Genomic DNA, 56,432 nt, shown 5'->3' on the forward strand with positions numbered 1-56,432 from the left:
AGCGCACCCTCGTCGGCGTCCTGGTGACCGTGACGATCGGCTGCCTGCTCGCCGCGCTCGCGCCGACCATCGGGGTGCTGATCGTCGCCCGGGTCGTCCAGGGAATCGGCGGCGCGCTGTTCCCGCTGTCCTTCGGCATCATCCGCGACGAGTTCGCCCCCGCCAGGGTCGGCCCCAGCATCAGCAACCTGTCCGCCGTGATCGCCGCCGGCGGAGGGGTCGGCATGGTCGCGGCCGGTCCCATCGTGACCGCGCTCGACTACCGCTGGCTGTTCTGGCTCCCCGTCGGCGTCGTCGCCGTCACCACGCTGATCGCCCTGCGCTACGTCCCCGAGTCGCCCGGCCGGGCCGAGGGACGCGTCAACTGGCTCGGCGCCGTCCTGCTGTCCGGCTGGCTGGTGGCCCTGCTGCTGCCGCTCAGCCAGGCGGGCCAGTGGGGCTGGGGGTCGGCCCGGGTGACCGGGCTGTTCGCCGCCGCCGTCCTGCTCTTCGCGCTCTGGCTGCTGACCGAGGCGCGCTCCCGCTTCCCGCTGATCGACCTGCGCATCATGCGGCTGCCCGCCGTGTGGACCACGAACACCGCCGCGCTGCTCTTCGGCGCGGGCATGTACTCGATCTGGTCCTTCCTCCCCGGCTTCGTACAGACTCCCAGCTCAGCGGGGTACGGCTTCGGCGCGAGCGTCACCGGGGCCGGGCTGCTCATGCTGCCGATGCTCATCGCGATGTTCTGCTCGGGCGTACTCAGCGGTCGCCTGGAACCCGTCCTGGGCGCCAAGAAACTGCTCACGGCCGGTGCCGCGCTCGGCGCCGTGGCCTGTGGCTTCCTCGCCGTCTGGCACGACGAGCAGTGGCAGATCGCCTTCGCGGCCGGCATCTTCGGCCTCGGCATCGGACTGGCCTTCGCCTCGATGGCCAACCTGATCGTCGGCAGCGTCCCGCCCGAGCAGACCGGCGCCGCGACCGGCATGAACGCCAACATCCGCACCATCGGCGGCTCCATCGGCGCGGCCGTGACCAGTGTCCTGGTCACCGGCCACCTCCAGCCCTCGGGCCTTCCGTACGCCTCCGGTTACACGCACGGCTTCAGCCTGCTCGCCCTGCTCTGCCTCGGCGCGGCACTGGCGGCACTCCTCGTGCCGGCGCGGCGTGCCGGGCGCCTGCCGGGCACCCCGCGGGCGTCTTCCGAGACGTCCCTCCCGGAGCCGGAGACCAGCGCCGCGCTGCCCAGGTGAGTCCCGCCCGCCCGCTCGTGCCCAGGTCGCGGCGGTTACGCCTTGCGTCCGACCCCGCACCACATGGGCAGCGGGCGGGCGGGCGCCACGTCGTCCGGGCCCGGTCGCCACTCGGGGAGCTGGACGACTCCGGGGTCCAGCAGCTTCGTGCCATCGAAGAAGCGGGTGACATCCGCGTGCGTGCGGGGTGTCGCGGACGCGTGCTCGGCGGCGCGCTCGTTGTAGACGCGCATCGACTCCGCGACCTCGTCGGCTCCGATGTCCGACGCGGGATGGGAGAGAACCAGATGACTGCCGGGGGCGAGCGCGTCCAGGAGACGGCGCGCGATGGCGTAGGGATCGTCGGCGTTCGGGACGTACTGGAGGATGGCCACCAGCATGAGGCCCACCGGCTGCGACAGGTCGAGCGTCTCCTGCGCGGCGGCCAGGATGCCGTCCACCTCGCGCAGGTCCGCGCTCAGGTAGTCCGTCGCACCTCCCGGGGTGCTGACGAGCAGGGCGCGGGCGTGGGCCAGCACGATCGGGTCGTTGTCGACGTACACCACACGGGCGCCGGGGTCGACCCGCTGCGCCACCTCGTGGGTGTTGTCCGCGGCCGGTATGCCGGTGCCGATGTCGAGGAACTGCCGGATACCCACCGCGGACAGCTCGCGCACCGCCCGGCCCAGGAAGGCCCGGTTGGCCCGGACCGCGGGGATGATCTCCGGATTGGCGGAGGCGGCCAGCTCGGCGGCCTCCTGGTCGGCCGGGTAGTTGTCCTTGCCGCCCAGCCACGCGTTGTAGACCCGCGCGGGGTGCGCCTCCGAGGAGTTGACCGGGACCATTCCGCCCGCCGACCGCTCGTTCATGCTGCCCAGCTCCTCATACACGTTCATCCGTCTGCGCCTGCGCACACAGTAGTGGACGCTGGAGCGGCAACTCGCCGGAGGGCGCGGCCGGTTGCCGGGCCGCACGCACCGGCCCGCGCGCCCCGCGCCGCTGACCCCACAGCCAGCCGATGTCACGTCCGAACGACCAGACCAGCAGCACCAGTGCCAGCAGCACCGCGCCGGCGTTCGCCACGTACGGCAGGACCCCGGCGCCCGCGACGAGCAGCGTGACGCCCTGGACGGCGGCGACCGTCTTGCGGGCCATGCTCGGCGGCAGCGCGCCGTTCAGCCACGGCGCCACCCAGGCCGCCGCCACGAAGGCGTAGCGCATCGTGCCGATCAGCAGTACCCACGGACCGAGCGACATGGAGACGTACACGCTCAGCACCAGGACCAGGAACGAGTCGACCTCCATGTCGAAGCGGGCGCCCAGCGGCGAGGCGGTGCCGGTGCGGCGGGCGACCTGGCCGTCGACGCCGTCGAGGATCAGGGCGACCGCGGTCAGGCCCACCAGGAGCGTGACCGGCGGCGAGTCCTGGAACGAGTCCGCGACCAGGGCGGTGACGCCGCCGACGAGGACGGCCCGGCCCAGGGTCACGCGGTTGGCGGGCCCGAAGGAGCGGGGCCGGGTGCGGCGCAGGGCACGGTTCAGCACCGCCCAGGTGGCGAACGCGAACGCGAGGCCCGTCAGCCAGCCCGCGGGGCCCATGCCGATCGCCGAGCCCAGCAGAGCCAGGAGCAGGAGCTGCGCAGCCGCTCCGACGATGGTCTCCTGCTGGGGGAGCCTCAGGTCGTATGTGTTGTTCAGGGCCACCGCGAGTCCTCCGGCCGTATGACAGAGTCGATCAACGCCGCGTACTGTGCGCGGCTGTTCACCGCTCCGTACGTGAAGATCTGCCGGATCGTTCAGGGACCTCTCATGGAACTCACAGCCCGCGCCTTCTGGCTCGCCTCTCCGGGCCACGGCGAAATACGCGAAGTCACCCTTCAGGAACCGGCCGAGGACGAGGTGCTGGTACGCACGCTCTACTCGGGCGTGAGCAGGGGAACCGAGACGCTCGTCTTCCGCGGCGGCGTCCCGGAGAACCAGTACGCCGCGATGCGCGCGCCGTTCCAGGACGGCGACTTCCCCGCGCCCGTGAAGTACGGCTATCTCAACGTGGGCCGGGTGGAGGAGGGACCCGCGGCCCTGCTCGGACGGACCGTCTTCTGCCTCTATCCGCACCAGACGCGCTACGTCGTCCCCGCGAGCGCCGTGACCCTCGTACCGGAGTCCGTGCCGGCCGCGCGCGCCGTGCTCGCCGGGACCGTGGAGACCGCGGTGAACGCCCTGTGGGACGCGGCGCCGTTGATCGGAGACCGGATCGCCGTGGTGGGCGGCGGCATGGTCGGCTGCTCGGTCGCCGCGCTGCTGGCCAGGTTCCCGGGCGTACGCGTCCAACTCGTCGACGCCGATCCGGCACGCGGAGAGATCGCGCGGGCGCTCGGCGTCGACTTCGCGCTTCCCGGGGACGCGGCGGGCGACCTCGACCTCGTCGTGCACGCCAGCGCCACCGAGGCCGGGCTCGCGCGGGCGCTGGAACTCCTCGCCCCGGAGGGAACCGTGATCGAGCTCAGCTGGTACGGCGACCGGCGGATCGGCCTGCCGCTGGGGGAGGCCTTCCACTCCCGGCGACTGACGGTCCGCAGTAGCCAGGTGGGCTCCCTCTCCCCGGCCCGGCGGGCGGGCCGCACCTACGCCGACCGGTTCGCGCTCGCCCTCGAACTGCTCGCCGAACCCGCCTTCGACGTGCTTGTCACGGGCGAGTCCCGATTCGAGGAACTGCCCGACGTGATGGGCGGATTGGCGTCCGGTTCGATACCCGCGTTGTGTCACCGGGTGGTCTACGACAGGGTTTGAGTCGGCGACAACCTGCCTGACCTCCGAAGAAAGGGGAACTGGCAGCTGAACAAGGAGAACGGACCAGCCGTACTACACGGCACGGTCCCGGCAGGGGATCAGACGCACCGCACCTGGAGGGTCGTCCGTTGTTCAGCATCACCGTCCGCGATCACCTGATGATCGCCCACAGCTTCCGTGGCGAGGTCTTCGGCCCCGCGCAGCGCCTGCACGGTGCGACGTTCCTGGTGGACGCCACCTTCAGACGCCCCGAGCTGGACGACGACAACATCGTCGTCGACATCGGACTGGCCACGCAGGAACTCGGCGCGGTCGTCAGCGACCTGAACTACCGCAACCTCGACAGCGAACCGGTCTTCAAGGACACCAACACCTCGACGGAGTTCCTGGCCAAGGTCATCGCCGACCGCCTCGCCGACCGTATCCACGCGGGGGCGCTGGGCGAGGGCGCCCAGGGGCTCACGGGAATCACCGTCACCCTGCACGAGTCGCACATCGCCTGGGCGAGTTACGAGCGTGCGCTGTGACCGACACGACCATCGACCAGGCATCGGTGAACGGCGACCGGGCTTCCCTGAACTACGTGCCGGTGCAGAACGCGGTTCTCCAGAAGGCCGAGATCATCCCCATGTCCCTGCGCTCCGTGCACTTCGTCATGCCGGGCGGCGTCGACGACCCCGCCGCGCCGAGCGGCGGCAACGCCTACGACCGGCGGCTCTGCCTGGACCTGCCCGGCTTCGGCTGGCAGGTCCACCGGCACGCCGTCGCGGGCGAGTGGCCGCGCCCCGGCACCGGCGCCCGCGCGGAACTCGCCCGAACGCTGCGGGACTTGCCGGACGGCACGACGGTCCTGCTCGACGGGCTCGTCGCCTGCGGTGTCCCCGAGATCATCGTCCCCGAGGCCGAGCGGCTGGCCCTCACCGTCCTGGTGCACCTGCCGCTCGGCGACGAGACGGGGCTCGCGCCCGCCGTGGCGGCCGAGCTGGACGCCAAGGAACGTGCGACCCTGCGGGCGGTGTCCGCCGTCGTGGCCACCAGCGACTGGGCGGTTCGCCGGCTCGTGGCCCACCACGGGCTCGCCCCCGACCGCGTCCATGTCGCCGAGCCCGGCGCCGATATCGCCCCGCTCGCCTCCGGCACCGACGGGGTCTCGCGGCTGCTGTGCGTCGCCGCGGTCACCCCGCGCAAGGGGCAGCACCGCCTGGTCGAGGCCCTCGCGACCGTCACCGACCTGCCCTGGAGCTGCGTCCTGGTCGGCGGACTCGTCCAGGATCCGGCGTACGTCGCCCAGATCCGCGCCCAGATAGAGAAGTACGGCCTCGGCAACCGGCTGCACCTGGTGGGACCGCAAATGGGCGCGCAGCTCGACGCGAGCTATGCCGCCGCCGACCTCATGGTCCTCACCTCGTACGCCGAGACGTACGGCATGGCGGTCACCGAGGCGCTCGCGCGCGGGATCCCGGTGCTGGCGACCGACGTCGGCGGTCTTCCCGAGGCGATCGGCCGCGCGCCCGACGGCGGCGTGCCCGGGATCCTCGTACCACCGGAGGATCCGGCCGCACTCGCCGTGGAACTGCGCGGCTGGTTCGGCGAGGCCGACGTGCGGCGTCGTCTCAAGGCGGCGGCTCGTGGCCGGCGCACCGCGCTGAACGGCTGGGCCACCACGGCCCGCACCCTGGCCGGGGTCCTGGGACGGCTGCCGCGCGAACCCCGGAGGGCGGCATGAGCAGTACGGCCATCACTCCGTCGGAGGTGCCGGACGTGCCAGAGTTGCATGACGTGCCAGAGGTGCCGGACATGCCCGGTAACGAGGTGCGGGTGGGCGCGCCGGGCGAGCGGGTCGACGCCGTCGGCGCCGACGACGTGCCCCGGTACGCGCCCCAGTGGCTTCAGCTGCGTGAGGGCGCCGACGCCGCCGCGCGGGCGGCGGATCTGCTCGACCCGCTGCGCATCCGGCTCGCGAACCGGCCGGGGCGCGGCGACGATCTGGTGATCCACGATCTCGGCTGCGGCACGGGTTCCATGGGCCGCTGGCTCGCGCCCCGGCTCGACGGCGGCCAGCACTGGATCCTGCACGACCGGGACCCCTACCTCCTGCACTTCGCGACCGTGGGCGCACCGCGCTCGGCGGCCGACGGCAGCCGGGTCACCGTCGCCACCCAGCGCGGTGACATCGGCCGGCTGACCCCGGACGCCCTGTCGGGCGCCTCGCTGGTCACCGCCTCCGCGCTGCTCGACGTCCTCACCGGCGACGAGATAGACCGGCTCGCGGCGGCCTGCGCGGGCGCCGGAGTCCCGGCCCTGCTGACGCTCTCCGTCGTCGGCCGCGTCGAACTCACACCGGCCGACCCGCTCGACGCGGAGTTCGCCGAGGCGTTCAACGCCCACCAGCGCCGCGGCGGCCTGCTCGGCCCGGAGGCCATCACGGCCGCCTGCGAGGCCTTCGCCCACTACGGCGCCACGGTCCGCACCCACCCGAGCCCGTGGCGGCTCGGCCCCGACACCGCCGAGCTCACCCAGGAGTGGCTGCGCGGCTGGGTCGGCGCGGCCTGCGAGGAGCGCCCCGCACTCGCCGCCCACGCGGAGACGTATCTGCGGTCCCGCCTGGCGGACGCCGCGGCGGGTGAACTGCGCGTCGTCGTCCACCACAGCGATGTGCTGGCGCTGCCCCGGCCGACGGGCGGGACGCTGTGAGCGCCACGGTGGCGGCGGCCACGTCTCCGAGCCGGGGCCGCGTCAACGCCCGCCGGATCCGCACCCACCTCGGCACCGTCGCCGGTACCGCGATCCTCGGTGTGCTGCTCTGGCGGCTCGGTACCGGAGTCTTCCTGGACGGACTGCGGCGGATCGACGCGGTGACCCTGCTCGCGGCAGTCGGAATCGGGCTGCTCACCACGGTGTTGAGCGCCTGGCGCTGGTGCCTGGTGGCGCGCGGGCTGCGGATCAAGCTGCCGCTGGTCCCGGCCGTCGCCGACTACTACCGGGCGCTGTTCCTCAACGCCGCGCTGCCCGGCGGCGTCCTCGGCGATGTGCACCGCGCCGTGCGGCACGGCCAGAGCGCCGGGGACATCGGTCGCGGCGTACGCGCGGTGGTCCTCGAACGAACCGCGGGACAGGCCGTGTTGCTGGCCTTCGGCGTGGTCGTCCTGCTCACGCAGCCGTCACCGGTGCTCGCCGAGACGCGCCACTTCGCGCTGCTCCTCGCGATCGTCTCGGTGTGCGGAGTCGTCACCGTCGGCGCGGTGCGCCGGGTCCGGACGCCCGGCCGCACCCGGCGGTTCGGCGCGCTGCGCGCCGCGCTCGTCGAGGCGCGCGGCGCCCTGCTGGCCCGCGAGAACTGGCCCGGCCTGGCGCTCTCGTCGGCCGTCGTGCTCGCCGGTCACCTGACGATGTTCCTGCTCGCCGCCCGGGTCGCCGGATCCACCGCGTCCGCCGCCCAGTTGCTGCCATTGGCGCTGCTGGCCCTGCTCGCCATGGGCCTGCCCCTGAACGTGGGCGGCTGGGGTCCGCGCGAGGGCGTCACCGCCTGGGCGTTCGGCGCCGCGGGACTCGGCGCGAGCATGGGCCTGACCGTCGCCGTGGTCTACGGAGTGCTGAGTTTCGCCGCGAGCCTGCCCGGCGTGGTCGTCCTGGTCGTCCGCTGGTCGGCGGCGCTCCGGCGCCCCCGGGAGGAGAGCGCAGGAGGGCACGATCAATGCCGACGACCGACGTCCGCCGAAGTGCCGGTCTACGTAGTGCCGGTCTCCGAAGTCCCCTCCGCCAAGGGCGACTTCGCCGAGGTCACCAGGGAGAAATACGCCCCGAACGCCTCGGTCAGCGCCGCCAGCAGTTCCTTCCCCTTCCCGGCACTGGCCATCGAGGGACGGCCGATGACACCGGACTCGGTATAGGCGGACATACCGAGCGTCAGCAGGTGCCGACGGTCGTCCGCGAGGAAATCGGAGGTCTCATAACCTTCCCTGACCAATTCCGGATGGGCGTGCAGCAGAATGGAGGTCTCTATTTCCCCCGCGTGCATATCGCTGAGCAGCGAGGTCTGTACTCCGGCCCGCTCCCTCGCCCCTTCCCAGTCCTCCATGGCCGGGAAAAGCGCCATGCGCGTACCGCTGCCCGCGGATTCCTGAACCACATTGCCCAGTACGTAGTTTCCGCCGTGCCCGTTGACCAGCACCAGGGTGTCGACGCCCGACCGGCGGAGCGAGTCGGCGATGTCCCCGACCACCGCGTGGAGCGTGACGGAAGAGATGCTGACGGTCCCCGGCCACGCGGCGTGCTCGTGCGAGCAGGAGATCGTCACCGGAGGAAGGAGGTGGACCGGATAGGCGGCCGCGACCTCCCGCGCGATGGCACACGCGACGAGTGTGTCCGTCGCGAGCGGAAGAAACGCACCGTGCTGTTCGAAACTCCCGACGGGAAGCACGGCGACCTGCCGTGACACACCCGCGCCGCGCGCTCGTACGTCTTCCGTGGTGTCAACCGGCAACAGACCGGATACCGTCGAGCGCGTTCCCGAACCACTCATGTTTTCACGGCCTTTCGACTCTGCTTAGGAATCAGATCATGACAGATAACTTTGGAGCACTCGGCGGGAATGCCCACCGCACAGGTGTCGAACGCGTCGTGATTGCCCCATTGCCCACCGTGTACGGCGCATTCCACGCCGTCGGTTACCTCGACCACGACCGGGGCGAGGAACAAGTGGCCCTGGTGCACGGGGACCTGCCTGACATCGGCGAGGGGGACACCCTCACCCGGCTGCATTCGGAGTGCCTCACCGGGGACGCCTTCGGGTCCATGCACTGCGAATGCGGCGACCAGCTCGCCGCCGCGCTGCGCGCCATCGTCGCGGAGGGCCGCGGCATCCTCGTCTACCTCCGGGGCCACGAGGGCCGGGGCATAGGCCTGCTCGCCAAGCTCCGGGCCATGCAGCTCCAGTCGGAGGGCATGGACACCGTCGAGGCGAACCTCGCCCAGGGCCTGCCGGTGGACGCCCGCGACTACCGGGTGGCGGCGGAGATCCTGCACGACCTCGGTGTACGGTCCGTGCGGCTGATGTCGAACAACCCGCGCAAGCGCGAGGCGTTGGTGCGGGACGGCATCAGGGTCGCCGAGCAGGTCCCCCTGCTGATCCCGCCGTGCGAGGAGAACCTCAGCTATCTGCTGACCAAGCGGGAGCGCCTGGACCACGACCTGCCCCATCTGGACGGAGTCCACCTGGGCGGATCCGAACTGAACGGCGCCCACTTGGACCACCGCGATCTTTTGCGGATCGGCAAGGACGGCTATCACTGAGGAATGAGAGAAGACGACGCCGCCGACGGCGGTCCGCTGTTCCTGTCGCGCGAGCAGGTGCGGGAGCTGCTCGACACCGACACGGCGATCGCCTCGCAGCGCGCGGCCTTCACGGCGCTCGGCGACGGCAGTGCCGAGCTCCCCGGGAAGATCATGTATCCCAGCCGCTTCGACGACAGCGTCGTCTTCGCCTACCTCGCCCGGCTGTCCGCGGACACCGGGACCGTCGCCAAGATCGGCAGCGTCAACCCGCGCAACGCGGCGGCCGGGCTGCCGACCGTCCACGCGGTGATCAACGTGCTCGACCCCGTCACCGGGCAACCGGTCGCGGTCATGGACGGCACCGCGGTGACGACCCTGCGCACGGCCGCGGCGAGCGCCGTCGCCTTCGACGCGCTGGCCACCGCCGACAGCACGGAGCTCGGCGTACTCGGCTCCGGTACGCAGGCCCTGGCCCACGTACGGGCAGTCGCCCGGGTACGGGAGGTGCGGTCCGTGCGGCTGTGGAGCCCGGACCCGGGCCGCCGGGCGCGTGCGTCTCAGCGGCTCGCCGCCGAACTCGGTGTCGCGGTCAAGGCCGTCGAGACCGCCGAGGAGGCCGTGGCGGGGCTGCCGATGGTCGCTGCCTGCACGCTGAGCGCCGCGCCCGTGGTGCGGGGCGAGTGGCTGGCGCCGGGATGCACGGTCGTCAGCGTCGGCTCCTTCGAGCCCGGCCGGAGCGAGGTCGACGCGGAGGTCCTGCGGCGGGCCGCCGCGGTGGTCGTCGACGATCCGGCGACGGCGGCGGAGCACGCGGGACCCGTCGTCGACGCGCTGCGCGAGGGGCGGCTCGCGCGGCGGGACCTGATTCCGCTCGGCGGCGTGCTCACCGGCACCCACCCGGGCCGTACCCACCCGGACGACATCGTCTTCTACAACAGCGTCGGCCTCGGCATCCAGGACGCCGCCGCGGCCTGGGCCGTGATCACCGCGGCACGCGCGCGGGACGCGCGCCGCTGAACGGGACGGTGCCGGCCCTCGTCGGCGCGAGCGGGCTCAGTCCAGTATCGACTCCTGCACCAGCCGCTTCAGCTCGCGGAAGATCGAGTGGGAGGAGCTGGGGCGGACCTGGGTCAGGAACTGCACGGTCACGTCGTTCTCCGGGTCGACCCAGAACGTCGTACTGGCCACTCCGCTCCAGCCGTACGCGCCCTGCCCGGCCGGGGACTGGGTGATCTCCGGGTCCACCACGACGGAGACACCGAGGCCGAAGCCGAGGCCCGCGTTGCTCGGCTCCTGGTGGGCGGGGCTGCCGAAGGTGCGGCGGTCGGCGTTGCCGGGTAGGTGGTTGGACACCATCAGGTCCACGGTCCCGGGCTTCAGCAGGCGGGCGCCGTCGAGTTCCCCGCGCTGCCGGAGCATCTCCATGAAGCGGTGGTAGTCGTGGGCGGTGGCGACCATGCCGCCGCTCCCGGACACACAGCGAGGCCGGCCGTGCAGGGGCAACCCGACGATCGGGGAGATCCCGCCGTCCTCGTCCTCGCCGTACAACTCGGCCAGTCGTCCCGCCTGTTCGTCCGTGACGCAGAATCCGGCGTCCTTCATCCCCAGCGGCCCGAAGATCCGCTCGGCCAGGAACACGTCGAGGTCCTGGCCGGACACCACCTCGATGACACGGCTGAGGACATTGGTGGCGACGGAGTAGTTCCACTGGGTGCCCGGCTCGAACTGGAGCGGCAGTCCGGCGTACACCTCGCAGGCCTCGGCCAGGGTCGCGCCCGTCGGCACGGACGACTCCAGACCGGCTTGCCGGTACAGCGCGTCGACGGGATGCGCGTGGTAGAAGCCGAAGGTCAGGCCCGAGGTCTGGGTCAACAGGTGCCGGACGAGAATGGGTTGGGCGGCCGGGCGGGTCTTGGCGTCCGGGCCGGATCCGTCGACGTACACCTGTGGGTCGGCGAAGGCCGGGAGGAAGTCGGCGACGGGATCATCGAGCCGGAGGCGGCCCTCTTCGAGGAGCATCAGCGCGGCGACCGAGGTGACCGGCTTGGTCATCGAGTACATCCGCCACAAGGTGTCGGTCTCGACGGGGAGTTCGGCCTTGCGGTCGCGGCAGCCGTACGTGGTGAGGTGGGCGACGCGGCCGTGCCGGGACACGGACACCAGGTACCCGGGGAGACTGCCGTCGTCGACCAGGTGGGCGAAATGCTGATCGAGGCGGGCCAGCGCCTTCGGATCGAGGCCGGCCTCGCGCGGCTCGGCCTCCTGTCGCAGGTGTCCCATGACTCTCCTCCGGGCTGCGGCTCTTGGACCAACTCGCTCCATGGTCCCGTAAAGACTCATGAACCGCCTTCTGCCCCGCACTTGTTGATGAACTCCTTGCGAATGCGTCCCGGTGTCCCCGGGGCTCCCGGTAGCCTCAGCGCGAGAAATCGCCTGGAATGTCTCGCGCGGTACGGAGCGTTGAGCAGGGCATGACTCAGGACGCGACGCAGGACGCACTGCTCAAGCTGCTCTCCGAGTACAAGGGCGGGGTGCTCGTCACCCTCAAGAAGGACGGCCGCCCTCAGCTGTCGAACGTGAGCCACGCCTACTACCCCGACGAGCGGATCGTCCGGGTCTCGCTCACCGACGACCGCGCCAAGACCCGCAACCTGCGCCGGGACGCGCGGGCCTCTTACCACGTCACCAGCGGGGACCGGTGGGCCTACACGGTCGCCGAGGGCACGGCCGAACTCACCCCCGTCGCCGGGGACCAGCGGGACGAGACCGTCGAGGAACTCGTCCGGCTCTACCGCGACGTCCTGGGCGAGCACCCCGACTGGGACGACTTCCGCGCCGCCATGGTCCGCGACCGGCGTCTCGTCCTACGCCTCCACGTGGAGCGCGCGTACGGAATCCCCGGCTGACGTCTCCCCGCCCGGGCCGTCCGTGCGGGCCTCGATCGCGCCGACGGCCCAGATCCCCGAACGTCCGTCGGGCGCCGGGGACCTGGGGTGCCGGCGGGCTCAGACCGCGACCTTCTCCCGTCCCGCGGGCTCGGAGACCGCACGCTCGCCGAGCCGCTCGGTCGGCACCTTGTGCGTCTCGCGGGCGGTGAGCGCGGCGATCACCGGCGGGACGCACAGCGCCGCGGTGAACAGAGCGACAGGTAGCCAGCCGTCGCCGTCGGGACCCGCGATCCGCGCGGCGAAGGTGACGGCGAACCCGGCGACGGCGAAGCCGATCTGGGTGCCGATCGCCATGCCGGAGAGCCGGACACGGGTGGAGAACATCTCGCCGTAGAAGGACGGCCAGACACCGTTGGCGGCGCTGTAGACGATGCCGAAGGTAACGATGCCGAGCGCGAGGATCAGCGGGTAGGAGCCGGTGGAGATGGCCCACAGGTAGAGGAACATCATGATCGCGCTGCCGACCGCGCCCACCAGGAAGACCGGGCGGCGGCCGACGCGGTCGGAGAGCCTGGCCCACAGCGGGATCGCGCCGAGCGCGGCCAGGTTGGCGAGCGCGCCGACCCACAGCATCTGCGAGCGGGACAGACCCACGGAGTCGCTGGTCCCGTACGCCAGCGCCCACACCGTGAAGATCGTGCTGACCGAGGCGATGAGGGCGGCGGCGACGACCCGCAGGACGTCCGCCCAGTGCTCGCGGAGCAGGATGGCCAGGGGCAGCTTGGCGACGCCCTCGGTCGCGGCCTGCTGGGTGAAGGCCGGGGTCTCCTGGAGCGTGCGGCGGATGACGAAGCCGACGACGGCCACGGCGACGCTCGCCCAGAACGGGATGCGCCAGCCCCACGAGAGCAGCTGGTCCTCGGGCAGCGCGGCGACCGGCAGGAAGACCAGGGTCGCCAGGAGCTGGCCGCCCTGGGTGCCGCTGAGCGTGAAGCTGGTGAAGAAGCCGCGCCGGTCCGGCGGCGCGTGCTCCAGCGTCATGGAGTTGGCGCTGGCCTGCTCGCCGGCGGCGGAGATGCCCTGGAGGACGCGGCAGAGGACCAGCAGGACCGGGGCGAGGCCGCCCACCTGGTCGCGGGTCGGCAGGCAGCCGATGAGGAACGTCGACAGGCCCATCAGGATCAGCGTGAAGACCATGATCTTCTTGCGGCCGACGCGGTCGCCGAAGTGACCGAGGAAGAGCGCGCCGATCGGGCGGGCCGCGTACGCGACTCCGAACGTGCCGAGCGACAGGAGCGTCGCGGTGGCCGGGTCCGACTCGTCGAAGAAGACCTTGGGGAAGATCAGGGCTGCGGCGCTGCCGTAGATGAAGAAGTCGTAGTACTCCAGGGCGCTGCCGATCCAGGCGGCCATGGCGGCTTTCCTGGGCTGGCCGGGTGGCGCGTCGAGCGGGACGGCGGGGACGGACACGGCTGGCTCCTTCGAGGGAACTCCGGGGACGGGAGTGGCGGCGGGGGAGGGGTGCCGGGGCCCTGGGGTGGCGGGTCGGCCGTGCCGGGTGCGCGCCGCTGCTGGACTGCTGGGCGACCCGGCTAATTAACCCACTGGATAGTTAGTAGCGGATGGCTACGGATGTTGCGCTCGCGTTTCCCGGGTGTCAAGAGGCCGCGTCGAAGGACCTTCCCCGCCCGGGCCCGGTGAGCGGCCCGGGCGGCGGCTGTCAGTGGCCTGCCGGGAGGTCCGCCGCGAGGTCCTGCGAGCGTTCCGCGGTGAGATAGGCGATGACCATGTCGCCGAGCATGGTCCGGTAGTGCTCCCGCTGGTCGGGGGCGACCAGATCGCGGCCGAAGAGGGCGCCGAAGGTGTGCCGGTTGGCGACCCGGAAGAAGCAGAACGCGCTGATCATCGCGTGCAGGTCCACGGCGTCCACGTCCGCCGTGAACAGGCCGGACCCGCGGCCGGTCTCCAGGATGCGGCTGATCACGTCCAGCGCCGGTGAGCCGATCCTGCCGAGCTCCTCCGAGGCCGCGATGTGCTCCGCCTCGTGGATGTTCTCGATGCTCACCAGGCGGATGAAGTCGGGGTGCGCCTCGTGGTGGTCGAAGGTGAGCTCGGCGAGCCGGCGGATGGCCGCGACCGGGTCCAGGTGTTCGACGTTCAGCTCCTGCTCCGCCCGCCGGATCACGGTGTAGGCGCGCTCCAGGACTGCCGTGAAGAGCCGCTCCTTGCCGCCGAAGTAGTAGTAGATCATCCGCTTCGTGGTGCGGGTGCGGGCGGCGATCTCGTCCACCCGGGCACCCGCGTAACCGGCCCGCGCGAACTCCTCCGTCGCCACGTCGAGAATCTCGGCCTTGGTGCGGGCGGCGTCACGGATGCGCCCGTTGGGTCGTGCCGGTTCTTCGACGCTGGTCATCGGGTTCCTTCGGGCGAGGGGCCGGTCGCGCGGTGGATGCGGTGCCGGTGCCCGCGATTGTAGAAGCAGGGCGCGGGCAAGGGCTTTCCCGTCCGGGTCTTCCCGAACGTGCGGCATCCTGGTATCACTGACTAACGGACCAGTTCGTACATTAGCGGGCGCCTGTCACTCATCTGCCGTCCACCGCCAGTCACCCATCAGCAGCCGGTCACTCGTCAACAGCCATTCGCTCGTCAGCAGCCCGGAGGCCCGCCGTGCCCCAGAACTCGTACCTCGTCGGCCTGATCGGATCCGGCATCGGCCCCTCGCTCAGCCCAGCGCTGCACGAGCGGGAGGCCGACCGGCAGGGCCTGCGTTACCTCTACCGGCTGATCGACATCGACCGGCTCGGCGTCGGCCCGGAAGCGGTGGGCGGGCTCGTACGCGCCGCGCGTGACCTCGGTTTCGACGGACTGAACATCACGCACCCCTGCAAGCAGCTCGTCATCGGGCACCTCGACGAGCTCGCCCCGCAGGCCGAGGCGCTCGGCGCGGTCAACACCGTCGTCTTCGAGGGCGGCCGCGCCATCGGGCACAACACGGACGTCACCGGATTCGCGGCCTCCTTCGCGCGCGGGCTGCCCGACGTTCCGCTGGAGCGGGTCGTACAGCTGGGCGCGGGCGGTGCGGGGGCTGCCGTCGCACACGCCGTCCTCACCCTGGGCGCGGGGCATGTCACCGTCGTCGACGCGATGCCCGAGCGGGCGGCCGATCTCGCCGGTTCGCTCAACCGGTACTTCGGTGAGGGGCGAGCGGCAGCCGCGACGCCGGACGGGCTCGGCGGGCTTCTCGCCCGTGCCGACGGGGTGGTGCACGCGACGCCCACCGGGATGGCCGCGCATCCCGGGCTGCCGTTCCCCGCCGAGTTGCTGCATCCCGGGCTGTGGGTCGCCGAGGTCGTCTACCGGCCGTTGGAGACCGAGCTGCTGCGGGCCGCTCGCGAACGGGGGTGCGCCACCCTCGATGGTGGGGGGATGGCGGTCTTCCAGGCGGTGGACGCGTTCCGGCTGTTCACCGGGCGGGAGCCCGACAGCGGACGGATGCTGGCGGATATCGCAGAGTTGGCCGCCCCCGCGGGTGCGACGGGTGCGCGGAGTTGAGGGCGCCTTGGGGAGGGGCGGCTGAAGCGCTGCGCGGGTGCGGAGCGGTGCGGGTTGCTCGCGCGGTCCCCGCGCCCCTTCAGGGTCGCTTCTCCCGAGTCTCGTTTCCTGTCGGTTCAGCGGTATCGAAGGAGTGACAACGTGCGTACGTCAATCGCCACCGTCTCGCTCAGTGGATCTCTGACCGAGAAGCTCACGGCTGCGGCCCGGGCCGGGTTCGACGGGGTCGAGATCTTCGAGAACGATCTGCTCGCGAGCCCGCTCGGTCCGGAGGAGGTCAGGGCGCGGACGGCCGACCTCGGGCTGACTATTGATCTGTACCAGCCGATGCGGGACATCGAGGGCGTGCCGCAGGGGGAGTTCACGCGGGGGCTGCGCCGGGCCCGGCACAAGTTCGAGGTCATGGAACGGCTGGGCGCGGACACCGTGCTGCTGTGCTCCAGCGTCTCGCCGCTCGCCGTGGACGACGACGAGCTCGCGGCCGGTCAGCTGCACCAACTGGCTGATCTGGCAGAGGACTTCGGCATCCGGGTGGCGTACGAGGCGCTCGCCTGGGGCCGCCATGTGAGTACGTACGACCACGCCTGGAGCATTGTCGAGGCGGCGGACCACCCCGCTCTGGGCACCTGTCTGGACAGCTTCCACATCCTCGCCCGGGGGTCCGATCCCAAGGGCATCGAGGACATCCCCGGCGAGAAGATCTTCTTCCTGCAGCTGGCCGACGCGCCGCTGATGGCGATGGACGTCCTCCAGTGGAGCCGCCACTACCGCTGCTTTCCCGGCCAAGGCGGTTTCGACATCGCCGGGCTGCTCGCGCACGTGGTGCGCGCCGGATACGACGGGCCGCTCTCCCTGGAGGTCTTCAACGACGTCTTCCGCCAGGCCGAGGCCGGACCGACCGCCGTCGACGCCCGGCGGTCCCTGCTCGTACTCCAGGAAGAGACCGGTCTCGCCGCCCCGCCCGAGCCCGTGGTCCCCAGCGGCGTGGCCTTCGCCGAACTCGTCACCCCCGACGTCGTACCCGTCTCGGCACTCCTCGGCGCTCTCGGCTTCTCGCGCACGGCCAGGCACCGCAGCAAACCGGTGGACCTCTGGCAGCAGGGCGAGGCCCGTGTCCTGGTCAACACCGGTCCGGCCGCCCGGCGCGACGGCACCGCGCTCGCCGCCATCGGCCTGGAGTCACCGGACCCGGCAGGCGCGGCCCGGCGCGCCGAATCCCTCCTCGCCCCCGTACTGCCACGCCGCCGCGCCCTTCAGGACGCGCCCCTCGACGCGGTGGCCGCACCCGACGGCACCGAACTGTTCTTCTGCGCCACCGACCGGCCCGGACTCCCCAGCTGGACCGGCGACTTCGAACCCGTCGAGCACCGACAGGACCCGCGGCGGCTGGCCCGCGTGGACCACCTGGCCCTCACCCAGCCCTGGCACCAGTTCGACGAGGCCGCCCTCTTCCACCACAGCGTGCTCGGGCTGAGCGCCCAGGAGAGCGTCGACGTGGCCGACCCCTACGGCCTGCACCGCAGCCGCGCCGTCACCAACTCCGACGGCACCGTCCGCATCGCCCTCTCCGTCGGCCCGGCCCCCAGTGACGACGGCGCCCGCGCCCAGCACATCGCGTTCGCCACGGAGGACGTGGTCACCGCCGCCCGGTGCTTCCGCGACGCCGGGGGCCGCCTCCTCGCGATGCCCGCCAACTACTACGACGACCTCGCCGCCCGGTTCGAGTTCACGGACGAGGAGCTGGCGACGTACCGCGAACTCGGCATCCTCTACGACCGTGACTCCGACGGCGAGTTCCGGCACTGCTACACGGAGACCATCGGCCGTGTCTTCTTCGAGCTCGTCCAGCGCGACGGCGGCTATCGCGGGTACGGCGCGCAGAACGCCCCGGTGCGGCTTGCCGCGCAGCACGCGGTGCGACCGGGGCGTTGAGGCGCGCCTCTCGCGAAGTGACTCAGTTCCCCCTGGCGTTCCATTCGGCGATCACCGGTCGTCCGTGCTCCATGGAGAGCCGGCTGACCGTCCCGGTCGCGAGCTGGAACAGGCGGCCGTCCGCGGCCGGGAGCCCGAGGCGGCGGGCGGCGAGCACCCGCAGGAAGTGGGCGTGGGCCACGAGGATCACGTCACCGCCGTCGAGTGCCGCCCCGACGCGGGAGAGGACCCGGTCGGCGCGCTGTCCCACCTCGGTCGGTGACTCGCCGGGGTGCTCCGAAGGACCGGGCGCGACCCCGTCGTTCCAGAGGTACCAGTCGGGCCGGGTGCGGTGTATGTCGACGGTCGTGACGCCTTCGTACGCGCCGTAGTCCCACTCGTGCAGCTCGGGATCGGTCACCGCCCCGTACAGGCCGGCGAGTTCCGCGGTGCGTATCGCGCGGCCCAGCGGGCTGGTGAGCGCGAGGGCGAAGGTCCGGTCGGCGAACAGCGGGGCGAGGGACTTGGCCTGTTCCTCGCCCCGCTGGGTGAGCGGCAGGTCGGTCCAGCTGGTGTGCTGTCCCGACACGCTCCACTCGGTTTCGCCGTGGCGGACCAGCAACAGGTCCCCCATGGCGGTTACTTCGCCGACTCGACGGCGTGGCCGCCGAACTGGTTGCGCAGCGCGGCCACCATCTTCATCTGCGGCGAGTCCTCCTGCCGGGACGCGAAGCGCGCGAAGAGGGACGCGGTGATCGCGGGCAGCGGTACGGAGTTGTCGATGGCGGCCTCGACGGTCCAGCGGCCTTCGCCGGAGTCCTCCGCGAAACCGCGCAGCTTGGCCAGGTGTTCGTCGTCGTCCAGGGCGTTGACGGCGAGGTCGAGCAGCCAGGAGCGGATGACGGTGCCCTCCTGCCAGGAGCGGAAGACCTCGCGTACGTCCGTGACGGAGTCGACCTTCTCCAGGAGCTCCCAGCCCTCGGCGTAGGCCTGCATCATGGCGTACTCGATGCCGTTGTGGACCATCTTGGAGAAGTGGCCGGCGCCGACCTTTCCGGCGTGTACGAAGCCGAAGTCGCCCTCGGGCTTGAGCGCGTCGAAGACGGGCTGGACCTTGGCGATGTTCTCCGGGTCGCCGCCGACCATCAGCGCGTAGCCGTTCTCCAGGCCCCACACGCCGCCCGAGACGCCGGCGTCGACGAAGCCGATGCCCTTGATGCCGAGCTCGACGGCGTGCTTCTCGTCGTCCGTCCAGCGGGAGTTGCCGCCGTCCACGACGACGTCGCCGGGCGAGAGCAGGGCGGCCAGCTCGTCGACGGTGGACTGGGTCGCGGCACCGGCCGGGACCATCACCCACACCACACGCGGGCCTTCGAGTTTGCTCACGAGTTCGCTGAGGCTGCTGACGTCGGCGAGGTCGGGATTGCGGTCGTAGCCGATGACTGTGTGGCCCGCGCGGCGGATCCGCTCGCGCATGTTGCCGCCCATTTTACCGAGGCCGATAAGTCCGAGCTGCATGTCGTTCACTTCTTCCGGAGAGTGCGGTAGGCGGCCACGAGGGCGGCGGTGGAGGGGTCGAGGCCGGGCACGTCGGTGCCTTCGGTGAGGGCGGGTTCCACGCGCTTGGCGAGGACCTTGCCGAGCTCGACGCCCCACTGGTCGAAGGAGTCGATGTTCCAGACGGCGCCCTGTACGAAGACCTTGTGCTCGTAGAGGGCGATGAGCTGGCCGAGCACCGAGGGGGTCAGCTCGGCCGCCAGGACGGTCGTGGTGGGGTGGTTGCCGAGGAAGGTGCGATGCGCCACCTGCTCCTCGGGCACACCCTCCGCCCGCACCTCGTCGCCGGTCTTGCCGAACGCGAGGGCCTGCCCCTGCGCGAAGAGGTTGGCCATCAACAGGTCGTGCTGGGCCTTGAGTTCGTCACTGAGCTCGCCCACCGGATTGGCGAAACCGATCAGGTCGGCCGGGATCAGCTTCGTGCCCTGGTGGATGAGCTGGTAGTAGGCGTGCTGCCCGTTGGTGCCGGGCGTGCCCCACACCACCGGACCGGTCTGCCACTCCACGGGGTGACCGTCCCGGTCCACGGACTTGCCGTTGGACTCCATGTCCAGCTGCTGCAGGTAGGCGGTGAACCTGGACAGGTAGTGCGAGTACGGCAGCACCGCGTGCGACTGGGCGTCGAAGAAGTTGCCGTACCAGACGCCCAACAGGCCCAGCAGCAGAGGTGCGTTGGACTCGGCGGGCGCGGTTCGGAAGTGCTCGTCGACCAGATGGAAACCGTCGAGCAGCTCGCGGAACCGGTCCGGACCGATCGCGATCATCAGCGACAGACCGATCGCCGAGTCGAACGAGTACCGCCCGCCGACCCAGTCCCAGAACCCGAACATGTTGGCCGTGTCGATGCCGAAGTCCGACACCTTCTCGGTGTTCGTGGACAGGGCGACGAAGTGCCTGGCCACGGCGGCGGAGTCGCCGTCGAGACCGGCGAGCAGCCAGCTCCGTGCCGAGGTCGCGTTCGTGAGGGTCTCGATGGTCGTGAAGGTCTTCGAGGCGACGATGAACAGGGTCTCCGCCGGGTCCAGGCCCCGGACGGCCTCGTGCAGATCGGCTCCGTCGACGTTGGACACGAAGCGGACCGTCAACTCGCGGTCGGTGAAGGCGCGCAGTGCCTCGTACGCCATCGCCGGACCGAGGTCGGAACCGCCGATGCCGATGTTGACGACGTTCCTGATGCGCTTGCCGGTGTGCCCGGTCCACTTGCCCGAGCGGACCTGCCCGGCGAAGTCGGTCATCCTGTCGAGGACCGCGTGCACGGCGGGGACGACGTTCTCCCCGTCGACCTCGACGACCGTGTCCCGCGGGGCGCGCAGGGCGGTGTGCAGGACGGCCCGCCGCTCGGTGACGTTGATCTTCTCGCCCCGGAACATGGCGTCCCGCAGCCCGAACACGTCGGTGGCGGTGGCCAGTTCCTGGAGCAGGGCGAGGGTCTCGTCGGTGATCAGGTGCTTGGAGTAGTCGATCCGCAGGTCGCCGACGCGTACGACGTAACGCTCCGCGCGGGCGGGGTCGGCGGCGAACAGCTCACGCAACCGCGGGTGCAGGAGCGGACCCGCGCGGTGGTCCTCCAGGGCCACCCACTCGGGGCGCCGCGTGAGCTTGGGGAAGTCAGACATGACCGGGGGTCTCCTTGGTGCCCTCGCCTCGGAGGGCGATGGCGTACATCTCGTCCGCGTCGAGGCGGCGCAGTTCCTCGGCGATCAGCTCGGAGGTGGAGCGCACCTTCAGCGCCAGGGTGCGGGAGGGCTGTCCGGGCAGGGACAGGGTGGCCAGCGGGCCCTCGGGGCGGTCGATCACGATCTCGCCGCTCTTCGTGCCGAGCCGCACCGCGGTCACCACGGGTCCCGCGGTGACGACCCGCTCGACCTGCACCTTGAGCCGGGCCTCCAGCCAGCGGGCCAGCAGCTCGGCGCTCGGGTTGTCGGCCTCGCTCTCGACGGCGGCCGAGGTCACCTTCGTACGGGACTGGTCGAGCGCGGCGGCCAGCATCGAGCGCCACGGCGTCAGCCGGGTCCACGCCAGGTCGGTGTCACCGGGCGAGTACGAGGCGCTGCGGGCCTCCAGGGCGAGCAGCGGGTTCTCGACGGCGTACATGTCGGTGATCCGGCGCTGCGCGAGGGCTCCCAGCGGGTCCTTGACGGGGTTCTCGGGCGCGTTCACCGGCCACCACACGACGACCGGCGCGTCGGGCAGCAGCAGTGGCAGGACCACCGAGTCGGCGTGGTCGGTCACCTCGCCGTACGTCCGCAGGACGACCGTCTCACCGGTGCCCGCGTCCGAGCCGACCCGGACCTCCGCGTCCAGCCGTGAGTTCGTGCGGTCGCGCGGGGTGCGGGCGACCCGCTTGATGACGACCAGGGTGCGCGAGGGGTGCTCGCGCGAGGCCTCCTCGGCCGCCTTGATGGAGTCGTACGCGTTCTCCTCGTCGGTCACGATGACCATCGTGAGGACCATGCCCACGGCGGGAGTGCCGATTTCCCGGCGTCCCTTCACGAGCGCCTTGTTGATCTTGCTTGCCGTGGTGTCGGTGAGGTCGATCTTCATGGCCTGCGCCAGCTCCGTCCGTCTCGTGCGAGCATCTCGTCGGCTTCCTTCGGGCCCCAGCTGCCCGAGGGGTACTGCGCGGGCTTGCCGTGCTTCTCCCAGTACTCCTCGATCGGGTCGAGGATCTTCCAGGACTCTTCCACCTCCTGGTGACGGGGAAAGAGATTGGCGTCGCCGAGCAGGACATCCAGGATCAGACGTTCGTACGCCTCGGGGCTGGACTCCGTGAACGACTCGCCGTAAGCGAAGTCCATCGTGACGTCCCGGATCTCCATCGACGTACCCGGCACCTTCGATCCGAAGCGCACGGTCATGCCCTCGTCGGGCTGGACACGGAAGACGATCGCGTTCGCGCCCAGTTCCTCGGTGGCCGTCGAGTCGAACGGGGAGTGCGGGGCGCGCTGGAAGACGACGGCGATCTCCGTGACCCGCCGGCCCAGACGCTTGCCGGTCCTGAGGTAGAAGGGGACGCCCGCCCAGCGGCGGTTGTCGACCTCCAGCTTCACGGCCGCGTAGGTGTCGGTCGTCGAGGCGGGGTCGATGCCGTCCTCCTGGAGATAGCCGCGCACCCGCTCGCCGCCCTGCCAGCTCGCCGCGTACTGCCCGCGCACGGTGTGCTCGCCCAGCTCCTCCGGCAGCTTCACGGCCTTGAACACCTTGAGCTTCTCGGTGAGCAGCGACTCGGCGTCGAAGGCGGCGGGCTCCTCCATCGCGGTCAGCGCCAGCAGCTGGAGCAGGTGGTTCTGGATGACGTCGCGGGCGGATCCGATGCCGTCGTAGTACCCGGCCCGGCCGCCGATGCCGATGTCCTCGGCCATCGTGATCTGTACGTGGTCGACGTACGACCGGTTCCAGAGGGGCTCGTACATCTGGTTGGCGAAGCGGAGCGCCAGGATGTTCTGGACGGTCTCCTTGCCGAGGTAGTGGTCGATGCGGAACACCTGCTCCGGGTCGAACACCTCGTGCACGATCTTGTTCAGCTCACGCGCGCTGACCAGGTCGCGCCCGAACGGCTTCTCGATGACCGCACGCCGCCAGGAACCCTCCGGCGCGTCCGCGAGCCCGTGCTTCTTGAGCTGCTGGACGACCTTGGGGAAGAACTTCGGCGGTACGGAGAGGTAGAAGGCGTAGTTGCCGCTGGTGCCGCGCGAGGAGTCCAGCTCGTCGACGGCCGAGCGCAGTTGTTCGAACGCCGCGTCGTCGTCGAAGTCGCCCGGGATGAACCGCATGCCCTCCGCGAGCTGCTGCCAGACCTCCTCGCGGAACTCGGTGCGCGCGTGCTCGCGCACCGAGTCGTGCACCACCTGCGCGAAGTCCTGGTCCTCCCACTCGCGGCGGGCGAACCCGAGGAGCGAGAAGCCGGGCGGGAGCAGACCGCGGTTGGCGAGGTCGTAGACCGCCGGCATCAGCTTCTTGCGGGACAGGTCGCCGGTGACACCGAAGATGACGAGACCCGAGGGGCCCGCGATCCGGGGGAGGCGGCGGTCCTGAGGGTCGCGGAGCGGGTTGGACCAGTCGAGGTCGGGAGAGACGGCCTCCCGTGTGCTCACCGCGGCCGGTTCCACGGCCGTGTCACCAGGTCCCGCCGACGTGCCGGACGCGGCCTTCGCGGCACTGCCGGGAAGCGCTTCACGCTTGCTCATGCCCCCTCAACTCCCTTGCCGCGCAGCGAGGTCGCCACCGCGCCGAGCAGGTCCTCCCAGGCGGCCTCGAACTTCGAGACGCCCTCCTCCTCGAGCTGCTTCACGACCTCGTCGTACGAGATCCCGAGCCCTTCCACGGCCGCCAGGTCGGCGCGTGCCTGCGCGTAGCCGCCGGTCACCGCGTCGCCGTGGATGTCGCCGTGGTCGGCGGTGGCGTCGAGGGTCGCCTCCGGCATGGTGTTGACCGTGCCGGGCGCGACCAGCTCGTCGACGTACAGGGTGTCCTTGTAAGAGGGGTCCTTCACGCCCGTCGAGGCCCACAGGGGGCGCTGCTTGTGGGCGCCGGACGGGGCGAGCGCGGTCCAGCGGGCGGACCCGAAGACCTCTTCGTACGCCTCGTACGCGAGCCGGGCGTTGGCGAGCGCCGCCCTGCCCTTGAGGGCGAGTGCCTCGTCGGTGCCAACCTTCTCGAGACGCTTGTCGATCTCGCTGTCGACGCGGGAGACGAAGAAGGAGGCCACCGAGTGGATGGTGGAGAGGTCGAGGCCGGCGGCCCGCGCCTTCTCCAGGCCCGCCAGGTAGGCGTCCATGACCTCGCGGTAGCGCTCCAGGGAGAAGATCAGCGTCACGTTGACGCTGATACCCCGGCCGATCACCTCGGTGATCGCCGGGAGGCCGGCCTTCGTCGCGGGGATCTTGATCATCACGTTCGGGCGTTCGACCAGCCAGGCGAGCTGCTTGGCCTCGGCGATCGTCGCCGCGGTGCGGTGGGCCAGACGGGGGTCGACCTCGATGGAGACCCGTCCGTCACGGCCGCCGGTCGCGTCGTACACCGGCCGCAGCAGGTCGGCGGCGGCCCGGACGTCGGCGGTCGTCATCATGCGGACGGCCTCCTCGACCGTCACGCCGCGCGTGGCGAGGTCGGCCAGCTGCTCCTCGTAACCCTCGCCCGAGCCGATCGCGGCCTGGAAGATGGAGGGGTTGGTGGTGACGCCCACCACGTGCCTGGTCTCGATGAGTCCGGCGAGGTTGCCGGACTCGATCCGCTTGCGCGAGAGGTCGTCCAGCCAGATGGAGACGCCTTCGTCGGAGAGGCGCTTCAGGTTTGCCGCGGGTGCGGTTGCTTCGGTCACAGTGATCATCTTCCTTCGTGCGATCGGATTAACCGCGGAGCGCGGCCAGCGATTCCCTGGCGGCGGCGGCGACGTTGTCCGGGGTGAACCCGAACTCGGCGAACAGGGTCTTGGCGTCGGCGGAGGCCCCGAAGTGCTCGAGCGAAACGATTCGCCCCGCGTCACCGACGTACCGGTACCAGGTGAGGCCGATGCCGGCCTCGACCGCGACACGGGCCTTCACGGACGGCGGAAGCACCTGGGCGCGGTACTCGGGGGACTGCTCCTCGAACCACTCCACGGACGGCATCGACACCACCCGGGTGCCCACCCCTTCGGCCTCCAGCCGCTCGCGCGCGGCGACGGCGAGCTGCACCTCGGAACCGGTGGCGATGAGAATGACGTCGGGTGTGCCGTCCGAGGCGTCCTGGAGGACGTAACCGCCCTTGGCGGCGTCCTCGTTGGCCTCGTACGTCGGTACGCCCTGGCGGGTCAGCGCCAGTCCGTGCGGGGCCGGGTTCGTGGAGTGCCGCTTGAGGATCTCGGCCCAGGCGATCGCCGTCTCGTTGGCGTCGGCCGGGCGGACGATGTTGAGGCCGGGGATGGCGCGCAGCGAGGCGAGGTGCTCGACCGGCTGGTGGGTCGGGCCGTCCTCGCCGAGGCCGATGGAGTCGTGCGTCCAGACGTACGTCACCGGGAGCTGCATCAGCGCGGAGAGGCGCACGGCGTTGCGCATGTAGTCGGAGAAGACCAGGAAGGTGCCGCCGTAGACGCGGGTGTTGCCGTGCAGCGCGATGCCGTTCATCTCGGCGGCCATCGAGTGCTCGCGGATACCGAAGTGCACGGTTCGGCCGTACGGGTCCGCCTCCGGCAGCGGGTTGCCCTCGGGGAGGAAGGAGCTGGTCTTGTCGATGGTCGTGTTGTTCGAGCCGGCCAGGTCGGCGGAGCCGCCCCAGAGCTCGGGGAGTACGTCGCCGAGCGACTGGAGGACCTTGCCGGAGGCGGCGCGGGTGGCCACCGAGGTGCCCGGCTCGAAGGACGGCAGCGCGGACTCCCAGCCCTCGGGCAGCTGACCGGCCACGACACGGTCGAAGAGCTTGGCCCGCTCGGGCCGCGCGGTGCGCCACTCGGCGAGCCGCTTGTCCCAGGCGGCGTGTGCCTCGGCGCCCCGGTCGAGGGCCTGGCGGGCGTGGGCGAGGACCTCGTCGGCGACCTCGAAGGTCTGCTCCGGATCGAAGCCCAGGACGTGCTTGGTGGCCGCGATCTCCTCGGCGCCGAGAGCCGAGCCGTGCGCGGCCTCGGTGTTCTGCGCGGTCGGCGCGGGCCAGGCGATGATCGTGCGCATCGCGATGATGGAGGGACGCCCGGTCTCGGCCTGCGCCGCCTTCAGCGCCGTGTGCAGCGCGTGGACGTCGATGTCGCCGTTGTCCGAGGGCGCGATCCGCTGCACGTGCCAGCCGTACGCCTCGTACCGCTTGAGCACGTCCTCGGAGAACGCCGTCGCCGTGTCGCCCTCGATGGAGATGTGGTTGTCGTCGTAGACGAAGACGAGGTTGCCGAGCTTCTGGTGGCCGGCCAAGGACGAGGCCTCGGCGGAGATGCCCTCCTCCAGGTCGCCGTCGGAGACGATCGCCCAGACGGTGTGGTCGAAGGGGGACTCGCCGTGCGCCGCCTCGGGGTCGAAGAGGCCGCGCTCGTAGCGGGCGGCCATCGCCATGCCCACGGCGTTCGCGACACCCTGGCCGAGCGGGCCCGTCGTCGTCTCGACGCCCGCCGTGTGGCCGTACTCCGGGTGGCCCGGCGTCTTGGAGCCGTGCGTACGGAACGCCTTCAGGTCATCGAGTTCGAGTTCATAACCTGAAAGGAAGAGCTGGGTGTAGAGGGTCAGCGAGGCGTGGCCGGGGGAGAGGACGAAACGGTCGCGTCCTGTCCACTCCGGGTCGGCGGGGTCGTGCCGCATCACCTTCTGGAAGAGCGTGTACGCGGCCGGGGCCAGGGCCATCGCGGTGCCAGGGTGGCCGTTTCCGACCTGCTGCACGGCATCGGCGGCCAGCAGACGGGCGGTGTCCACGGCACGCCGGTCCAGCTCGGTCCACTCGAATCCGTCGGAGAGGCGGGCAGGTGTCTGCGGGCTCTGGTGCGTGCTCATCTTCAAGAAGTCCTCGATAAGAGCGGGGTAACTGCTCTGACGTGTTCAACCTTAAAAGTCTGACTTTTGCCGGGGAAGGTGCCCTTGTGCCAGCCTTCGGTGAAAGTGGGACACGCAGTACCGGATCGAGCCGGCGCGAGAGGGACATGACCGACAGAAACACCCAAGACGGCGCCATGGCCGAAGGCAGGCCCGGCGGCGCCGGCCACCTCCCCGAGGACGGGATCAGGACCTTCCCGTTCCCCGCGGACCTGAGCGTCTCCGGCGTCGGTATGCAGATAGGTGCGATGGGGACCGGCCGCACCTGGCACGCGGACGCGCCGCTGGAGCGCGTGCACCGCATCGACTTCCACGTGGTGATGCTGTTCCACGCGGGACCCGTACGGCACATGATCGACTTCGCCGAGTACGAGGTCTCCGCGGGCGACATCCTGTGGATCCGCCCCGGCCAGGTGCACCGCTTCGCCGGCACCTACGACTACCGGGGCATCGTCCTGACCATGCAGCCCGGTTTCCTGCCCCGGGCGACGGTCGAGGCGACCGGTCTCTACCGCTACGACCAGCCCCCGCTGCTGCGCCCCGACGCGGACCAACTCGCCGCTCTTGAGCACTCGCTCGCCCAACTGGAACGCGAGTACGTCGACACGACCACGCTGCCGCTCAGCCTGCACACCTCGGTGCTGCGGCACTCCCTGACCGCGTTCCTGCTCCGCCTCGCGCACCTCGCGGCCAGCTCGGCTAAGGCGGCCGGCGAACAGAGCGACACCGCCTTCACCCGCTTCCGGGAAGCGGTGGAGAAGGGGTTCGCCACCAACCACAGCGTCAGCGCGTACGCCGACGCCCTGGGTTACTCCCGCCGCACCCTGGTCCGCGCGGTCCGCGCAGCCACCGGCGAGACCCCGAAGGGCTTCATCGACAAGCGGGTGATCCTGGAGGCCAAGCGGCTCCTCGCCCACACGGACATCCCGATCGGCCGCATCGGCGTCGCCGTGGGCTTCCCCGACTCCGCGAACTTCTCCAAGTTCTTCCACCAGCACACGGATGCGACTCCGGCGGGGTTCCGGGCGGAGCTGCGTTGAGGGACGCGGGAGCCGTGCGGGAAGGGGCGGACCTCTCGGTCCGCCCCTTCGTCAGGTGCTGAGTCGCCGAGTGGTCGCTCAGCGGCCGAAGTTGAACCAGTTGACGTTCACGAAGTCGGCGGGCTGGCCGCTGGTGAAGGTCAGGTAGACCGTGTGCGTGCCGGTGACACCGCTGATGTTCGCCGGTATGGTCCGCCAGCTCTGCCAGCCGCCGGTGTTGGCGAGGGCGAAGCTGCCGACGGGAGTGCTCGTACGGCTGTCCAGGCGTACCTCGACCAGGCCGCTCACGCCGGAGGACGCGCCGCTCGCGACCCGGGCGACGAACTGGGTCGCCGCCGTGGAGCCGAAGTTGACGCCGTCGAACTGGGCCCAGTCGCCGTTCGCGAGCGCGCTCAGGTTCTGGCCGCCGCCCGAGTCCGTGGTCGACTCGGTGTTCACGCCGCCCTGGCCGTTGTAGGACTCGGCCTGGATGGCGCTGTAGGCGTCACGGTTACCGGTCGGTGGCGGTGTGGTACCGCTCCCACTCGACAGCACCTGGACGTAGTCCACCACCATCGGGCGCCCCGGGACGGTCGCGGCGTCCGGGCCGCCGCCGAACGCGTCCACGAAGCCACCGCCCATGGCGACGTTCAGGATGATGAAGTAGCCGTGGTTCGTGGCGTTCGTCCAGGTCGTCGCGTCGACCTGATTCGCCCTGACGGTATGGAAGTTGACCCCGTCGAGGTAGAAGCGCATCTCCTCGACGCTGGTGGACTTGTCCCACTCCACCGCGAAGGTGTGGAAGCTCGTCTGGCAGGTCGCGCAGGGGGTGGAGCCGCCGATGCCGGTCGTCTCGTTGCACGGGCCGCCCGGGGAGGTGCCGCAGTGCATGGTGGACCACAGGGTGCCCAGGCCCTGGACGTTCTCCATGATGTCCAGCTCGCCGACGCCGGGCCAGTTCCAGTAGTTCCCGCGGAAGGGCGCGCCCAGCATCCAGAAGGCGGGCCAGTAGCCCCTGGCGGCGGCGCCGGTGACGTTCGGCATCTGGATGCGGGACTCGACGCGCAGTTTGCCGCCGGCGGGGGGCTGGAAGTCGGTGCGTACCGTCTCGATGCGGCCCGAGGTCCAGTTGCCGGAGGCGTCGCGGAGCGGGGTGATGCGGAGGTTGCCGGCACCGTCGAGCGAGACGTTGTTGGTGCTGGAGGTCATCGTCTCGATCTCGCCGGTGCCGAAGTTGGCGGGCCCGCCGGGGTAGCTCGTGCCCGTCGTGTACTGCCAGTTGGCGGTGTTGACGCCGGTCCCGGCGGCCCCGTTGAAGTCGTCGACGAAGACCTGGGACCAGCCGGTGGGCGGCGGGGGAGCGGTGGCGCTCGCGGGAAGGGTGGCGGCGGTCGCGGCGGCCGCCGTCACGGCGAGTGTGCTGAAAGCGGCGATGAGCAGGCGCCTCAAGGGACGGCGTCTGCCTGGAGCGCCTGGTGTGCCGGAAGTTTCACGCATGGGTGCCTCTCCGGGTACGGAGTGAGATGAGCGGGTGTGTGCGGGGCTGTGTGAGCGCGATGCTGATGGGAGCCGTGCTGCGGGTGGTGCGTGAGTGGTGCGGAGGGGGTGGTGCCCGGGTGGTGCGGAGGAGGTGCTCCGGGTGATGCGCGAGGGGTGCTCCGGGTGACGCTTCGAGCGTGCCTCGAGCACCTCTTGAGAGCGCTCTCAATGCGGCTGCGCGGCCAATGTGCTCTCTGCCGCTCCGGCCGTCAAGAGGTGTGGTCGGTAAAGTCCACTGGGCGCGCGGGAGTTCACGCCGTGAAAGAAGGGTGGCGCGGTCGGCGGAGCCGGGCTCCGCTCGCCCCGGCTCGGCGGTGACCTACGCGAACCGGGCCGTGAGCAGGGCGATGTCGTCGTCCTTGTTCTGGCCGAAGCGGTCCAGGAGCAGATCGCAGAGTTCTTCCAGGTCGTCCGGGCCGGCGGCCACCGCGTCGCGGAACTCGGCGAGGGTGGTGTCGAGGTCGGCGGTGCGGATCTCGACGAGGCCGTCGGTGACCATGACGAGGCGGGTGCCGGGCGGGTTCCGCAGGACGGTGGGCGCTGGATGTGGGAGGCCGAGGCCGAGCAGCGGGCCGTGCGGGAGGTGGAACCGCGGCCCCTCCTCCGGGTGGATCACCAGCGGGGGGATGTGACCGGCGTTGGCGATGTCCAGGCGGCGGGCGTCCGGTGCGACCAGAACGAGGCAGAGGGTGACCGTGATGCCGGGCTGCGACTGGCCCAGCAGCTGTTCCAGGCGCTCCAGGATGCGGTGGGGAGGGTGGCCCTCGATGGCGTACGCGCGCAGTGCGTGGCGTACTTCCCCCATGACGGTCGCGGCGGTCACCGAATGCCCGACGACGTCGCCGATGGCGAGCAGCAGGCCGTTGGCCGTCCGGACCGCCTCGTAGAAGTCACCGCCGATCTCCGCGTGTTCGGAGGCGGGAAGGTAGCGGAAGGCCAGTTTGATGCCCGGGACGGTCGGCAGCTCCTTGGGGAGGAAGGACCGTTGCAGGGCCAGGCCTAGGGCGTGCTCCTCGTTGTAGGTCCGCAGGGCTTCGAGGGCCAGGGCACTGGCGTTGGCCAGTTGCTGCAGGAGCTGTTCGTCGTCGGCGCTCTGCAGGGCGCTCGCGGGGACGGCCAGGCAGACGGGCGGACGCCCGCGCTTGGTGCGGGCCACGGCGAGAGCGATGTCCCCGGAGAGATGGTCGGCCGGCAGCAGGGCGTGCCATTGGCTGTTCGAGAGATGGACGACCTTGACCCCGGTGTCCTGGTTCAGTCCGTGGGCCGCCAGCTGTTCCAGCACACCCGAGCGGGCCGGGCGGGTGCGGACGGGTGTCCGCGGGCCGTCGATCATGCTGTGGACCGCTTGCGCCTGGGGCGACAGGAACACCGCGCTGGCGGGGCCGGCCAGTACACCGGCCGCGCCACCGGTGGCTGCCGACGCGAAGGAGTGGAAGCCGACGGCGCTGTAGACGTCCAGCGTCGCCTGGTTCAGCGCGATGAGACGGGTGGCCAGCCTCTCGGCGCGCTGGCGGGCCCTGGCGTAGCGAAGTGTGGCGTCGACCGTGGCGAGGAGCTCACCGGGATCGATGGGCTGGTCGAGATAGGCGTCCGCGCCCCGCCTCAGCCCTTCCGCGTGGTCGTCCGGGGTGATCGCGGCCGCCGAGATCTGGATGACCGGCAGATGGGCCGTCCGCGGGTCGCTCTTGACACGTTCGCTGACCTCGAAGCCGCTCATGTCGGGAAGCCGTACGTCGATGATCGCGATGTCCGGGAGCGAGCCCGCCGCGCTGTGCAGCCGGGCGAGCCCCTCCTCGCCCGTGCCGACACCGACGACGGTGTGTCCCGCGCGCCGCAGCCAACTGGTGAGGACGTAGCGGGTCGACTCGTTGTCGTCGATGACCAGGACGGTCGCGGGCAGGACGCCCTGGGCACTATCTGTCACGGCCTGCTCTCTCGGTTTCCGGTTCCTCTTCGGGTTTCGGTTGACTGGTGCCCTGGTGGCCGAGATCGGGCAGGCGTAGCTGTACCTGGGTGCCGACACCGGCGGCGCTGCTGAGGGTGAGCGATCCGCCGAGCAGTTCGGCGAGCGTACGGGCGTAGGGCAGGCCCAGGCCGGTGCCGGGCCGCTTGCTCTGGTGGGGCCCGCGGACCTGGTAGAACGCCTCGAAGACCCGGTCGAGTTCATCGGCGGGGATGCCGATCCCCGTGTCCGTGACGGTGAACAGCACGGCGGGAGCGGCTGGGTCGGGGTCCACGGCGATGTCCAGGCGCACTTCGCCCCGCTCGGTGAACTTCAGGGCGTTGGAGAGGAGGTTGCGCAGGATGCGTACCAGCAGCGTCTCGTCGGTCACCAGCGCGGGCGGCCGTTCGAGGTCCGGGGTGACGAGGGTGACCCGGTCGTGGCCGTGGCCGCTCAGCAGTATGCCGCTGAGGTGGGCGACGAGCAGCCGCAGGTCCACCGGTTGCGGATGGACGTCGAGGTGTCCCGCCTCGGCCTTCGCGACGTCCAGCAGGTCGCCGACGAGTGACAGCAGGGTGTGGCCGGAGGACCCGATGAGTTCGACCTGTTCCCGCTGCTCGTTGCTGAGCTGCCGGGAACCGGGGGCCAGCAGTAGCTCGGAGAGGGCGACCACGGAGTTGACCGGCGTGCGCAGTTCGTGACTGATGTTGGTCCAGAACCGGGTCTTCGCCTCGCTCGCCTCCTGCAACTGGCGCCGCTTGTCATCCAGTTCCGAGTGCAGGGCGAGCACACCGCTGTTCGTCGTCTCCAGCTCCTGCGTCAGCTCGGAGTACAGCGCGAGCACTCCCTGGTTGGTCTCCTCCAACTCCTCGTTGAGACGGCGCAGTTCCTCCCGCTGTGCGCGGGTCTCCTCCAGCGTGGCGATCAGGTCGCGGGTCTGGGCACGCAGATCGTCCGTCTCGGTGGACCTGGCGACGTTCTTGAGCGCCCCGGCCAGGCGGGTGCGCCGCTCGGCCGTCCTCACACCGTCCGCGGGGAGCGGCTGGGTGACGACGATCCGGCTGACCGTCGCACCGGGCTCGAAGTCGACGCGTACGAGCTTCGCGGCCAGGTCGAGCGTCTCCCGGGCGGGCGGCGGACCTTCGCGCCAGGCGAAGGTGACGACGAGGCAGGCCGACTGGCTCGCCGGGTCCAGGTCGAAGGACACCTCGAGACCGCGGCAGCCGAGCCGGTCCCGGCCGAGTTCGCTCAGCGCGGTCGCCAGCCGGACCTGATCCTGCCGGTCCAACGACAGTGCCGCCGCCGCCTGTTGGGTGCTGCGCCGCAGGCCGAACACGTCCTGGGCCGTCGACAGGTCGAAGGACGCCACCGGGCGGGCGGACCCGCCCGGGGACGGGCGGCCGTCACGGGACGCACCGCCGCGAAGGCCCGGTTCAGACGCGCCGGTCGCCACGCTTCCCCTGCCTTTCGCCGATCACCAGGCCCCCTTGAGTACGACCACACTGGCGTCGTCCCGGCGTACGGCTGCTTCGCGGAGCAACTGGCCGGCCATGACGAGCGGTGAGTGGCTCAGCAGACCCGGCAGCGTGCGGGTGTCCCAGCGTTCGGTCAGTCCGTCCGAATGCATCACCAGCGCGCCGTGCTCGGGAAGCGGTTCCTCGAAGGTCCGCAGTCGCCGCATGTGCGCACCGACGATTCCCGGCGCCGACAGCAGGGTCTTCCGCCCGTCGTCGCCCACGAGGAATCCGCTGATGTTGCCGATCCCGCAGTACAGCAGCCGTCCGGCGGCGGGTTCGACCCGGGCCACGGCGACCGCCCCGCCGCGGGTGCCCCGCAACGCGAGGTGAACGGCGTTGAGGACGCCCTCCGGGCTGAGGTCGCGCGTGGCGTGGAACGCCTTGACCGCCGCCTGGCTCGCACGGGCCGCGAGCGGCCCGTGGCCCAGGCCGTCACACAGCATCACCAGGACGGGGGGACGGCTCCCGGCGTCGTCGCCGACGGCGCCCCGCACGGCCCACGCGTCCCCGCACACGGTCTCGCCACTGATGGGCCTGGTCACACCGGAGGCGAGGGACGCGCCCGAGGGGCCGACCACTGCTCTGCCGTCTGCGGTGCGCGGCCAGAACCGCGCCGACATGACCGTTCCGCGGCCCGGAACGGAATGCAGGTCGAAATGGTCCGCGAGGCGCGAGACCGCGCCGAGACCGATGCCCAGGGTGCCCGCGCTGGACACCCCGTCGGCCAGGACGGCGGAGACGTCCGGCATCCCGGGCCCGGAGTCGACGGTGAGGAACTCCACCCCGGCGTCGTCCCCGGAGCGCACCGCGCGCAGCAGCAGGGCGCCGTCGTCGGCGTGCCGCTGCACGTTCGTGGCGGCCTCGGTGACGGCGAGGGCGACCTCGGCCGATCGGTGGGGGTTGAGCCCCAGGCGCCGGGCCAGCGCGGCTGCCGCGCCCCGGGCGGCCGTCGCCAGCGACGGACCGTCCCGGAACCACGCCACGTCCTCGCTGTCCAGGAAGGTTTCGGTGTTCATCGAGCCCACTTGATGATCGTCACGGTGGTGCCATCTCCCGGCGCGGTGTGCAGCCGGAAGTCGTCGACGAGGCGGCGGGAACCGCTGAGGCCCAGCCCCAGCCCGCTGCCCGACGTCCAGCCGTCGGTCATCGCCTGCTCGACATCGGGGATACCGGGGCCGGAGTCCTCGAAGACGGCGCCCACCCCGCGCTTGTGGTCGACGCGGACCAGCCCGGCGCGTACGGTGCCGCCGCCGCCGTAGATGAGGGTGTTACGGGCGAGTTCGCTCGCCGCGGTGATGATCTTCGTCTGGTCGACCAGGGACAGCCCGCACGCCTGGGACAGCGCGCGGATGGCCTGGCGGATGTGCACGAGGTCGCCGCTGCGTGTGACGGGAAAGACCTGGGGCTCTTCGCCGGCGGTCCAGAGCCCTGTCACCGCAAGGCCGAACTGCTGGACCGGCTCAGCTTCGCCAGTCCCTTCTCCAGGTCCAGGGCAGTGCTGACGCCGCCGAGTGAAAGGCCCAGCTCCACCAGGGTGATGGCCACCGCCGGACGCATGCCGACGACCACCGTCCGGGCGTCGAGTACGCGGGAAATGGCCGCCACCGTGGCCAGCATGCGCCCCACGAACGAGTCGACGATCTCCAGGGCGCTGATGTCGATGATCACACCCCGGGCCGACTTGGCGACGATCTGCTCGGCCAGGTCCTCCTGAAGGTTCAGCACCGTCTGGTCTTCGAGGTCGAACTGCACGGAGACGATCAGGGTGTCGCCGAGCCGAAGGATCGGAACGCGGTCACTCATCGCTGGACGCCCTGGTGTGCGACCAGGTCCACGCCGGACCTGCGCAGGGCCAGCTTCAGCGCGTCGGCCAGGCTGGCCTTCGTCACGATGTCGTCGAACTCGATGCCCAGCGCGACGATGGTCTGCGCGATCTGCGGGCTGATGCCGGACACGGTGCACTCGGCGCCCATCAGCCGGGCGGCGACGATGGTCTTGAGCAGGTGCTGGGCGACCTGAGTGTCCACCGCGGGCACGCCCGTGATGTCGATGATCGCCTGCTCCGAGCCGGTGTCCACGAGGGCCTGGAGGAGCTTCTCCATCACCACCTGCGTCCGCGCCGAGTCCAGCGTGCCGACCAGCGGTACGGCGATGACTCCGTCCCACAGCCGGACCACCGGCGTGGACAGCTCGAGAAGCTGCTCCGCCTGCGCCGTGATGAGCTCGTCCCGCGTCTGTGTGTACGTCTCGATGGTGAAGAGCCCCAGACCGTCCAGGAGGCGGGCCAGTTGCAGATAGGCGCGGACAGCTTCGGCGGAGCCGCCCTCCAGAGAGGGTTCGAGGACTCGCTTCAGCGCGAAGACGCTGATGGCGGTCTCACTGGGCGAGAAGTTCTGCCGGGCCCTGTTCCGCGAGAGCTCCGTCAGCAGGGCGCGGACCTCCGACATCGACTCCGCGTGGACATCGGAGGCGCCCTGCCGCAGAGCGTCGACCAACGCCTCGTACAACTCACGCAGCTCGCGTTCGACCTCGGCCCTGCTGATTCGGCCGCCCAGTGAACCCGACACCTCGGTGATCCACGACGCGGCCAGGTCCTGGTCCTTGACGGTCAGGAGTCCCACCAGGTCCCCAGCGTTGTCTCGCTTCACCATTGAGGTGCTCCTTCAGTGTTCATATCGTCGCATCAGGGTTGGCCCGCGAAGCGTACGCCAAGGCTCGGACAGGCTTGGCGTGACGGTGGGAGTGAAGGATTCGGTGGTCCGGCCGCGCTATGAGGTCAGCTCTCCAGCGCCTCGCGCAGGGTGGGAAGGCAGGGTATGAACGAGTCGATGCCGACGAGCTCGATCACTCGCAGCACGGAAGCCCGCGCCCCGGCCACCCGCAGCCAGCCCCGGGCGTCCTCGGCCGCCCGGTAGGCGGAGATCAGCATGTTGATCCCGCTGGAGTCCATGAAGGTCACGTCTGTGAGATCTGCCACGGTCCGAGGCGACGCGGTGCCCGGCGGCGGGCTGAGTGCCGCTCCGACGCGGTCACGCGCGGTGTGATCCAGTTCGCCGCACAGGGTGACGACCCGGACGCCCTCGACGGTGGAGAGGCTGACCGAGAGATCGCTGGGGTGTGCGGGATGTGCGTCTGTCACCATGTCCTCGACTGGGCTTGCCGGTGCGGCTCGGACCGGAGTGTGCGTCGCAAGTCTGCCCCGATGGTAGGGGCGGCCATGCTCGAAGGGACGACCAATTCGAGTAAGTACCGCATGCGACCGGCCGCGCGGGGTAGTTGCGAACGGACAACGGGAACGTAGGTGGACAAACGGTGGAGTCAGTCGGAAGCGACGGCGAGGGGCCGCCGGACGCACGTCCCATAGCCGCCGCCATGCCTCTGAACGGCGGCGACGGCTGTATCGCCGAAGCACGTCACTTGGCGACCGACTTCCTCACCCACGCCCGGACGGACCGGGGTGTGGCCGTCTCCGCCCGCGCGATGGACCTCACTCAGTTGGTGGTCAGCGAACTGGTCACCAACGCCCGTAAATACGCCCTCGGTCCCATGCTGATGGAACTGCGCATAGTGGACGCCATGGTCGAGATAACCGTGCAGGACAGCGTCCGCGAGCTGCCGGTCGCCCGCACCGTCGACCCGCACAGAGTCGGCCAGCACGGTCTGGAGATCGTCATGGCCGTCGCCGAGAAGTTCCATGTCCAGATCGAACCGGCCGGCAAACGCGTCACCGCCTGCCTCGCGCTGGCCGACGAGTCGGTCGACAGCGTCGGTGGGACCGACTCCCCACGCGGCCCCGCATGACATCCGCCACACCGGGTCGTCGATGACGGGGTCCGTCAGTCGGACTTGCCCAGCGACCAGCCGGACACGTCCGTGAGCCGGCCGCGCCACAGGGGCATGAGGACGTTCCCGCCCGTTCCGGCGAAGCCGGTGGCGTCACGCAGATGGATCCACTGCGGCAGCCGCCGCGGCACCGGGTGATCCTGCTTGGCGGCGACGACCTCATCCACCTGCTCGGGAAACCGTGCCAGCAGCTCGGCCCCGGGATCGTCGACGCCGTGCAGGCTGCGCGCCCATTCGGCCGTCCACGCCTCGTGGGAGATCAGGTGCCCGGAGAGAAACGCGCCCCCGACGACCAGGGTGAGCGGCAGAGCCGCCTGGGGGTCCTCACCGACCAGCCGAACCAGCATCTGGAGCTGGAGGTCCGGCACCGGCTCGGTGACGACGGGTGCGGCCGGCTGGTGAAGCGGATCCTGCTCTGTACTCATGCCCGGGGGTCCTTTCGATACTGCGCCGGTGCGTCTGTGGTGATCCTCTCCTGCCCCCTGCGATCACGTGCATGTCCGTATGACCGGATCCCTTCCACCGGGGCCTCGGACCCGGTGGCAGCGCGAGGCTAGAGAGCACTGCCCGCCGTCCAGTCCGCCCAGGACAGGTTCCAGCCGTTGAGCCCGTTGGCCGGGTCCACGGTGACCTCGTCGGAGTTCTTGACGATCACCACGTCACCGAGCATCGAGCTCTCGTAGAACTTGTAGCCGTCCACGGAGGTGTCGTCCGCGCCCTTGGTGTCGTGCATGCTCACGCACCCGTGACTGGTGTTGCTGCCGCCGAAGACCGATGTCGACGCCCAGTAGTTGCCGTGGATGAAGGTGCCGGAGGTGGTCAGGCGCTGGGCGTGCGGCACGTCGGAGATGTCGTACTCGTCGCCGAGGCCGACGGTCGAGGACTCCATCCGGGTCTCCTTGAACCGCTCGCTGATCACCATGATCCCCGACCACGTGGTGTGGTCCGCGTCACCGCCGGTCACCGGATAGGTGGCGAGGGTCGAGCCGTCCCGGACGACCGTCATCGTCCTGGCCGCCAGGTCGACCGTGCTGATCTGGGCGCGGTCGATGCCGAAGGTGACGTCCTTGGACTGGGTGCCGTAGACGCCGTCCGCGCCCTCGATGTCCTTCAGGCGCAGACTCAGCGTGATCTTCGTACCCGCCGCCCAGTACTCCTCGGGCCGGAAGTCGAGCCTGGTGTCGCTGAACCAGTGGCCGACCACCTCGACGGCGGGCTCCGCCGTCACCGTGATCGCCTTCTCGACGGCGGCCCGGTCCGAGACGGCCTTCGTGAAGTTGACCGACACGGGCATGCCGACACCGGAGGTCGAATTCGCCTCGGGAGTGAAATATCCCACGAAGGTCTCGCCGGGGGACTTGGTGGTGAAGGTCGCCGTCTCCGCGTCGGCCCCTTCCGCCTGGGCCGTGACCGTGTATTTGGTGCCGGAGAACGGGTTGTCGCTCGACGTCCATGTCGTACGGGTGTCGTTGTACGCCCCGGCCAGGGTGGAGCCGTCGTTGCCGGTGACCTTCACGGCCGACAGTGTGCCGTCGGCCACCGCGACCTCGACCGGGCTGGTGAAGCCTGCCTTCTTCGTGCCGTCGGCGGGAGTCACCGTGATCGACGGCGCCTTGGCCTTCGTCTGCGCCCCGGTGCTCGCGGCGGGTGTCGCGGTCGTCGCCTCCGAGGCGTCCGCCGAGTCGCCGCAACCCGTCAGGACGGTCGCCGGAACGGCACCGAGCACGGCGAGGATCCCGCGCCGGGACCACGCGGGACGTGCGGACCGGTTCGATGCCTGCCGCCCGGACCGGTTCGGCTGCTGCTCGGACCGGTTCGATATCTGAGGGTCGCCCACGGTACGCCTTTCTTAGATCACCACTGCGGGTGCATCCTGCGCCTCTTCCATTTGTTGATTCTTTGAATCCAGGGGGTCCCACCTGAGATTCCTGTGAGGGCGCTCCGAGAGCGTCCCGCGCGCGGGCGCTGTCTCGTCCGGGGCCCTGTTCGATCACGTGTCGGACACGAGCTCCGTCGCGGGGCCGGGGGGCGGGCAGCCTGCGGGCATGGCGAGACGCGGGGGATGTCTGACGAACGGCTGTCTGGCGGTGCTGATGCTCGCACTGGTCCTGGTCATCGGCGTGATGGTGTCGGTCCGGATCACGGACTCGCGGGCCGAGAACGACGCACAGGACCAACTGGCGACCGCGGTGGACGGGACGAGCGCCGAACTGGCGCGGGCGGCGGGGGACGGCGTACTGCTCGACACGGAGATCCTGCGAGCGGTCCGGAGCGTGAACAAGCCCGACAGCGAGATCCGGCGGGACGGCCGACGGGTGACCGTCACGGCGCGGTTCGTGGGTTTCGTGGGTGGCGGGTTCTTCGGTTCGGCGCAGGCGGACGGCTGCTACCGCTTCGAGGTGGTTCCGGCGGGCACGGAGCCGTCCGTCTCCGTGCGCGAGGTGTCCCAACGGGTGTGTTCGGCGCGCTCGTCCGCACCCGGCCGGGACGCCGTCGCCGTCGCCGAGGACGTCGTGGCCGAACTGCGCACGGCGGTGATGAGCGGCGGTGCCGAGTCCGCCCGGAGCGCGGCCGTATGGGAGACCCCGGGGATCGACCTGGAGGGTGCGGAGGCCGAGAACGGCCGGCTGACCGCCGTGGCGTGGCTCTCGGGCGGTACGGACTCGATGGGAAGGGACTGCTACGAGTTCCACGCCGGAAAGAAGAGCGCCACCGCCGAGAAGGTGGAGCCGGAGGGCTGTTACGGAGTCTCGTGAGGACGGCCCGGCACCCGGTACGGAGTCTCGTGAGGACGGCTCCCGGCTCCCGGCGGATCCTCAGCGCGGCTCCGGACGCCACCCCAGCGCCCGGGAGATCCCGCGCGCAGCGACCCGCACCGCGGGTATCAACACCGGTACCCGAGAATCGACTTGAGGGACCACGACCGACACGGCGGCGACAACGGGCCCGCCCACGCCGCGCACCGGAGCGGCCACCGACAGCGCGTCCTCGGTGATCTGACGACTGCTCACCGCCACGCCCACGCGCCGCACTTCGGCCAGCTCCCGGCGCAGCCGAGCCGGATCGGTGACGGTGTACGGGGTGAAGGCGGCCAACGGGCGCTCGCAGTAGGCCTCCTGGAACGCGGGGTCGCCATGCGCGAGCAACGCGAGCCCCACGCCGGTGGCGTGCAGCGGCCAGCGGGCGCCGACCTGGATGCGTACGCCGACCGCGGAGCGCCCGGATATCCACTCGATGTAGACGACCTCGAAGCCGTCGCGGACCGCCAACTGCACGTTCTCGTGCGTGGCTTCGTACAGGTCCTCCAGGTAGGGCAGCGCGATCTGCCGCAGCGCGAGCCCGCGCGGTGCGAGCGCCGCGACCTCCCAGAGGCGCAGGCCCACGTGGTAGACACCGTCCTCGTCCCGCTCCAGGGCGCCCCACTCGGTGAGCGCGCCCACGAGCCGGTGCGCCGTGGTGAGGGTGAGCCCGGCGCGGCGGCTGATGTCCGTCAGGGACAGCGCGGGGTGCTCGTGGTCGAACGCGGCGAGCACCGCGAGGAGGCGGTCGGGCGCGGACAGCGCGGTCATGGCCCGCGCCGTCAGTCGAGTTCGGTTTCGGCGACGCGTCGCAGCAGCGCGTGCAGGGTCTCCCGCTCGGCGGGGGCCAGGGGCTTGAGCAGGTCGTTCGTCACGCGCAGGCCCGCCTCGTCGGTGTCACGCAGGAAGGTCCGGCCGTCCCCGGTGAGTACGACGGTCCGGCTGCGGCGGTCGTCGGGGGAGGGGCGCCGCTCGGCGAAACCGAGCTTCTCCAGGTCGTCGACGAGCCCCACGATCGCGCTCGGGTCGTAGCCGAGGTGTGAGCTCAGCTCGCGTTGCAGCGCGCCGTCGGAGGTGGCCAGGAAACGCAGCAGCGCGTAGTGCCGCAGGCGCAGCCCGGACTCCTGCAGGAAGGTGTTGAAGAGCTGCCCCGAACGCAGGCCCAGCCGGTACAGCAGGTACCCGGTGTCCGCGTGCAGCCCGCGCATCCACGGCTCCCGGGCGTCGATGGCATCAGGCGGAGCGGGGCTGGTGACGCGCTGCTGACCTGCGATGACGGGCTCCCTGGGCCGGGCCCCGGGGTGGGGCGGTTCATACGTACGGAACACAGCATGACCTAAGGAAGGGACGGCAACAACTATTGACGTCAACAATTATTGCTCTTAGCTTCGATGTCGAAGCCGCGGCGAGGCGACTCGTAGCCGCGCCACCACGCGAAGGGACCTCCCCGTGCCCAGCATCGATCTCACCGGCAAGGTGGCCGTCGTCACCGGCAGCGGCCGCGGCCTCGGCCTGGCCTACGCCCACGCACTCGCGGCGGTCGGCGCCAAGGTGGTCGTCAACGACATCGACGAGGCCGTGGCCGAGCAGGCCGTTAAGTCCATCAACGAAGCGGGCGGCAGGGCCGTGGCCGAGGTCGTCGCGGTCGGCACGGCCGAGGCCGCGGACCGGCTCGTCGCCCGTGCGGTCGACGAGTTCGGACGGCTCGACATCCTGGTCACCAACGCCGGCATCCTGCGCGACAAGGTCCTGTGGAAGATGACCGACGAGGACTTCGACGCGGTGATCACCACCCATCTGAAGGGCACCTTCACCTGCGCCCGCGCCGCCGCGGTGCGCCTGCGCGAGCAGGGCGAGGGCGGCACCCTGATCCTGGTCGGTTCGCCGGCCGGCCAGCGCGGCAACTTCGGTCAGACCAACTACGCCGCCGCGAAGGCCGGCATCGCCGCCATGGCCCGTACCTGGTCGATGGAGCTGGGCCGCGCGGGCATCACCGTCAACGTGATCGTCCCGGTCGCCGCGACCGCGATGACCGAGACCATCCCCGCCTTCGCCCCCTACGTCGAGGCCATGCGCGAGGGTGAGCCGCTCCCCGACTTCCTCCGTAAGGGCGAGGGCTTCGGCACCCCCGAGGACTGCGCGGCCCTCGTCCCCTTCCTCGCCTCCGACGCCGCCCGGGGTGTCACCGGGCAGGCCATCGGAATCGGCGGTGACAAGGTGGCGCTCTGGTCGCACCCGCGGGAGATCAGGGCGGCGTACGCGGACGGCGGCTGGACCCCGGACACCCTCGCCGACGCCTGGCCCACCTCCGTGGGCGCCGAACCGCAGACCGTCGGCATCCCCGCGCCGAAGCTTCCGGAGGCGTGATGAACCCGGACGAACTCGTCGCGATCGACGTCCACACCCATGCGGAGGTGTCCTCCAAGGGGCACTCCTCCCTGGACGACGGCCTGAACGACGCCTCCGCCGCCTACTTCAAGGTCGAGGGCAAGCGGAAGCCGACCCTGGAGGAGACGGCCGCCTACTACCGCGAGCGGCGGATGGCCGCCGTGATCTTCACCGTCGACGCCGAGTCCGCCACCGGCACCGCACCCGTCCCGAACGAGGAGGTCGCCGAGGCCGCCGCCGCCAACGCGGACGTGCTGATCCCGTTCGCCTCCATCGACCCCTTCCGCGGCAGGGCGGGGGTCAAGCGGGCCCGTCGGCTGGTCGAGGAGTACGGGGTGAAGGGCTTCAAGTTCCACCCCAGCGTCCAGGGCTTCTTCCCCAACGACAGGTCGGTGGCGTACGAGCTGTACGAGGTGATCGAGGAGACGGGCACCATCGCCCTCTTCCACACGGGGCAGACGGGCATCGGCGCCGGGGTGCCCGGCGGGGGCGGCATCCGCCTCAAGTACTCCAACCCCCTGCACGTGGACGACGTCGCCGCGGACTTCCCGCATCTGAAGATCATCCTGGCGCACCCGTCCTTCCCCTGGCAGGACGAGGCCCTCGCCGTCGCCACGCACAAGCCGGGCGTGCACATCGACCTGTCCGGCTGGTCGCCGAAGTACTTCCCGCCGCAACTCGTGCAGTACGCCAACACCCTGCTGAAGGACAAGGTCCTCTTCGGCTCCGACTATCCCGTCCTCACCCCCGACCGCTGGCTCGCCGACTTCGCGAAGCTGCCGATCAAGGACGAGGTCCGGCCGAAGATCCTCAAGGAGAACGCCGCCCGGCTGCTCGGGCTGACGAAACCGTAGCTCCGCCGGTCGTATCCGTAACTCGCAAGGGGGCGCGACGATGCGCAACGAGGGACTGGGGTCGTGGCCCGCACGCCGGGCCCGCAAGACGCCCGAACGCACCGCCCTGATCCACGGGGCCACCGAAGTCACCTACGCGCGACTGTACGAACGCACCACCCGCCTCGCCCAGGCCCTGCGCGCCCTCGGCCTCCGCCGCGGCGACCGGATCGGCTATCTGGGCCCCAACCACCCGTCGTACCTGGAAACCCTCTTCGCGGCCGGCACGCTCGGCGCGGTCTTCGTGCCGCTCAACCCCCGCCTCGCCGGACCCGAGATCGCCTACCAGCTGGGCGACTCGGGAGCCAAGGCCCTGGTGTACGCCCCGGCACTGGCCGGACTCGTCGCCGGCCTGCCCGGCGACGCCGACGTCCGGACCTACGTCGAAATCGGCCCGCGCTACGAGGAGTTGATCGACCGGGCCGCCGCCGAACCGGTCGACCAGCCCGTCACCGCCGACGACACCTGCGTCATCATGTACACCTCGGGCACGACAGGCCGCCCCAAGGGCGCGATGCTCACGCACGGCAATCTGATCTGGAACGCCGTCAACGTCCTCGTGGACACCGACCTGGTCGCCGACGAACGCGCCCTGGTGTCCGCCCCGTTGTTCCACACCGCCGGGCTGAACATGCTCGCCCTGCCGGTGCTGCTCAAGGGCGGCACCTGCGTGCTGGCCGAGAGCTTCGACCCCGCGGCCACCTTCGACCTGATCGAACGGCACCGGATCACCTTCATGTTCGGCGTGCCGACGATGTTCGACCAGGTGGCCCGCCATCCGCGCTGGGCCGACGCCGACCTGTCGTCACTGCGGATCCTCACCTGCGGCGGGTCCCCGGTGCCCACCCCGCTCATCGCCGCCTACCAGGAGCGCGGGCTCACTTTCCTCCAGGGCTACGGCATGACCGAGGCCGCGCCCGGCACGCTCTTCCTGGACGCGGAACACGCGGCGAGCAAGGCGGGTTCGGCGGGGGTGCCGCACTTCTTCAGCGATGTGCGGGTCGTGCGGCCCGACTTCACGCCGGCCGGCATCGGGGAAACGGGTGAGGTGGTCGTCCGCGGACCCCATGTCATGCCCGGCTACTGGGGGTTGCCGGACGAGACGGCCGCCGTGTTCGCCGACGGCTGGTTCCGCAGCGGGGACGCCGCCCGGATCGACGAGGACGGCTACGTCTTCATCGTGGACCGCATCAAGGACATGATCATCTCGGGTGGCGAGAACATATACCCCGCCGAGATCGAGGACCAGTTGCTGGCCCACCCCGACATCGTCGAGTGCGCGGTCATCGGCGTCGCGGACGACAAGTGGGGCGAGGTGCCGCGCGCGGTCGTCGTCGCCGGGGAAGGCGTCGAGCTGGACCCGGACGACGTGCTGGCCGCGCTCGCCGGGCGGCTCGCCAAGTACAAGATCCCCAAGTCGGTGGTCGTCGTGGACGAACTCCCGCGCACCGCCTCCGGAAAGCTCCTCAAGTCCCGTGTGCGCCAGCGCTACGGCACCAACTCACAGACAGGGAACGGCACATGAGCATCACCGTGAACGGCCTCGACGAACTAAGGAAGCTCGCGGGCGGCGACCTCGGCACCAGCGAGTGGATCGAGATCACCCAGGAGCGGATCAACACCTTCGCCGACGCGACCGGTGACCACCAGTGGATCCACGTCGACCCGGCGAGGGCGGCGGCAGGCCCCTTCGGCGCCCCGATCGCCCACGGCTACCTCACCCTCGCCCTCTTCATCCCGCTCTTCACGGAGCTGCTGGACGTCGAGGGCGTGACGACGAAGGTCAACTACGGCCTGAACAAGGTGCGTTTCCCCTCGCCGGTGAAGGCGGGATCGCGGATCAGGCTGGTCGCGAGGCTCGCCTCGGTCGAGGACGTGCCGGGCGGAGTCCAGATCACCGTCGACGGCACGATCGAGACCGACGGCGGCGGGAAGCCCGCCGCCGTCCTCCAGAGCCTCTCCAGGTTCTACGTCTGACGCACTCAGCGGCCCGTCACATCGACGAAGACCGGGTTCGCGTAGAACCAGGTGTCGGCCCACGGGTCACCGTCCCCGGGCGCGTGGGTGATCGGGCCGTGCGGGTCGACGCCGGCGCCCAGATATCCCGCGCCGCCCCGGTTGCCGTCGCTGCCGCGCAGCCGGACGTAGAAGGACTCGTCGCCCGCGACCAGCGGGACGCGCAGCGTGTACGTCCCCTTCCGGCCGCTGACGTCCACCGTGCGGACGACCCTGGTGTCGGGCGCCCGCCAGTCGTCGCGGGCGGCGGCCGGACCGCGTACCGCACCGCGGATCACGTCGACGTGCGCCAACTCGGGCAGGATTCCCCGCGGGTTGGGGCGCGAGGCGCTGGTCACCGTGATCGACAGGGTCAGCCTGTCGCCCTCGCGGACGCGCAGCCGGCCGCCCATGGTCACGCCGCGCCCCTGGTCGCGGTCGCGCTTGAGCCGGACGTCGAGCCCGTCGATCAGGTGTCCGTGGTCGAGCCAGACCCGGCCGGCCCGCAGGCCCGACATCACCGCGCGGTAGCCGTAGCGGGTGACGCCCACGTGGGTGCGGCTGAACTGGCCGGGCCAGAAGTCGCTGCCGGCCTGCGGGGTGTCGGTGTTCACCGGGTCCGGCAGCTTGCCGGTGTTGTCGAAGTTCTGCCCGGCCGGCCAGTCGCCGTTCTTCCAGGTGTCGAACACGATCCGGTGGGCGTCCGAGTTGGTGGTGACCGAGAACAGCCTGCCCTCGGACAGCATGGCGTCCCAAAGGCCGCCCACCGTCGCGGTCGCCCAGTCGAAGCCGCCGTAGGTGAGGTAGGCGTCCGCCGGGTAGCCGGACCAGGACTGGGCGGACGGCTTGTTCTCGTACTCGCCGCGGATCGAGTTCGTGCCGCGCCAGCCGGGGATGGCCGCGCCCTGGGCGCCGGGGGCGCCCTCCATGCCGATCATGATCTCGGGCGCCGCGTCCCGCCAGTCGCGCATCTCCCGGGGCGAGTCGATGCCCAGGCGCAGCGGGTGGTTGGCGAGGACCAGTACGTCGTCGACGTATCCGGTGCGCCGCTGCTCGGCCAGCCACTTGATCGCCTTGACGGCGTGCGCCTGATTGCGTGCCGTGTTCGCGTTGTCGGCGGCGCCGTCGGTGTACCCGAGCAGCTTGCCGTCGTAGGCCAGCTCGAACCGGGTGAGCAGGTCGACCTCGTGGCGGCCCGGGGCGGCGAAGACCGTGCCGTGCTCGGCGGCGGGGATGTACCACTCAAGGCCCTGGAAGATCAGCTGACGCGGGTTCTCGGCGCGCGCCTGGAGGATCTCCCGCCGCTCCAGCGGGGCGCCGTACTGGGCGTGCCCGAAGTTGGAGTGCTCGGTGAACACCATCCAGTCCAGGCCGTACTCGGCACCCGCGGAGGCGAGTTGGGAGAACGTGTACTTCGCGTCGTGGCTGTAGACCGTGTGGACGTGGTGGTCGCCGACGAGGTAGGCGAGACGTGGGTCGTTGCCGCCGAGGTCCTGGCCGTGCGCCACCGCCGGGGTCGCCAGGGAACCGGCGGCGAAGGCGGCGCTGAACAGGCCTGCCCGGCGCAGCAGTTGGCGTCTGGAGACACCCTGCGCGTCGAGGCGGGACGGGGAGACGGACGGATCGGCCCAGGCGGGCAGCTGCTGGTCGGTCATGGTCTGGGGGGTTCCTCGGGTCAGTGGTTCATGAACGACGTGACGGGCAGGGCGCGTTCGGCGATCCGTACGTCCCCGAGCCGGCCGTAGAGGATCTGGTCGATCTTGCCCGCGTACTCGTAGCCGCCGAGCAGCCAGGGCAGCCCGAGGGAGGTGAGTCCGACGGCGACCGCGGTGGGGTTGCGGGCGACCGGGCAGCCCTGGACGTACATCGTCGTGTGGGATCCGTCGTTGACCACGGCGACGTGCCACCACTGCTCGCGGGCCGTCTCGTCGCCCCAGTTGGTCGCGATGCCCTGCTGGTTGAGGGGGCGCACCGCCCACTGGGGGCCGGGTCCGTCGGTCAGCGAGAGGGTGGCCAGCGGCTCGTCCGGGTCGCCCTCGGTCTTGCCGGCGCCGCCGCCCGTGCCGGTGCGGCTGACCAGTCCGGCCCACGCGTTGCGGGAGCCGCTCCAGTCGGCGGGCACCCGGTAGAAGGCCTCGATGGTGTAACCGCGCTTGAAAGTGGCCGAGTTGAGGGGAGCACCGTCGACCGTGCGGAGGTAGGCGCCCTTCAACGGGGGCTTGCCGCCCTGGAATTCGAGGCTGCCGTGTCCCGGCTGGTCGGGGTGGTGGTCCTTCGACCAGGTGAGGGTGCCGTCGCCGACCTTGACCACGATGAGGTCGTTGCCCTGCCCGGACAGGTCGCGCACGGTTCCCTCGACCGCCGTACCGTCCTGGTGTCCGTCGAAGCGCCAGTACGCGACCGTGCCCCGGACCAGCATCTTCGAGGCGGGGCGCGCCGGGCGGGCCGGTACCGGCGCGAAGCCCGCGAAGCGCCGCTCGAAGTCGATGTCGACGGAGAACCGGTCGGCGTCGCCGCTGAGTTCCATCTCCTGGCGCTCGAGCTCGTTGAGTCCCTTGGCCGCCCGGCCCAGGATCCACGGCGAGACCGTCTCGAAGTCGATGGTGTCCCGGTCGAGGTCGAAGTGGTAGAGGCGGATCATCGCCGCGCCGCCGTAGTAACGGTTCTGATAGTTCGTCAGGTGAAGGTGGACGTCGTTCCCCGACGCGTTCTCGCGGGTGGCGCGGGCGGCGGGCCAGTAGTGGCCGTTGAGGGTCAGGAAGATCTGGTCGTGGTCACGGATCAGCTTGTCCCAGAGCTGCTGGCCGTACGAGGAGAGGGCGTCGTCGCCGTAGACGAGTTCGTGCGTGGTGAGGATGACGGGCGCCTCGGGGTGCCGGGCGATGACGTCACTGGCCCAGGCGTAGCCCTTCGCCGACAGCCGCCAGTCCAGGGCGAGGACGAGCCACTCCCGGCCGGCCGCCCTGAAGAGGTGGAAGGTGTTGTAGCCGTCCGGGGAGGCGCCGCCGAAGGTGCGCTTGTCCGCGAAGCGCTCCGGCCCGAAGGCGTCCAGGTAGGGGGTCGCGCCGCGCTGGTCGTCCGTGGACGACCTGATGTCGTGGTTGCCCGCGAGGACGCTGTAGCCGACGCCCCGCCGGTCGAGCAGCTCGAACGCCTTGCCCGCCGCGGCGAATTCGGCCTTCGCGCCGTTCTCCGTGATGTCGCCCAGGTGGGAGAGGAAGACGATGTTGTCGTCCTTGCCGTGCTCCAGGAGGTAACGGAGCGACGCCTCGATGGGGGCTGGATTGATGCTCGCCCCGTCGAAGAGGTACTGCGTGTCGGGCATCACGGCGAGCGTGAAACGGCGGCTCTCCGGGTCGGGCCGCCACGCCGATCCCGCCGAGGCGGGGACGGCGGCCTGCGCGGTGGCGACCGCGGGCAGCGAGACGGCTGTCGCCGCGCCGATCAGCGCCGTGGCCCGCAGGAAGTTACGCCTGCCGGCGCCGGCCTGCTCGGCCTCCGTCCGGCCATGGGAAGTACACACGTCTGCTCCATAGAAGAGGGGTGAGGTGCGTGTGCCGTCAGAGCACCCGCAGCGTCCAGGACCAGTGGTGGGTACCGGCCGCGATGAGGTAGGAGGGCGAGGTGTCGGGCCCGCACGAGGCGGTGCCCAGGCCGCGGTGCGCGGCGTCGAGGTGCACGACACAGCCGGGCCGCGGCACCAGCTCGTCGTGGTGCGCGGCGGCCGCCAGATCCTCGGCCCGGTAGCGGGTCACGGAGACCTGGCAGGGCTCCGCGAGGTCCACGCTCAGGCCCGTGGCGTCCGGCGCCGACAGGGTGAAGCGCCGTACGCCGTGCCGCCCGCCGCTCTCCTGCGGGCGCAGGTAGGGAGTGAACAGCTCGGCCACGGGAAGGGTGTGGTGTCCCACGGGCACGCCCGAACTCCGGTCCGGGTAGGACTCCCAGGGGCCCTGGCCGAACCACTCCAGGACATCGAGCCCGGCGACGGTCTCCAGGACGGAGCCGACCCGTGCCACGTCGTCGAGCCCGTCCGGCAGTACGGCCGTCTCCTCGACGCGGACACCGCCCTCGACGCGGGTGAACACCTGCTCGTGGCGCACCGGGCCCGCGCCGGTCGCGTACTCGGCGAGCACGGTGACCCGGCCGTCCTCGCGGCGTACGGCGACGGCCTTCCGTACGAGCGTGTCGAGCCCCCAGTCGTGCCAGCGCGCCGCCATGCCGCCCAGCTCGTCGTTGTCGGTCGGGGCGCGCCAGAGCGACAGCACGGGGGCGGAGGTGAGGAGGGGGTGGACCAGGAGGCCGTCGTCGTCGACCTCGACCTCGCCGGGGACGCGCACCGGGTCGACCGGATCCGGGGCCCGCAGCCGCACCTGCGGCACACACACCTCCGTACCGCGCGGTCCCCACGACTGGTCCTCGGCCGTCGTCACCCGCAGCGTGAGCCAGGCCTCCCCGCCGTTCTCGGGCAGGGCGAAGGGAAGCGGCACCGAGGCCGATTCGCCCGGTCCCAGATCGGGCAGTTCGGCCGGCGCGGTGCGGGTGCCGCCGTCCGCGAGGGCGAGCGACCACTCGGCCGCCAGCCACCGCAGATCCTGGAAGTGCTGGTGGTTGGAGATCCGGAGCCCGCCCCGGTCGCGGGTCAGCCGCACCGGCGCCGCGATCTCCCGGTGCTCGTACATCACCGGCTTGGGCGTGCGGTCGGGGAAGACGACCCCGTCGGCGATGAAGACGCCGTCATGGATCACCTCGCCGAAGTCACCGCCGTAGGCCCAGCGGTAGCCGGGGGCCGCGACACCGTTCTCGTACTGTCCGGTGCCCGCGCGCCCGGCAGGTCTGCCGTCGTTCACACGTTGGAGAATGCCGTGGTCCCAGAACTCCCAGATGAAACCGCCCTGAAGACCCGGGGTTGACTCGATGGCGGCCCAGTGGTCGGCGAGCGTGCCGTTGCTGTTTCCCATGGCGTGCGAGTACTCGCACTGGATGAGCGGCTTGGTCTGATCGCCGGAGAGGGCGTGGGCGACACAGTCCTCGACGGGCGCGTACATGGGGCAGGCGATGTCGGAGGCGAGCGCCGGGTCGGCCCAGTCGAGCTTGGCCGCGCCCTCGTACTGGAGGGGCCGGGTCGGGTCGTGGCGGCGGAGCCAGCCCGCCGCCGCGTCGTGGTTGGCGCCGTAGTCGGACTCGTTGCCCAGCGACCAGATGATCACGCAGGGGTGGTTCTTGTCGCGGAGCACCATCCGCGAGACGCGGTCCACGAAGGCGCCCAGATAGCGGGGGTCGTCGGCGATCTCGTGGGCGTGGTCGTGCGCCTCGATGTCCGCCTCGTCGACGACGTAGAAGCCCAGTTCGTCCGCGAGGTCGAGGAGCGAGGGGTCGTTCGGATAGTGGGCGGCGCGGATCGCGTTGAAGCCGAAGCGTTTCAGCAGTTCCAGGTCCGCGCGCATGTCCGCGTGACTCACCGTCCGTCCCGTCAGCGGATGGAAGTCGTGCCGGTTGACGCCCCGGATGTAGATCCGCTCGCCGTTGAGGAGCAGGTCCCGGCCGCGGATCTCGACCTCGCGGAAGCCCACCCGGTGGAACGAGCTGTCGGCGACCGTGCCGTCGGGGCGGTGCAGCCGGACGGTGAGGCCGTACAGCTCGGGTGTCTCCGCCGTCCAGGCGCGGACGTCGTCGACGACCGTGCTCAGCCGCGCCTCGCCGAGGAAGTCGGAGACCCTGCCGTCCTCCTCGTTGAAGCGGTCGAGCTCCGTGTCCTGGACGAGGAGGTGGGTGTCCAGTTCTCCGGTGACGCACCAGCCCTCGGGGAGCGGGCCCGAGGCGTGCCGCACCTTGCAGTCCACCCGCAGCTCGCCGTCGAGCCGGGTCCGCACGGTCACGTCGGCCAGATACAGCGGATCGGTGGCGTACAGCAGCACCGGGCGGGTGATGCCTCCGTGCCACCACTGGTCCTGGTCCTCGATGTGCGAAGCGTCCGACCACTTCACGACGGTGAGCCGCACGGTGTGCACCGCGCCGGGGCGCAGCACGGCGGAGAGGTCGAAGTCGGCCGCCAGGTGCGAGTCCTTGGAGACGCCGACGGGCTGCCCGTCCACGTGCACCAGCAGCACGCTCTCGGCGGCGCCCACCTGGAGCACGATCCGCCGGCCCGCCCACCCGGCCGGAACGTCGACCTCACGCTCGTACACGCCCGTCGGGTTCGCCTCGGGAGACGCGGGCGGGAACTCGCCCCACGGCATCTGGGCGTTGGTGTACCAGGGCAGGTCGTCGGTGCCCTGGAGGGTCCAGGCACCGGGAACCTGCGCGGAGGACCACTGGGGGCCGGGCTCCGCGAGCGGGCCGGGCAGGAGCTGGAACCGCCACTCGCCGTCGAGGGAGAGCGCCGGGGAGCGCCGGTCCACGGCGTTCATCGGCAGACGCCCCCAGGAGGTCACCTCGGGTGCCTCCCAGGGGCGCAGGGCGATCAGTGGATCGCTCGTCAACGGATGGCCCCCTTGCCCAGGTCGCCGATGATCTGCTTGGCGCCGATCGCGAAGACGATCAGCAGCGGTACGAGGGCGAGCAGCGCGCCGGTCATGACCATCCCGTAGTCGGTAGTGCCGTGCACGCCGTTGAGCTGGGACAGCGCGACTTGGAGGGTCACGTTGTCCGGGTTGGTGAGGGCGATCAGCGGCCAGGCGTAGTCGTTCCACTGGCCCATGAAGGTGAAGATGCCGAGGAAGGCGAGGCCGGGGCGGACCACGGGGAGTGCCACGTGCCAGTACTGGCGCAGGAATCCGGCGCCGTCGAGCTTGGAGGCGTCGATCAGCTCGTCGTGGATCGCGCTCTTCATGTACTGGCGCATCCAGAAGATGCCGAACGCGTTGGCCGCCGCCGGCACGATCAGCGCGGTCATCGTGCCGATCCAGCCGAGCTTCGCCATGATCACGAACTGCGGGATGGCCTGGAGCTGTGCCGGCACCATGAAGATCGCCATCATCACGGCGAACAGTGTCCGGCGGCCCGGGAAGTGGAACTTGGCGAAGACGAACGCCGCCAGCGAGTCGAAGAACAGGACCAGGAACGTCACCGAGGTGGCGACGAGCAGCGAGTTGAACATCGACCCGAAGAAGTCGACGTTGTCGAAGAGATGGCGGACGTTCTCGAACAGGTGCGAGCCGGGCAGCAGCTTCGGCGGGTAGGAGAAGATCTCGGTCGACTGGTGCGTCGACATGATCACGGCCCAGTAGAAAGGGAAGACCGAGAGCACCAGACCGACGATCAGGACCAGATGGAGGGCGATGCCCCGGCGTTGTGATCCCTTGATGGACGATGTGCGCCCCGGACCCCAGCTGGACGTCGTGCGCCCCGAACCCTTGATGGATGGCATGGTCGCGGCCTCCCTAGTCCTCGCCCCGGCGCTGGACCAGGCGCCAGTTGACGATCGAGAAGATGATGACGACGAGGAAGATCCCCCAGGCGACGGCGGCGCCGTATCCGAAGTCGTTGTTGTCGAAGGTCTGCTGGAAGAAGTAGAGGACCATGGTCTGGCCCGAGTGGCCCGGACCGCCCGCGAACGAGGAGTTGTTGTCCGTGGTCTGGAGCAGCACCTGTGGCTCGGAGAAGGTCTGCAGACCGGTGACCGTCGAGATGATCAGCACGAAGAGCAGCGTCGGCCGCAGCAGCGGCAGCGTGACCCGGAAGAAGGTCTGCACGGGCCCCGCGCCGTCCATCCGCGCCGCCTCGTACAGCTCGCCCGGAATCGTCTGGAGACCGGCGAGGAAGATGATCGCGTTGTAGCCGGTCCACTGCCAGGTCATCAGCGTCGCGATGGCGACCTTGATGCCCCAGGGTGTGTTCAGCCACGCCACCTGGTCGAGACCGACCGCCTGCAGAAGCGCGTTGACCAGGCCGAAGTTGGTGGAGAAGACCGAGCCGAAGATGATCGCGACCGCCACGATCGAGGTGACGTTCGGCAGGAAGAAGGCGAAGCGGTACACGTTCTTGAAGCGGACCGCCGAGTTGAGCATCACGGCCGTGACCATCGACAGGAAGATCATCGGGAAGGTGGCCAGCGCCCAGATGATGAGCGTGTTCCCGATCGAGCTCCAGAACTGGCTGTCGGAGACCAGATAGCGGTACTGCGACAGGCCGGCGAACTCCATCGAGCCGAGTCCGTCCCAGCGGTGGAACGACAGGTAGAGCGAGAAGCCGACCGGGATCAGCCCGAAGGCGAGGAAGAGCAGATAGAAGGGGGAGATCGCGGCGTAGAGCCGCCAGTAGCTCAGGATGCCCTTCGCGCGGTGCACGGGCGGGGCGGGGGGCACGACCGCCGGGGGCGTCTGGATCACGGGTGCGGTGGCCATCAGTAACTCACCCCCAGGTGGTCCGCGATGCGTCGGCACTTGCTCATGGCGTCCTTCCAGGCCTGCTCCGCGTTCTTGCCGAGGACGGAGAAGTTCCGCAGTTCGTCGTCGATCGGGGTCTTGAGCGCCACGTCGTAGGGACTGTTGTAGGCGACCGGGATCTTCTCCGCCGCCGGTCCGAAGACGTCCATGGTGATCTGGTCGCCGAAGAACTCGTCCGGCTCGCGCAGCTTCCTCATGGCGTACGAGGCCGGGGTCGACGGGAAGAGAACGGAGTCGACGAATCCCTGGGCCTGATTGCCCGCGTCGAGCATCCAGGTGATCATCTCGAAGGCCCGCTCGGGCTCCCGGCACGCCTTGGTGATCGCCAGGAACGAGCCGCCGATGTTGGAAGGACCGCCCGGACAGCTCGCCACCCGCCACTTGCCCTTGGTCTTCGGGACGTTGAGCTTGATGTCGCCGGCCGCCCAGGAGGCGTTGAGCTGGCTGGGCAGCAGGCCCCGCTCGGTGGCGGAGATGTTGTCCGGCGTGCCGTTGACGATCTTCGAGACCAGACCGCGGCGGGTGGCCTCCACGGCACGGTCCCAGGCCGTGCGCACATGTTCCTGGTCGCCGATGAAGTGCCGGTCCCTGTCGACGAACCGCTTGGTGGACTGGTTGACCGAGATGCCGTAGATGCTGAGGGCGTCGGTGAGGATGAACGCGCCGGGGACCCGCTTCCGCAGCCGCTCGCCGGCGTCCATGAACTGGTCCCAGGTGGCCAGTTCTCTGGAGACGTCCTCGGGCTCATGGGGCAGTCCGGCCTTCTCGAAGACGGCGGGCTGGTAGTAGTGCGCGACCGGACCGCAGTCGATCGGGAAGCCCACCATCGAGCCGTCCTCGGCGATGCCCTCGTTCCACTTCCAGTCCAGGTACTGGGCCTTCAGCTTGTCGGCACCGAGCGTGCGCAGGTCGATGAACTGGTCGGAGTTCGGCAGGTACGAGGCCATGTCCTCGCCCTTGAGACCGGCGATGTCGGGGATGTGGGCCCGCCCGGTCATCGTGGTCATCAGCTTCGAGCGGTAGTAGCCGCCGATCTGGATGGCCTGGAGGTTCACCGCGCTGTCGTAGCGGGCCTTGGCGTCGTCGACGACCTTGGGGCTCAGGCCGCCGCTCCAGTACCACAGGACCATGTTCCGGCCGGTCGAGCCGGTCGGGACGGCACAGCCGGTCGCCAGGCCGCCGAGCGCGGTGGCGGCCGTACCGGCCAGGCCCGCGCGCAGCAGGCCTCTTCGTGAGAGCCGCACAGCTCCCACCGCCTTTCGGTTCTTAGAAGTGCTGTGAAGTTCTTCGCCTACGAGGGGCGCCGATCAGGAGGTTCATGGGGGGACCCGGCGTGCCGGACGGGTTCAGTGGGGGGTGACGGGTGCGTACCGGACGGGCGGACCGGGGTCGGCCGGTATCCGCTCGGCCAGGAATCCGTACGCGCGCCGCAGTTCGGGATCTTCGAGGGAGTGCCACCAACGGTGCACGCCGTACCAGCCGGGGGCCGCCAGCGCGCCGCCGTGCCGCTGCACGGAGAGCCCGGCGGCGAGTACCGCGAACCGCAGCCGCTCCTCCAGCGGCCAGCCGCCGAGCGAGGCCGCGACGAAGCTCGCGCCGAAGACGTCGCCGGCCCCCGTCGCGTCAAGGACATCGACGTCCAGGGCGGGCACCTCGGCGTACTCGCCCGTCGTCTGGTCCACCGCGACCGCGCCGTCGCCGCCGCGGGTGATCACGGCGACCGGCACCACTTCGGTGAGCGTGCCGAGCGCCGCGACCGCGCTGTCGGTACGGGTGTACGCCATCGCCTCCGCCTCGTTGGGGAGGAAGGCGTGGCACAGGGAGAGTTGGTCGAGGAGGTCCTTGGACCACTGCTGGGTGGGGTCCCAGCCGACGTCCGCGTAGATCCGGGTGCCGTTCGCGGCCGCCTTGCCGAGCCAGGCGCGCGGTTCGGCCTCGAGGTGCACGAGGGCGGTGCGAGCCTCGGGCGGGTCGCCCATCAGCTCGTCCTGCGAGTACGGCGGCTCCTGGCCGTGGGTGACCAGCGCCCGGTCGTCGCCGTGCGCGAGCGAGACGGTGACCGGGGTGTGCCAGCCGTCCGCGGTGCGGGAGAGCGTGAGGTCCACGCCCTCCTGACCGGCGAGGACCTCACGGCAGTACGAGCCGTAGTGGTCGTCGCCGAAGACCGTCGCCAGGGAGGTGCGCAGGCCGAAGCGGGAGGCCGCCACGGCCAGGTTGGCGATGCCGCCGGGGCTCACGCCCATGCCCTCGGTCCAGATCTCCTCGCCGGGGGTCGGCGGCTTGCCCAGCCCGGTGAGGACCAGGTCGTAGAAGAGCAGCCCGGTGAGCAGCACGTCGGGCCGTTCGTCACCCACGAGCGTGTCCTCTCGTCAAAAGTCTGCAAGCGGTGCACAGGATCGTGCGCGCCTCTCGCGGATTTGGCAAGAGTTGAGCAGAACTGAGCATGGAAATGATTGGGAATGACGAGTACTGTTCACAGCGTGCTGGCAGAGCGACGACATCAACTCATCCTGCGGGCCCTGCGTTCAGGGGGACCCGCGTCCGTGACCGATCTCTCCCGACAACTGGACGTGAGTCCCGCCACTGTCCGCCGTGACCTGGTGCGACTGGAGGAGGAAGGCCTCCTGACGCGGGTGCACGGCGGCGCGGTCGTCGACGAGGGCGACCAGCCCTTCGCCGAGGTCGCCGAGGTCCGGGTGGCCGAGAAGGACGCCATAGCGGCGAAGGCAGCGTCGATGGTCCAGGACGGCCAGTCCGTCCTCCTCGACATCGGCACCACCGCGTTCCGGCTGGCCAGGCAGCTGCACGGCCGCCGGATCACCGTGATCACCAGCAATCTGGTGGTGTTCGAGGAGCTGGTGGACGACGAGGGCATCGAGCTGGTGCTGCTCGGCGGCATGGTCCGCCGCGAGTACCGCTCCCTGGTCGGCTTCCTCACCGAGGACAACCTGCGCCAGCTGCACGCCGACTGGGTCTTCCTGGGCACCAGTGGTGTCCGGCCGGGCGGGCAGGTGATGGACACCACCGTGGTCGAGGTGCCGGTCAAGCGCGCCATGATCAAGGCGGGGGAGCGGGTCGTCCTGCTCGCCGACCGGGCGAAGTTCCCGGGGACCGGGATGGCGAAGGTCTGCGGTCCCGAGGACCTGGACGTGGTGGTGACGAACTCGCCGGTGGACGCGGTGACCCGGTCCTCCCTGGAGGAGGCGGGCGTGCAAGTGCTCGTGACAGGAAAGGCGGAGGAAGCGTGAGGCTGACGATTCTGGGGGGCGGCGGATTCCGGGTGCCGCTCGTGTACGGAGCGCTCCTCGGGGACCGGGCCGAGGGCCGCGTCACCCAGGTCGTGCTGCACGACCTGGACGCGGGGCGGCTCTCCGCCGTGACCCGGGTGCTGGCCGAGCAGGCCGCGGGCGACCCGGACGCCCCCGAGGTCACCGCCACCACGGA

General features: G+C 70.6%; 51 protein-coding genes and 1 pseudogene (2 of these 52 cut by a window edge). 20 read left to right on the forward strand and 32 right to left on the reverse strand.

Annotation, left to right across the window (positions count from 1 at the left end; all coding sequences use genetic code 11):
• On the forward strand, positions 1 to 1,232 hold the 3' portion of the coding sequence (locus ACIBLC_RS03365; protein ID WP_399208917.1) for an MFS transporter. It extends 217 nt beyond the left edge of the window; only the last 1,232 of its 1,449 coding nucleotides appear in the window; its start codon lies off the left edge, out of view; it ends in the stop codon at positions 1,230 to 1,232.
• 35 nt (positions 1,233 to 1,267) lie between these two features.
• Here the strand turns inward: ACIBLC_RS03365 and ACIBLC_RS03370 are convergent, their stop codons facing one another.
• Positions 1,268 to 2,080 (reverse strand): SAM-dependent methyltransferase, encoded by an 813-nt coding sequence (locus ACIBLC_RS03370; RefSeq protein WP_399208918.1) that lies wholly within the window; start codon positions 2,078 to 2,080, stop codon positions 1,268 to 1,270.
• A gap of 13 nt (positions 2,081 to 2,093) precedes the next feature.
• The gene (locus ACIBLC_RS03375; RefSeq protein WP_399208919.1) at positions 2,094 to 2,915 is read right to left on the reverse strand and encodes a CDP-alcohol phosphatidyltransferase family protein; all 822 of its coding nucleotides are present in this window, start codon (positions 2,913 to 2,915) and stop codon (positions 2,094 to 2,096) included.
• 105 nt (positions 2,916 to 3,020) lie between these two features.
• Between ACIBLC_RS03375 and ACIBLC_RS03380 the strand changes: the two genes are divergently transcribed.
• The 5 genes and pseudogenes from ACIBLC_RS03380 to ACIBLC_RS03400 all read left to right on the forward strand — a co-directional run.
• Positions 3,021 to 4,001 (forward strand): zinc-binding alcohol dehydrogenase, encoded by a 981-nt coding sequence (locus tag ACIBLC_RS03380; protein ID WP_399208920.1) that lies wholly within the window; start codon positions 3,021 to 3,023, stop codon positions 3,999 to 4,001.
• A gap of 128 nt (positions 4,002 to 4,129) precedes the next feature.
• The gene (locus ACIBLC_RS03385) at positions 4,130 to 4,528 is read left to right on the forward strand and encodes a 6-pyruvoyl trahydropterin synthase family protein (protein WP_399208921.1); all 399 of its coding nucleotides are present in this window, start codon (positions 4,130 to 4,132) and stop codon (positions 4,526 to 4,528) included.
• On the forward strand, positions 4,525 to 5,727 hold the full coding sequence (locus tag ACIBLC_RS03390; RefSeq protein WP_399208922.1) for a glycosyltransferase family 4 protein: 1,203 nt from the start codon (positions 4,525 to 4,527) through the stop codon (positions 5,725 to 5,727). Before ACIBLC_RS03385 ends, ACIBLC_RS03390 begins: the two co-directional genes overlap by 4 nt.
• Positions 5,728 to 5,798: 71 nt before the next feature.
• The gene (locus ACIBLC_RS03395; RefSeq protein ID WP_399208923.1) at positions 5,799 to 6,695 is read left to right on the forward strand and encodes a class I SAM-dependent methyltransferase; all 897 of its coding nucleotides are present in this window, start codon (positions 5,799 to 5,801) and stop codon (positions 6,693 to 6,695) included.
• Positions 6,696 to 6,796: 101 nt separating this feature from the next.
• Positions 6,797 to 7,555 (forward strand): annotated as a pseudogene (locus ACIBLC_RS03400) (lysylphosphatidylglycerol synthase transmembrane domain-containing protein); the annotation flags it as partial.
• A gap of 173 nt (positions 7,556 to 7,728) precedes the next feature.
• Here the strand turns inward: ACIBLC_RS03400 and ACIBLC_RS03405 are convergent.
• Entirely contained in the window at positions 7,729 to 8,523 is a 795-nt protein-coding gene (locus tag ACIBLC_RS03405; protein WP_399208924.1) for a creatininase family protein, read from the reverse strand.
• A 38-nt stretch (positions 8,524 to 8,561) separates the two neighbouring features.
• Between ACIBLC_RS03405 and ribA the strand changes: the two genes are divergently transcribed.
• Both ribA and ACIBLC_RS03415 read left to right on the forward strand, forming a co-directional pair.
• A complete protein-coding gene (ribA, locus tag ACIBLC_RS03410) occupies positions 8,562 to 9,293 on the forward strand; it encodes a GTP cyclohydrolase II (RefSeq protein WP_399208925.1) in 732 nt (243 codons plus the stop codon).
• Between the two features lie 3 nt (positions 9,294 to 9,296).
• Positions 9,297 to 10,292, forward strand: coding sequence for an ornithine cyclodeaminase family protein (locus ACIBLC_RS03415; protein WP_399208926.1), 996 nt, complete (start codon positions 9,297 to 9,299; stop codon positions 10,290 to 10,292).
• Between the two features lie 36 nt (positions 10,293 to 10,328).
• Here the strand turns inward: ACIBLC_RS03415 and ACIBLC_RS03420 are convergent, their stop codons facing one another.
• Positions 10,329 to 11,555 (reverse strand): serine hydrolase domain-containing protein, encoded by a 1,227-nt coding sequence (locus ACIBLC_RS03420; RefSeq protein WP_399208927.1) that lies wholly within the window; start codon positions 11,553 to 11,555, stop codon positions 10,329 to 10,331.
• Positions 11,556 to 11,746: 191 nt separating this feature from the next.
• Here ACIBLC_RS03420 and ACIBLC_RS03425 point away from each other — a divergent pair, with 191 nt between their 5' ends.
• Positions 11,747 to 12,181 carry a PPOX class F420-dependent oxidoreductase gene (locus tag ACIBLC_RS03425; protein WP_399208928.1) on the forward strand — a complete coding sequence of 145 codons (435 nt, stop codon included), beginning with the start codon at positions 11,747 to 11,749 and terminating at the stop codon, positions 12,179 to 12,181.
• Positions 12,182 to 12,280: 99 nt separating this feature from the next.
• Here the strand turns inward: ACIBLC_RS03425 and ACIBLC_RS03430 are convergent, their stop codons facing one another.
• Together ACIBLC_RS03430 and ACIBLC_RS03435 are read right to left on the reverse strand one after the other, a co-directional pair.
• Entirely contained in the window at positions 12,281 to 13,633 is a 1,353-nt protein-coding gene (locus ACIBLC_RS03430; RefSeq protein ID WP_399208929.1) for an MFS transporter, read from the reverse strand.
• Positions 13,634 to 13,883: 250 nt separating this feature from the next.
• Positions 13,884 to 14,576 carry a TetR family transcriptional regulator gene (locus tag ACIBLC_RS03435; RefSeq protein ID WP_399208930.1) on the reverse strand — a complete coding sequence of 231 codons (693 nt, stop codon included), beginning with the start codon at positions 14,574 to 14,576 and terminating at the stop codon, positions 13,884 to 13,886.
• Between the two features lie 254 nt (positions 14,577 to 14,830).
• On the opposite strand from ACIBLC_RS03435, the gene ACIBLC_RS03440 reads away from it, so the two are divergent.
• Both ACIBLC_RS03440 and ACIBLC_RS03445 read left to right on the forward strand, forming a co-directional pair.
• Positions 14,831 to 15,715, forward strand: coding sequence for a shikimate dehydrogenase (locus ACIBLC_RS03440; protein ID WP_399208931.1), 885 nt, complete (start codon positions 14,831 to 14,833; stop codon positions 15,713 to 15,715).
• A 141-nt stretch (positions 15,716 to 15,856) separates the two neighbouring features.
• Entirely contained in the window at positions 15,857 to 17,647 is a 1,791-nt protein-coding gene (locus ACIBLC_RS03445) for a bifunctional sugar phosphate isomerase/epimerase/4-hydroxyphenylpyruvate dioxygenase family protein (protein ID WP_399208933.1), read from the forward strand.
• A gap of 22 nt (positions 17,648 to 17,669) precedes the next feature.
• Here ACIBLC_RS03445 and ACIBLC_RS03450 read toward each other — a convergent pair whose 3' ends face one another.
• From ACIBLC_RS03450 to tkt, 7 genes are read right to left on the reverse strand one after another with little or no spacing between them, the layout of a single operon-like run.
• Positions 17,670 to 18,260, reverse strand: coding sequence for a histidine phosphatase family protein (locus ACIBLC_RS03450; RefSeq protein WP_399208934.1), 591 nt, complete (start codon positions 18,258 to 18,260; stop codon positions 17,670 to 17,672).
• A 5-nt stretch (positions 18,261 to 18,265) separates the two neighbouring features.
• Positions 18,266 to 19,144 (reverse strand): phosphogluconate dehydrogenase (NAD(+)-dependent, decarboxylating), encoded by an 879-nt coding sequence (gene gnd / locus ACIBLC_RS03455; protein ID WP_399208935.1) that lies wholly within the window; start codon positions 19,142 to 19,144, stop codon positions 18,266 to 18,268.
• A 5-nt stretch (positions 19,145 to 19,149) separates the two neighbouring features.
• On the reverse strand, positions 19,150 to 20,799 hold the full coding sequence (pgi, locus tag ACIBLC_RS03460; protein WP_399208936.1) for a glucose-6-phosphate isomerase: 1,650 nt from the start codon (positions 20,797 to 20,799) through the stop codon (positions 19,150 to 19,152).
• Positions 20,792 to 21,727, reverse strand: a complete 936-nt coding sequence (gene opcA / locus ACIBLC_RS03465) for a glucose-6-phosphate dehydrogenase assembly protein OpcA (protein WP_399208937.1) — start codon at positions 21,725 to 21,727, stop codon at positions 20,792 to 20,794. Before opcA ends, pgi begins: the two co-directional genes overlap by 8 nt.
• Complete coding sequence (gene zwf / locus ACIBLC_RS03470; protein ID WP_399208938.1) at positions 21,724 to 23,370, reverse strand: glucose-6-phosphate dehydrogenase; 1,647 nt, start codon at positions 23,368 to 23,370, stop codon at positions 21,724 to 21,726. Before zwf ends, opcA begins: the two co-directional genes overlap by 4 nt.
• On the reverse strand, positions 23,367 to 24,512 hold the full coding sequence (gene tal / locus ACIBLC_RS03475) for a transaldolase (protein WP_399208939.1): 1,146 nt from the start codon (positions 24,510 to 24,512) through the stop codon (positions 23,367 to 23,369). The genes zwf and tal overlap by 4 nt, the downstream gene beginning before the upstream one ends.
• A gap of 19 nt (positions 24,513 to 24,531) precedes the next feature.
• Positions 24,532 to 26,631, reverse strand: coding sequence for a transketolase (gene tkt, locus ACIBLC_RS03480; protein WP_399208940.1), 2,100 nt, complete (start codon positions 26,629 to 26,631; stop codon positions 24,532 to 24,534).
• 146 nt (positions 26,632 to 26,777) lie between these two features.
• On the opposite strand from tkt, the gene ACIBLC_RS03485 reads away from it, so the two are divergent.
• On the forward strand, positions 26,778 to 27,710 hold the full coding sequence (locus ACIBLC_RS03485; RefSeq protein ID WP_399208941.1) for an AraC family transcriptional regulator: 933 nt from the start codon (positions 26,778 to 26,780) through the stop codon (positions 27,708 to 27,710).
• Between the two features lie 78 nt (positions 27,711 to 27,788).
• Here ACIBLC_RS03485 and ACIBLC_RS03490 read toward each other — a convergent pair whose 3' ends face one another.
• The 8 genes from ACIBLC_RS03490 to ACIBLC_RS03525 form a co-directional block, all read right to left on the reverse strand.
• Positions 27,789 to 29,186: a glycoside hydrolase family 16 protein gene (locus ACIBLC_RS03490; RefSeq protein WP_399208942.1), complete on the reverse strand. Its 1,398-nt coding sequence runs from the start codon at positions 29,184 to 29,186 to the stop codon at positions 27,789 to 27,791.
• 361 nt (positions 29,187 to 29,547) lie between these two features.
• Positions 29,548 to 31,152, reverse strand: coding sequence for a SpoIIE family protein phosphatase (locus tag ACIBLC_RS03495; RefSeq protein WP_399208943.1), 1,605 nt, complete (start codon positions 31,150 to 31,152; stop codon positions 29,548 to 29,550).
• Entirely contained in the window at positions 31,142 to 32,539 is a 1,398-nt protein-coding gene (locus tag ACIBLC_RS03500) for a sensor histidine kinase (RefSeq protein WP_399208944.1), read from the reverse strand. Before ACIBLC_RS03500 ends, ACIBLC_RS03495 begins: the two co-directional genes overlap by 11 nt.
• A gap of 105 nt (positions 32,540 to 32,644) precedes the next feature.
• Entirely contained in the window at positions 32,645 to 33,703 is a 1,059-nt protein-coding gene (locus ACIBLC_RS03505) for an ATP-binding SpoIIE family protein phosphatase (protein WP_399208945.1), read from the reverse strand.
• Entirely contained in the window at positions 33,700 to 34,122 is a 423-nt protein-coding gene (locus tag ACIBLC_RS03510; protein WP_399208946.1) for an ATP-binding protein, read from the reverse strand. The genes ACIBLC_RS03505 and ACIBLC_RS03510 overlap by 4 nt, the downstream gene beginning before the upstream one ends.
• Positions 34,119 to 34,490 carry an STAS domain-containing protein gene (locus ACIBLC_RS03515; protein ID WP_399208947.1) on the reverse strand — a complete coding sequence of 124 codons (372 nt, stop codon included), beginning with the start codon at positions 34,488 to 34,490 and terminating at the stop codon, positions 34,119 to 34,121. The genes ACIBLC_RS03510 and ACIBLC_RS03515 overlap by 4 nt, the downstream gene beginning before the upstream one ends.
• Entirely contained in the window at positions 34,487 to 35,338 is an 852-nt protein-coding gene (locus ACIBLC_RS03520) for an STAS domain-containing protein (protein WP_399208948.1), read from the reverse strand. Before ACIBLC_RS03520 ends, ACIBLC_RS03515 begins: the two co-directional genes overlap by 4 nt.
• Positions 35,339 to 35,463: 125 nt before the next feature.
• Positions 35,464 to 35,829, reverse strand: coding sequence for an STAS domain-containing protein (locus ACIBLC_RS03525; RefSeq protein ID WP_399208949.1), 366 nt, complete (start codon positions 35,827 to 35,829; stop codon positions 35,464 to 35,466).
• 230 nt (positions 35,830 to 36,059) lie between these two features.
• Here ACIBLC_RS03525 and ACIBLC_RS03530 point away from each other — a divergent pair, with 230 nt between their 5' ends.
• Positions 36,060 to 36,488, forward strand: a complete 429-nt coding sequence (locus ACIBLC_RS03530) for an ATP-binding protein (RefSeq protein WP_399209274.1) — start codon at positions 36,060 to 36,062, stop codon at positions 36,486 to 36,488.
• Between the two features lie 35 nt (positions 36,489 to 36,523).
• Here ACIBLC_RS03530 and ACIBLC_RS03535 read toward each other — a convergent pair whose 3' ends face one another.
• Positions 36,524 to 36,955, reverse strand: a complete 432-nt coding sequence (locus ACIBLC_RS03535; RefSeq protein WP_399208950.1) for a hypothetical protein — start codon at positions 36,953 to 36,955, stop codon at positions 36,524 to 36,526.
• A gap of 128 nt (positions 36,956 to 37,083) precedes the next feature.
• Positions 37,084 to 38,367, reverse strand: coding sequence for an Ig-like domain-containing protein (locus ACIBLC_RS03540; RefSeq protein WP_399208951.1), 1,284 nt, complete (start codon positions 38,365 to 38,367; stop codon positions 37,084 to 37,086).
• 208 nt (positions 38,368 to 38,575) lie between these two features.
• On the opposite strand from ACIBLC_RS03540, the gene ACIBLC_RS03545 reads away from it, so the two are divergent.
• Positions 38,576 to 39,286: a hypothetical protein gene (locus ACIBLC_RS03545; protein WP_399208952.1), complete on the forward strand. Its 711-nt coding sequence runs from the start codon at positions 38,576 to 38,578 to the stop codon at positions 39,284 to 39,286.
• Between the two features lie 60 nt (positions 39,287 to 39,346).
• Here ACIBLC_RS03545 and ACIBLC_RS03550 read toward each other — a convergent pair whose 3' ends face one another.
• Positions 39,347 to 40,099 carry an IclR family transcriptional regulator gene (locus ACIBLC_RS03550; RefSeq protein ID WP_399208953.1) on the reverse strand — a complete coding sequence of 251 codons (753 nt, stop codon included), beginning with the start codon at positions 40,097 to 40,099 and terminating at the stop codon, positions 39,347 to 39,349.
• 11 nt (positions 40,100 to 40,110) lie between these two features.
• Positions 40,111 to 40,536, reverse strand: coding sequence for a MarR family winged helix-turn-helix transcriptional regulator (locus ACIBLC_RS03555; protein ID WP_399209275.1), 426 nt, complete (start codon positions 40,534 to 40,536; stop codon positions 40,111 to 40,113).
• A gap of 241 nt (positions 40,537 to 40,777) precedes the next feature.
• Here ACIBLC_RS03555 and ACIBLC_RS03560 point away from each other — a divergent pair, with 241 nt between their 5' ends.
• From ACIBLC_RS03560 to ACIBLC_RS03575, 4 genes are read left to right on the forward strand one after another with little or no spacing between them, the layout of a single operon-like run.
• The gene (locus ACIBLC_RS03560; protein ID WP_399208954.1) at positions 40,778 to 41,695 is read left to right on the forward strand and encodes an SDR family NAD(P)-dependent oxidoreductase; all 918 of its coding nucleotides are present in this window, start codon (positions 40,778 to 40,780) and stop codon (positions 41,693 to 41,695) included.
• Positions 41,695 to 42,570, forward strand: coding sequence for an amidohydrolase family protein (locus tag ACIBLC_RS03565; RefSeq protein WP_399208956.1), 876 nt, complete (start codon positions 41,695 to 41,697; stop codon positions 42,568 to 42,570). The genes ACIBLC_RS03560 and ACIBLC_RS03565 overlap by 1 nt, the downstream gene beginning before the upstream one ends.
• A 40-nt stretch (positions 42,571 to 42,610) precedes the next feature.
• Positions 42,611 to 44,134, forward strand: coding sequence for a long-chain fatty acid--CoA ligase (locus ACIBLC_RS03570; protein WP_399208957.1), 1,524 nt, complete (start codon positions 42,611 to 42,613; stop codon positions 44,132 to 44,134).
• Positions 44,131 to 44,586 (forward strand): MaoC family dehydratase, encoded by a 456-nt coding sequence (locus ACIBLC_RS03575; RefSeq protein ID WP_399208958.1) that lies wholly within the window; start codon positions 44,131 to 44,133, stop codon positions 44,584 to 44,586. Before ACIBLC_RS03570 ends, ACIBLC_RS03575 begins: the two co-directional genes overlap by 4 nt.
• Positions 44,587 to 44,591: 5 nt before the next feature.
• Here ACIBLC_RS03575 and ACIBLC_RS03580 read toward each other — a convergent pair whose 3' ends face one another.
• The 7 genes from ACIBLC_RS03580 to ACIBLC_RS03610 all read right to left on the reverse strand — a co-directional run bounded on the left by ACIBLC_RS03580 (position 44,592) and on the right by ACIBLC_RS03610 (position 55,342).
• The gene (locus ACIBLC_RS03580) at positions 44,592 to 46,259 is read right to left on the reverse strand and encodes a PHP domain-containing protein (protein ID WP_399208959.1); all 1,668 of its coding nucleotides are present in this window, start codon (positions 46,257 to 46,259) and stop codon (positions 44,592 to 44,594) included.
• Positions 46,260 to 46,279: 20 nt separating this feature from the next.
• Positions 46,280 to 48,127: a LamG-like jellyroll fold domain-containing protein gene (locus ACIBLC_RS03585; RefSeq protein WP_399208960.1), complete on the reverse strand. Its 1,848-nt coding sequence runs from the start codon at positions 48,125 to 48,127 to the stop codon at positions 46,280 to 46,282.
• Between the two features lie 37 nt (positions 48,128 to 48,164).
• Positions 48,165 to 51,083, reverse strand: a complete 2,919-nt coding sequence (locus ACIBLC_RS03590; RefSeq protein ID WP_399208961.1) for a glycoside hydrolase family 2 TIM barrel-domain containing protein — start codon at positions 51,081 to 51,083, stop codon at positions 48,165 to 48,167.
• Positions 51,080 to 51,970, reverse strand: a complete 891-nt coding sequence (locus ACIBLC_RS03595) for a carbohydrate ABC transporter permease (protein ID WP_399208962.1) — start codon at positions 51,968 to 51,970, stop codon at positions 51,080 to 51,082. The genes ACIBLC_RS03590 and ACIBLC_RS03595 overlap by 4 nt, the downstream gene beginning before the upstream one ends.
• Positions 51,971 to 51,983: 13 nt before the next feature.
• Complete coding sequence (locus tag ACIBLC_RS03600) at positions 51,984 to 52,946, reverse strand: carbohydrate ABC transporter permease (RefSeq protein ID WP_399208963.1); 963 nt, start codon at positions 52,944 to 52,946, stop codon at positions 51,984 to 51,986.
• Positions 52,946 to 54,232 carry an ABC transporter substrate-binding protein gene (locus ACIBLC_RS03605; RefSeq protein ID WP_399208964.1) on the reverse strand — a complete coding sequence of 429 codons (1,287 nt, stop codon included), beginning with the start codon at positions 54,230 to 54,232 and terminating at the stop codon, positions 52,946 to 52,948. Before ACIBLC_RS03605 ends, ACIBLC_RS03600 begins: the two co-directional genes overlap by 1 nt.
• Positions 54,233 to 54,334: 102 nt before the next feature.
• Positions 54,335 to 55,342 (reverse strand): carbohydrate kinase family protein, encoded by a 1,008-nt coding sequence (locus ACIBLC_RS03610; protein WP_399208965.1) that lies wholly within the window; start codon positions 55,340 to 55,342, stop codon positions 54,335 to 54,337.
• 126 nt (positions 55,343 to 55,468) lie between these two features.
• Here ACIBLC_RS03610 and ACIBLC_RS03615 point away from each other — a divergent pair, with 126 nt between their 5' ends.
• Together ACIBLC_RS03615 and ACIBLC_RS03620 are read left to right on the forward strand one after the other, a co-directional pair.
• Entirely contained in the window at positions 55,469 to 56,236 is a 768-nt protein-coding gene (locus ACIBLC_RS03615) for a DeoR/GlpR family DNA-binding transcription regulator (RefSeq protein WP_399209276.1), read from the forward strand.
• A protein-coding gene (locus ACIBLC_RS03620; RefSeq protein ID WP_399208966.1) for a 6-phospho-beta-glucosidase crosses the window boundary here: on the forward strand, positions 56,233 to 56,432 show its start. 1,138 nt of this gene lie beyond the right edge of the window; the window shows 200 of its 1,338 coding nt (coding positions 1-200); the start codon lies at positions 56,233 to 56,235; its stop codon lies off the right edge, out of view. Before ACIBLC_RS03615 ends, ACIBLC_RS03620 begins: the two co-directional genes overlap by 4 nt.

The sequence above is a fragment of the Streptomyces sp. NPDC050535 genome (assembly GCF_044457665.1).
Lineage (GTDB): Bacteria > Actinomycetota > Actinomycetes > Streptomycetales > Streptomycetaceae > Streptomyces.

Coding starts and splice junctions, on each gene's coding strand:
- ACIBLC_RS03370 (WP_399208918.1), bottom strand. CDS start 2,080: ATGAACGAGCGGTCGGCGGGCGGAATGGTCCCGGTCAACTCCTCGGAG.
- ACIBLC_RS03380 (WP_399208920.1), top strand. CDS start 3,021: ATGGAACTCACAGCCCGCGCCTTCTGGCTCGCCTCTCCGGGCCACGGC.
- ACIBLC_RS03395 (WP_399208923.1), top strand. CDS start 5,799: ATGCCCGGTAACGAGGTGCGGGTGGGCGCGCCGGGCGAGCGGGTCGAC.
- ACIBLC_RS03405 (WP_399208924.1), bottom strand. CDS start 8,523: ATGAGTGGTTCGGGAACGCGCTCGACGGTATCCGGTCTGTTGCCGGTT.
- ribA (WP_399208925.1), top strand. CDS start 8,562: ATGACAGATAACTTTGGAGCACTCGGCGGGAATGCCCACCGCACAGGT.
- ACIBLC_RS03415 (WP_399208926.1), top strand. CDS start 9,297: ATGAGAGAAGACGACGCCGCCGACGGCGGTCCGCTGTTCCTGTCGCGC.
- ACIBLC_RS03420 (WP_399208927.1), bottom strand. CDS start 11,555: ATGGGACACCTGCGACAGGAGGCCGAGCCGCGCGAGGCCGGCCTCGAT.
- ACIBLC_RS03425 (WP_399208928.1), top strand. CDS start 11,747: ATGACTCAGGACGCGACGCAGGACGCACTGCTCAAGCTGCTCTCCGAG.
- ACIBLC_RS03435 (WP_399208930.1), bottom strand. CDS start 14,576: ATGACCAGCGTCGAAGAACCGGCACGACCCAACGGGCGCATCCGTGAC.
- ACIBLC_RS03450 (WP_399208934.1), bottom strand. CDS start 18,260: ATGGGGGACCTGTTGCTGGTCCGCCACGGCGAAACCGAGTGGAGCGTG.
- gnd (WP_399208935.1), bottom strand. CDS start 19,144: ATGCAGCTCGGACTTATCGGCCTCGGTAAAATGGGCGGCAACATGCGC.
- pgi (WP_399208936.1), bottom strand. CDS start 20,799: ATGTCTGACTTCCCCAAGCTCACGCGGCGCCCCGAGTGGGTGGCCCTG.
- opcA (WP_399208937.1), bottom strand. CDS start 21,727: ATGAAGATCGACCTCACCGACACCACGGCAAGCAAGATCAACAAGGCG.
- zwf (WP_399208938.1), bottom strand. CDS start 23,370: ATGAGCAAGCGTGAAGCGCTTCCCGGCAGTGCCGCGAAGGCCGCGTCC.
- tal (WP_399208939.1), bottom strand. CDS start 24,512: ATGATCACTGTGACCGAAGCAACCGCACCCGCGGCAAACCTGAAGCGC.
- tkt (WP_399208940.1), bottom strand. CDS start 26,631: ATGAGCACGCACCAGAGCCCGCAGACACCTGCCCGCCTCTCCGACGGA.
- ACIBLC_RS03485 (WP_399208941.1), top strand. CDS start 26,778: ATGACCGACAGAAACACCCAAGACGGCGCCATGGCCGAAGGCAGGCCC.
- ACIBLC_RS03490 (WP_399208942.1), bottom strand. CDS start 29,186: ATGCGTGAAACTTCCGGCACACCAGGCGCTCCAGGCAGACGCCGTCCC.
- ACIBLC_RS03505 (WP_399208945.1), bottom strand. CDS start 33,703: ATGAACACCGAAACCTTCCTGGACAGCGAGGACGTGGCGTGGTTCCGG.
- ACIBLC_RS03515 (WP_399208947.1), bottom strand. CDS start 34,490: ATGAGTGACCGCGTTCCGATCCTTCGGCTCGGCGACACCCTGATCGTC.
- ACIBLC_RS03520 (WP_399208948.1), bottom strand. CDS start 35,338: ATGGTGAAGCGAGACAACGCTGGGGACCTGGTGGGACTCCTGACCGTC.
- ACIBLC_RS03525 (WP_399208949.1), bottom strand. CDS start 35,829: ATGGTGACAGACGCACATCCCGCACACCCCAGCGATCTCTCGGTCAGC.
- ACIBLC_RS03530 (WP_399209274.1), top strand. CDS start 36,060: ATGCCTCTGAACGGCGGCGACGGCTGTATCGCCGAAGCACGTCACTTG.
- ACIBLC_RS03535 (WP_399208950.1), bottom strand. CDS start 36,955: ATGAGTACAGAGCAGGATCCGCTTCACCAGCCGGCCGCACCCGTCGTC.
- ACIBLC_RS03545 (WP_399208952.1), top strand. CDS start 38,576: ATGGCGAGACGCGGGGGATGTCTGACGAACGGCTGTCTGGCGGTGCTG.
- ACIBLC_RS03550 (WP_399208953.1), bottom strand. CDS start 40,099: ATGACCGCGCTGTCCGCGCCCGACCGCCTCCTCGCGGTGCTCGCCGCG.
- ACIBLC_RS03555 (WP_399209275.1), bottom strand. CDS start 40,536: ATGCGCGGGCTGCACGCGGACACCGGGTACCTGCTGTACCGGCTGGGC.
- ACIBLC_RS03565 (WP_399208956.1), top strand. CDS start 41,695: ATGAACCCGGACGAACTCGTCGCGATCGACGTCCACACCCATGCGGAG.
- ACIBLC_RS03570 (WP_399208957.1), top strand. CDS start 42,611: ATGCGCAACGAGGGACTGGGGTCGTGGCCCGCACGCCGGGCCCGCAAG.
- ACIBLC_RS03575 (WP_399208958.1), top strand. CDS start 44,131: ATGAGCATCACCGTGAACGGCCTCGACGAACTAAGGAAGCTCGCGGGC.
- ACIBLC_RS03580 (WP_399208959.1), bottom strand. CDS start 46,259: ATGACCGACCAGCAGCTGCCCGCCTGGGCCGATCCGTCCGTCTCCCCG.
- ACIBLC_RS03595 (WP_399208962.1), bottom strand. CDS start 51,970: ATGCCATCCATCAAGGGTTCGGGGCGCACGACGTCCAGCTGGGGTCCG.
- ACIBLC_RS03600 (WP_399208963.1), bottom strand. CDS start 52,946: ATGGCCACCGCACCCGTGATCCAGACGCCCCCGGCGGTCGTGCCCCCC.